The organism is Streptomyces hazeniae, assembly GCF_031845485.1.
Lineage (GTDB): Bacteria > Actinomycetota > Actinomycetes > Streptomycetales > Streptomycetaceae > Streptomyces > Streptomyces hazeniae.
In genome coordinates this window covers 113338-171008 of sequence record NZ_JAVREQ010000007.1, presented here as the reverse complement: position 1 = coordinate 171008, position 57671 = coordinate 113338, and the positions used below count along the sequence as shown (strand labels likewise).

Annotated in this window: 54 protein-coding genes (2 of these 54 only partly in view); 43 read left to right on the top strand and 11 right to left on the bottom strand. The window is 72.5% G+C overall.

Going from position 1 to position 57671, the window contains the following annotated elements:
* On the bottom strand, positions 1-394 hold the 5' portion of the coding sequence (locus RM572_RS10645) for an IclR family transcriptional regulator (RefSeq protein ID WP_311673015.1). It extends 374 nt beyond the left edge of the window; only the first 394 of its 768 coding nucleotides appear in the window; it begins with the start codon at positions 392-394; its stop codon lies beyond the left edge, outside the window.
* Positions 395-606: 212 nt separating this feature from the next.
* On the opposite strand from RM572_RS10645, the gene metH reads away from it, so the two are divergent.
* The 3 genes from metH to RM572_RS10630 all read left to right on the top strand — a co-directional run bounded on the left by metH (position 607) and on the right by RM572_RS10630 (position 6921).
* Entirely contained in the window at positions 607-4119 is a 3513-nt protein-coding gene (metH, locus tag RM572_RS10640; protein ID WP_311673014.1) for a methionine synthase, read from the top strand.
* Positions 4120-4292: 173 nt separating this feature from the next.
* Complete coding sequence (locus tag RM572_RS10635) at positions 4293-5033, top strand: HAD family hydrolase (RefSeq protein WP_311673013.1); 741 nt, start codon at positions 4293-4295, stop codon at positions 5031-5033.
* A 292-nt stretch (positions 5034-5325) separates the two neighbouring features.
* Positions 5326-6921: an ABC transporter substrate-binding protein gene (locus tag RM572_RS10630; protein WP_311673012.1), complete on the top strand. Its 1596-nt coding sequence runs from the start codon at positions 5326-5328 to the stop codon at positions 6919-6921.
* A gap of 75 nt (positions 6922-6996) precedes the next feature.
* Here RM572_RS10630 and RM572_RS10625 read toward each other — a convergent pair whose 3' ends face one another.
* Both RM572_RS10625 and RM572_RS10620 read right to left on the bottom strand, forming a co-directional pair.
* The gene (locus RM572_RS10625; protein WP_027762746.1) at positions 6997-7668 is read right to left on the bottom strand and encodes a response regulator; all 672 of its coding nucleotides are present in this window, start codon (positions 7666-7668) and stop codon (positions 6997-6999) included.
* A gap of 54 nt (positions 7669-7722) precedes the next feature.
* The gene (locus RM572_RS10620; RefSeq protein WP_311673011.1) at positions 7723-8697 is read right to left on the bottom strand and encodes a RecB family exonuclease; all 975 of its coding nucleotides are present in this window, start codon (positions 8695-8697) and stop codon (positions 7723-7725) included.
* A 128-nt stretch (positions 8698-8825) separates the two neighbouring features.
* Between RM572_RS10620 and RM572_RS10615 the strand changes: the two genes are divergently transcribed.
* The 3 genes from RM572_RS10615 to RM572_RS10605 all read left to right on the top strand — a co-directional run bounded on the left by RM572_RS10615 (position 8826) and on the right by RM572_RS10605 (position 11878).
* Positions 8826-10124 (top strand): site-2 protease family protein, encoded by a 1299-nt coding sequence (locus tag RM572_RS10615; protein ID WP_311673010.1) that lies wholly within the window; start codon positions 8826-8828, stop codon positions 10122-10124.
* Positions 10125-10218: 94 nt separating this feature from the next.
* Positions 10219-11112 (top strand): tRNA (adenine-N1)-methyltransferase, encoded by an 894-nt coding sequence (locus RM572_RS10610; RefSeq protein ID WP_136184915.1) that lies wholly within the window; start codon positions 10219-10221, stop codon positions 11110-11112.
* 184 nt (positions 11113-11296) lie between these two features.
* Positions 11297-11878, top strand: a complete 582-nt coding sequence (locus RM572_RS10605; protein ID WP_311673009.1) for a hypothetical protein — start codon at positions 11297-11299, stop codon at positions 11876-11878.
* Between the two features lie 60 nt (positions 11879-11938).
* On the opposite strand, the gene RM572_RS10600 is transcribed toward RM572_RS10605, so the two are convergent.
* The gene (locus RM572_RS10600; RefSeq protein WP_027762741.1) at positions 11939-12226 is read right to left on the bottom strand and encodes a ferredoxin; all 288 of its coding nucleotides are present in this window, start codon (positions 12224-12226) and stop codon (positions 11939-11941) included.
* Between the two features lie 250 nt (positions 12227-12476).
* On the opposite strand from RM572_RS10600, the gene arc reads away from it, so the two are divergent.
* The 6 genes from arc to prcA all read left to right on the top strand — a co-directional run bounded on the left by arc (position 12477) and on the right by prcA (position 18409).
* Positions 12477-14243, top strand: coding sequence for a proteasome ATPase (gene arc / locus RM572_RS10595; RefSeq protein WP_311673007.1), 1767 nt, complete (start codon positions 12477-12479; stop codon positions 14241-14243).
* 88 nt (positions 14244-14331) lie between these two features.
* Complete coding sequence (gene dop / locus RM572_RS10590) at positions 14332-15843, top strand: depupylase/deamidase Dop (RefSeq protein WP_311673006.1); 1512 nt, start codon at positions 14332-14334, stop codon at positions 15841-15843.
* A 153-nt stretch (positions 15844-15996) separates the two neighbouring features.
* The gene (locus RM572_RS10585; RefSeq protein ID WP_027762738.1) at positions 15997-16215 is read left to right on the top strand and encodes a ubiquitin-like protein Pup; all 219 of its coding nucleotides are present in this window, start codon (positions 15997-15999) and stop codon (positions 16213-16215) included.
* Between the two features lie 6 nt (positions 16216-16221).
* Entirely contained in the window at positions 16222-16815 is a 594-nt protein-coding gene (locus RM572_RS10580; protein WP_311673005.1) for an endonuclease VII domain-containing protein, read from the top strand.
* Positions 16767-17612 (top strand): proteasome subunit beta, encoded by an 846-nt coding sequence (prcB, locus tag RM572_RS10575; RefSeq protein WP_027762736.1) that lies wholly within the window; start codon positions 16767-16769, stop codon positions 17610-17612. The genes RM572_RS10580 and prcB overlap by 49 nt, the downstream gene beginning before the upstream one ends.
* 32 nt (positions 17613-17644) lie before the next feature.
* Positions 17645-18409 (top strand): proteasome subunit alpha, encoded by a 765-nt coding sequence (gene prcA / locus RM572_RS10570; RefSeq protein ID WP_311673004.1) that lies wholly within the window; start codon positions 17645-17647, stop codon positions 18407-18409.
* Between the two features lie 57 nt (positions 18410-18466).
* Here the strand turns inward: prcA and RM572_RS10565 are convergent, their stop codons facing one another.
* The gene (locus tag RM572_RS10565; protein ID WP_394813575.1) at positions 18467-19573 is read right to left on the bottom strand and encodes a LacI family DNA-binding transcriptional regulator; all 1107 of its coding nucleotides are present in this window, start codon (positions 19571-19573) and stop codon (positions 18467-18469) included.
* Positions 19574-19641: 68 nt separating this feature from the next.
* Between RM572_RS10565 and RM572_RS10560 the strand changes: the two genes are divergently transcribed.
* The 12 genes from RM572_RS10560 (at position 19642) to RM572_RS10505 (ending at position 32703) form a co-directional block, all read left to right on the top strand.
* Positions 19642-20946: an MFS transporter gene (locus tag RM572_RS10560; protein ID WP_311673002.1), complete on the top strand. Its 1305-nt coding sequence runs from the start codon at positions 19642-19644 to the stop codon at positions 20944-20946.
* A gap of 9 nt (positions 20947-20955) precedes the next feature.
* A complete protein-coding gene (pafA, locus tag RM572_RS10555) occupies positions 20956-22317 on the top strand; it encodes a Pup--protein ligase (protein ID WP_027762732.1) in 1362 nt (453 codons plus the stop codon).
* Positions 22318-22475: 158 nt separating this feature from the next.
* Positions 22476-23417 (top strand): FKBP-type peptidyl-prolyl cis-trans isomerase, encoded by a 942-nt coding sequence (locus RM572_RS10550; RefSeq protein WP_311673001.1) that lies wholly within the window; start codon positions 22476-22478, stop codon positions 23415-23417.
* A gap of 61 nt (positions 23418-23478) precedes the next feature.
* On the top strand, positions 23479-23853 hold the full coding sequence (locus RM572_RS10545; protein WP_027762730.1) for an FKBP-type peptidyl-prolyl cis-trans isomerase: 375 nt from the start codon (positions 23479-23481) through the stop codon (positions 23851-23853).
* A 139-nt stretch (positions 23854-23992) separates the two neighbouring features.
* The gene (locus tag RM572_RS10540; RefSeq protein ID WP_311673000.1) at positions 23993-24967 is read left to right on the top strand and encodes a helix-turn-helix transcriptional regulator; all 975 of its coding nucleotides are present in this window, start codon (positions 23993-23995) and stop codon (positions 24965-24967) included.
* Positions 24968-24985: 18 nt separating this feature from the next.
* Positions 24986-25936 (top strand): helix-turn-helix transcriptional regulator, encoded by a 951-nt coding sequence (locus RM572_RS10535; RefSeq protein WP_311672999.1) that lies wholly within the window; start codon positions 24986-24988, stop codon positions 25934-25936.
* Positions 25937-25970: 34 nt separating this feature from the next.
* Positions 25971-26162: a hypothetical protein gene (locus tag RM572_RS10530; protein WP_311672998.1), complete on the top strand. Its 192-nt coding sequence runs from the start codon at positions 25971-25973 to the stop codon at positions 26160-26162.
* Positions 26163-26328: 166 nt separating this feature from the next.
* Positions 26329-26619: a Sec-independent protein translocase subunit TatA gene (gene tatA, locus RM572_RS10525; protein WP_027762726.1), complete on the top strand. Its 291-nt coding sequence runs from the start codon at positions 26329-26331 to the stop codon at positions 26617-26619.
* A gap of 111 nt (positions 26620-26730) precedes the next feature.
* Positions 26731-27621 carry a twin-arginine translocase subunit TatC gene (tatC, locus tag RM572_RS10520; RefSeq protein ID WP_394813574.1) on the top strand — a complete coding sequence of 297 codons (891 nt, stop codon included), beginning with the start codon at positions 26731-26733 and terminating at the stop codon, positions 27619-27621.
* A gap of 18 nt (positions 27622-27639) precedes the next feature.
* Complete coding sequence (locus tag RM572_RS10515) at positions 27640-28548, top strand: diacylglycerol kinase (RefSeq protein WP_311672996.1); 909 nt, start codon at positions 27640-27642, stop codon at positions 28546-28548.
* 42 nt (positions 28549-28590) lie between these two features.
* Positions 28591-31404 carry a DEAD/DEAH box helicase gene (locus RM572_RS10510; RefSeq protein ID WP_311672995.1) on the top strand — a complete coding sequence of 938 codons (2814 nt, stop codon included), beginning with the start codon at positions 28591-28593 and terminating at the stop codon, positions 31402-31404.
* A 132-nt stretch (positions 31405-31536) separates the two neighbouring features.
* Positions 31537-32703, top strand: a complete 1167-nt coding sequence (locus RM572_RS10505) for a phosphatidylinositol-specific phospholipase C1-like protein (RefSeq protein WP_311672994.1) — start codon at positions 31537-31539, stop codon at positions 32701-32703.
* 12 nt (positions 32704-32715) lie between these two features.
* On the opposite strand, the gene RM572_RS10500 is transcribed toward RM572_RS10505, so the two are convergent.
* Complete coding sequence (locus RM572_RS10500) at positions 32716-33624, bottom strand: 5'-3' exonuclease (RefSeq protein WP_311673086.1); 909 nt, start codon at positions 33622-33624, stop codon at positions 32716-32718.
* 82 nt (positions 33625-33706) lie between these two features.
* Between RM572_RS10500 and RM572_RS10495 the strand changes: the two genes are divergently transcribed.
* Positions 33707-34447 carry a helical backbone metal receptor gene (locus tag RM572_RS10495; protein ID WP_311672992.1) on the top strand — a complete coding sequence of 247 codons (741 nt, stop codon included), beginning with the start codon at positions 33707-33709 and terminating at the stop codon, positions 34445-34447.
* Positions 34448-34514: 67 nt separating this feature from the next.
* Here the strand turns inward: RM572_RS10495 and RM572_RS10490 are convergent, their stop codons facing one another.
* The 3 genes from RM572_RS10490 to RM572_RS10480 all read right to left on the bottom strand — a co-directional run bounded on the left by RM572_RS10490 (position 34515) and on the right by RM572_RS10480 (position 37625).
* Positions 34515-35267: a gamma-glutamyl-gamma-aminobutyrate hydrolase family protein gene (locus RM572_RS10490; protein ID WP_311672991.1), complete on the bottom strand. Its 753-nt coding sequence runs from the start codon at positions 35265-35267 to the stop codon at positions 34515-34517.
* An 8-nt stretch (positions 35268-35275) separates the two neighbouring features.
* Positions 35276-36745: an ethanolamine permease gene (eat, locus tag RM572_RS10485; protein ID WP_311672990.1), complete on the bottom strand. Its 1470-nt coding sequence runs from the start codon at positions 36743-36745 to the stop codon at positions 35276-35278.
* Positions 36746-36881: 136 nt separating this feature from the next.
* Positions 36882-37625 (bottom strand): FadR/GntR family transcriptional regulator, encoded by a 744-nt coding sequence (locus tag RM572_RS10480; RefSeq protein ID WP_311672989.1) that lies wholly within the window; start codon positions 37623-37625, stop codon positions 36882-36884.
* 82 nt (positions 37626-37707) lie between these two features.
* Here RM572_RS10480 and RM572_RS10475 point away from each other — a divergent pair, with 82 nt between their 5' ends.
* The 4 genes from RM572_RS10475 to RM572_RS10460 are packed head-to-tail and all read left to right on the top strand — an operon-like array spanning position 37708 to position 42284.
* On the top strand, positions 37708-39075 hold the full coding sequence (locus tag RM572_RS10475; RefSeq protein WP_311672988.1) for a glutamine synthetase family protein: 1368 nt from the start codon (positions 37708-37710) through the stop codon (positions 39073-39075).
* Between the two features lie 8 nt (positions 39076-39083).
* On the top strand, positions 39084-40496 hold the full coding sequence (locus tag RM572_RS10470) for an aldehyde dehydrogenase family protein (RefSeq protein ID WP_311672987.1): 1413 nt from the start codon (positions 39084-39086) through the stop codon (positions 40494-40496).
* Positions 40493-41302, top strand: a complete 810-nt coding sequence (locus RM572_RS10465; RefSeq protein ID WP_027762716.1) for a 3-oxoacyl-ACP reductase — start codon at positions 40493-40495, stop codon at positions 41300-41302. The genes RM572_RS10470 and RM572_RS10465 overlap by 4 nt, the downstream gene beginning before the upstream one ends.
* 58 nt (positions 41303-41360) lie before the next feature.
* Complete coding sequence (locus RM572_RS10460) at positions 41361-42284, top strand: DUF2510 domain-containing protein (RefSeq protein WP_311672986.1); 924 nt, start codon at positions 41361-41363, stop codon at positions 42282-42284.
* Positions 42285-42316: 32 nt separating this feature from the next.
* On the opposite strand, the gene RM572_RS10455 is transcribed toward RM572_RS10460, so the two are convergent.
* Entirely contained in the window at positions 42317-43531 is a 1215-nt protein-coding gene (locus RM572_RS10455) for an amino acid deaminase/aldolase (protein ID WP_311672985.1), read from the bottom strand.
* 194 nt (positions 43532-43725) lie between these two features.
* On the opposite strand from RM572_RS10455, the gene RM572_RS10450 reads away from it, so the two are divergent.
* The 4 genes from RM572_RS10450 to RM572_RS10435 all read left to right on the top strand — a co-directional run bounded on the left by RM572_RS10450 (position 43726) and on the right by RM572_RS10435 (position 47901).
* The gene (locus tag RM572_RS10450; protein WP_311672984.1) at positions 43726-44994 is read left to right on the top strand and encodes a hypothetical protein; all 1269 of its coding nucleotides are present in this window, start codon (positions 43726-43728) and stop codon (positions 44992-44994) included.
* Positions 44995-46245 carry a type VII secretion-associated serine protease mycosin gene (mycP, locus tag RM572_RS10445; protein WP_311672983.1) on the top strand — a complete coding sequence of 417 codons (1251 nt, stop codon included), beginning with the start codon at positions 44995-44997 and terminating at the stop codon, positions 46243-46245. It begins immediately after the preceding gene.
* A 24-nt stretch (positions 46246-46269) separates the two neighbouring features.
* Positions 46270-47010, top strand: a complete 741-nt coding sequence (locus RM572_RS10440) for an SseB family protein (protein ID WP_311672982.1) — start codon at positions 46270-46272, stop codon at positions 47008-47010.
* A 138-nt stretch (positions 47011-47148) separates the two neighbouring features.
* On the top strand, positions 47149-47901 hold the full coding sequence (locus tag RM572_RS10435; RefSeq protein ID WP_311672981.1) for an MIP family channel protein: 753 nt from the start codon (positions 47149-47151) through the stop codon (positions 47899-47901).
* A gap of 58 nt (positions 47902-47959) precedes the next feature.
* On the opposite strand, the gene RM572_RS10430 is transcribed toward RM572_RS10435, so the two are convergent.
* Positions 47960-48355 carry a DUF1844 domain-containing protein gene (locus tag RM572_RS10430; RefSeq protein WP_394813573.1) on the bottom strand — a complete coding sequence of 132 codons (396 nt, stop codon included), beginning with the start codon at positions 48353-48355 and terminating at the stop codon, positions 47960-47962.
* 315 nt (positions 48356-48670) lie between these two features.
* Between RM572_RS10430 and infC the strand changes: the two genes are divergently transcribed.
* The 10 genes from infC to RM572_RS10380 form a co-directional block, all read left to right on the top strand.
* Complete coding sequence (gene infC / locus RM572_RS10425) at positions 48671-49303, top strand: translation initiation factor IF-3 (RefSeq protein WP_027762710.1); 633 nt, start codon at positions 48671-48673, stop codon at positions 49301-49303.
* Positions 49304-49408: 105 nt separating this feature from the next.
* Positions 49409-49603 (top strand): 50S ribosomal protein L35, encoded by a 195-nt coding sequence (gene rpmI / locus RM572_RS10420; protein ID WP_027762709.1) that lies wholly within the window; start codon positions 49409-49411, stop codon positions 49601-49603.
* Between the two features lie 77 nt (positions 49604-49680).
* The gene (rplT, locus tag RM572_RS10415) at positions 49681-50064 is read left to right on the top strand and encodes a 50S ribosomal protein L20 (protein WP_311672980.1); all 384 of its coding nucleotides are present in this window, start codon (positions 49681-49683) and stop codon (positions 50062-50064) included.
* A gap of 125 nt (positions 50065-50189) precedes the next feature.
* Complete coding sequence (locus tag RM572_RS10410; RefSeq protein ID WP_311672979.1) at positions 50190-51032, top strand: TrmH family RNA methyltransferase; 843 nt, start codon at positions 50190-50192, stop codon at positions 51030-51032.
* 51 nt (positions 51033-51083) lie between these two features.
* Positions 51084-52193 carry a sensor histidine kinase gene (locus RM572_RS10405; protein ID WP_311672977.1) on the top strand — a complete coding sequence of 370 codons (1110 nt, stop codon included), beginning with the start codon at positions 51084-51086 and terminating at the stop codon, positions 52191-52193.
* Between the two features lie 147 nt (positions 52194-52340).
* Positions 52341-53471 carry a phenylalanine--tRNA ligase subunit alpha gene (pheS, locus tag RM572_RS10400; RefSeq protein ID WP_027762706.1) on the top strand — a complete coding sequence of 377 codons (1131 nt, stop codon included), beginning with the start codon at positions 52341-52343 and terminating at the stop codon, positions 53469-53471.
* Complete coding sequence (gene pheT / locus RM572_RS10395; RefSeq protein WP_311672976.1) at positions 53471-55981, top strand: phenylalanine--tRNA ligase subunit beta; 2511 nt, start codon at positions 53471-53473, stop codon at positions 55979-55981. Before pheS ends, pheT begins: the two co-directional genes overlap by 1 nt.
* 321 nt (positions 55982-56302) lie before the next feature.
* Entirely contained in the window at positions 56303-56527 is a 225-nt protein-coding gene (locus RM572_RS10390; protein ID WP_037789200.1) for a hypothetical protein, read from the top strand.
* Positions 56528-56935: 408 nt separating this feature from the next.
* Positions 56936-57142 (top strand): type A2 lantipeptide, encoded by a 207-nt coding sequence (locus RM572_RS10385; protein WP_311672975.1) that lies wholly within the window; start codon positions 56936-56938, stop codon positions 57140-57142.
* 180 nt (positions 57143-57322) lie between these two features.
* Positions 57323-57671, top strand: partial view of an HlyD family efflux transporter periplasmic adaptor subunit gene (locus tag RM572_RS10380; RefSeq protein ID WP_311672974.1) — the 5' portion only. 458 nt of this gene lie beyond the right edge of the window; 349 of the gene's 807 nt are visible here — the first part of the coding sequence; it begins with the start codon at positions 57323-57325; its stop codon lies beyond the right edge, outside the window.

The window sequence follows — 57671 nt, the reverse complement described above, 5'->3', positions numbered from 1 at the left end:
TCGCGCCCACCTCCAGCACCTGCCGGCTGTCGTCCGGGCGGAAGACGTGGTGCACCACCAGCACCCCCTGCTGGTGCAGCACCCCCAGGTAGACGCTCTCCCCACTGGACCGCGCCAGATCGTCCGTCCACACCAGCGCCCGGGCCCGCAGTTCGTGCACGTCCAGGTAGCTGTTGCCCAGCCGCAGCAGCTCCGCGCCGAGGGTGTACCGGCCGGTGGCCTCGTCCTGCTCGACGAAACCCTCCTGCTGGAGCGTGCGGATCAGCCCGTGGGCGGTGCCCTTGGCGAGCTGGAGGGCGGAGGCGATCTCGGAGAGGCCCAGGCGCCGTTCACCGCCCGCCAGCAGCCGCAGCACGGCCGCCGCCCGTTCGAGCGACTGGATGGTCCGGGCCATCGGCAGACTCCTTGCCGGATCGGGTGCATTCGACAATGCCGAACGCTATCGCTTGATGCCGACCCGCCGAAAGGCGAGGGCAATCCCCGGAGTGCCGTCCCGCTCCGCGGAACGCCCGGGAGCGCCTTGCCGTCGACGGCTACCCTGGTCTGGTGCGCCGTCCCCACGGGTGGCGCAAAGCCGACAGCCGTCGCATCCCAGGGAGCAGTTCCATGGCCTCGCCCAGCACGCCGTCCCCCGCCCGCACCACCCGTGCAGACGCCCTCCGCGAGGCACTGGCCTCCCGGGTCGTGGTCGCCGACGGAGCGATGGGCACGATGCTCCAGGCGCAGGACCCCTCGCTGGACGACTTCCAGCAGCTCGAAGGCTGCAACGAAATCCTCAACGTCACCCGCCCGGACATCGTCTCCGCCGTACACCGCGAGTACTTCGACGCCGGTGTGGACTGCGTGGAGACCAACACCTTCGGCGCCAACCTCGCGGCTCTCGGCGAGTACGACATCCCACACCGGATCTTCGAGCTCTCCGAGGCCGGGGTGCGCATCGCCCGCGACGTCGCCGAGGCGTTCGAGGAGGGCGACGGACGCGTCCGCTGGGTCCTCGGCTCCATGGGCCCGGGCACCAAGCTCCCGACCCTCGGACACGCCCCCTACGCCGCCCTGCGTGACGCGTACCAGGAGAACGCCGAAGGCATGATCGCCGGCGGTGCCGACGCCCTGCTGGTGGAGACCACCCAGGACCTGCTCCAGACCAAGGCCGCCGTGCTCGGCGCGCGCCGCGCCCTGGAAGCGACCGGCACGTCCCTGCCGCTGCTGTGCTCCGTCACCGTCGAGACCACCGGCACCATGCTCCTCGGCTCCGAGATCGGCGCCGCGCTGACCGCGCTGGAGCCGCTGGGCATCGACATGATCGGCCTGAACTGCGCCACCGGCCCGGCCGAGATGAGCGAACACCTGCGGTACCTCGCCCAGCACGCCGGGGTTCCGCTCTCCTGCATGCCCAACGCCGGCCTCCCCGTACTCGGCAAGGACGGCGCGCACTACCCGCTGACGGCACCCGAACTGGCCGACGCCCAGGAGTCGTTCATCAGCGACTACGGCCTCTCCCTCGTGGGCGGCTGCTGCGGCACCACCCCCGAACACCTGCGGCAGCTCGTCGAACGCGTCCGCGGCAGCGCCCCCGCCCCCCGCGCGCCGCAGCCCGAGCCGGGCGCCTCCTCGCTCTACCAGACCGTGCCCTTCCGCCAGGACACCTCCTACCTGGCGATCGGTGAGCGCACCAACGCCAACGGTTCCAAGAAGTTCCGCACCGCCATGCTGGAAGGCCGCTGGGACGACTGCGTGGAGTTGGCGCGGGACCAGATCCGCGAGGGCGCCCACCTGCTCGACCTCTGCGTCGACTACGTCGGCCGCGACGGCGTCGCCGACATGTCCGAACTCGCCGGGCGCTTCGCGACCGCGTCCACGCTGCCGATCGTGCTCGACTCCACCGAACCCGCCGTACTGCAGGCGGGCCTGGAAAAGCTCGGCGGACGCGCCGTCATCAACTCCGTCAACTACGAGGACGGCGACGGGCCCGACTCCCGCTTCGCCCGCATCACCCGCCTCGCCGCCGAACACGGCGCCGCGCTGATCGCGCTGACCATCGACGAGGAGGGCCAGGCCCGCACCCCGGAGCACAAGGTCGCCGTCGCCGAACGGCTCATCGAGGACCTCACCACCAACTGGGGCATCGCCGAGTCCGACATCCTCGTCGACTGCCTCACCTTCACCATCTGCACCGGGCAGGAGGAGTCCCGCAAGGACGGCGTCGCCACCATCGAGGCCATCCGCGAACTCAAGCGCCGCCACCCCGAGGTGCAGACCACCCTCGGCCTGTCCAACATCTCCTTCGGCCTCAACCCGGCCGCCCGGCAGGTGCTCAACTCCGTCTTCCTCGACGAGTGCGTCAAGGCCGGCCTCGACTCCGCGATCGTCCACGCCTCCAAGATCCTCCCCATCGCCCGGCTCGAAGAGGAGCAGGTCGAGGTGGCGCTCGACCTGATCCACGACCGCCGCCGCGAGGGCTACGACCCCCTCTCCCGGCTGCTGGAGCTCTTCGAGGGCGTGGACAGCAAGTCCCTCAAGGCCGGCAGGGCCGAGGAACTCGCCGCGCTGCCCCTGGAGGAACGCCTCCAGCGCCGGATCATCGACGGTGAACGCAACGGCCTGGAGGACGACCTGGAGGCCGCGCTGGCCGAGCGGCCGGCCCTGGACATCGTCAACGAGACCCTGCTGGCCGGCATGAAGGTCGTCGGCGAGCTGTTCGGCTCCGGCCAGATGCAGCTGCCGTTCGTGCTCCAGTCCGCCGAAGTGATGAAGTCCGCGGTGGCCCACCTGGAACCGCACATGGAGAAGTCGGACGACGAAGGCAAGGGCACCATCGTCCTCGCCACCGTCCGCGGCGACGTCCACGACATCGGCAAGAACCTCGTCGACATCATCCTGTCCAACAACGGCTACAACGTCGTCAACCTGGGCATCAAGCAGCCCGTCTCCGCCATCCTGGACGCCGCCCAGGAGCACCGGGCCGACGTCATCGGCATGTCCGGCCTGCTGGTCAAGTCCACGGTGATCATGAAGGAGAACCTGGAGGAACTGAACCAGCGCCGGATGTCCGCCGACTACCCCGTCATCCTCGGCGGCGCCGCCCTCACCCGCGCCTACGTCGAACAGGACCTGCACGAGATCTACGAGGGCGAGGTCCGCTACGCCCGCGACGCCTTCGAGGGGCTGCGCCTCATGGACGCCCTCATCGCCGTCAAGCGCGGAGTGCCCGGCGCGGAGCTGCCCGAACTGAAGAAGCGCCGGGTACCCAAGCGGGACGCCGCCCTGCCCGAACAGCCCGCCAACGACGGCTCCGTGCGCTCCGACGTCGCACGCGACAACCCCGTGCCCGGCATGCCCTTCCGCGGCACACGCGTCGTCAAGGGCATCGCCCTGAAGGACTACGCCTCCTGGCTGGACGAAGGAGCGCTCTTCAAGGGCCAGTGGGGTTTGAAGGAGTCCCGCACCGGCGACGGGCCGTCGTACGACGAGCTGGTCGAGACCGAGGGCCGCCCCCGTCTGCGCGGCTGGCTCGACACCCTCCAGCGCGACAACCTCCTGGAGGCGGCCGTCGTCTACGGCTACTTCCCCTGCGTCTCCAAGGGCGACGACCTGATCCTGCTGGACGACGACGGCGGGGAGCGCACCCGCTTCACCTTCCCCCGCCAGCGCCGGGGCCGCCGCCTGTGCCTCGCCGACTTCTTCCGCTCCGAGGACAGCGGCGAGACCGACGTCGTCGGCCTCCAGGTCGTCACGGTCGGCTCGAAGATCGGCGAGGCGACCGGCGAGCTGTTCGCCGCCGACTCCTACCGCGACTACCTGGAGCTGCACGGCCTGTCGGTGCAGCTCGCGGAAGCCCTGGCCGAGTACTGGCACGCCCGCCAGCGCGCGGAACTCGGCTTCGCCGGCGAGGACCCCGGCGCCATCACCGACATGTTCGACCTCAAGTACCGCGGCGCCCGCTTCTCCCTGGGCTACGGAGCGTGCCCCGACCTGGAGGACCGGGCGAAGATCGCCGAACTGCTGCGCCCCGAACGGATCGGCGTGGAACTCTCGGCCGAGTTCCAGCTCCATCCGGAGCAGTCGACGGACGCCATCGTGCTGCACCACCCGGAGGCCAAGTACTTCAACGCACGGTAGCCGTGCCGCAGGGCTGCCGAGGGCACGCACGGTAGCCGCGCGAACGCCGTTCGGCGTGCCACCGGGCGCATGATCCATGCCCGTCGTACACTGGACGGTCCGGTACAGGCCGGTCGCCCGTTCCCGGTGGAGCGTGCGGCCGGCCTTCTCGTCCCCCAGGAGGCGTGACGCGGATGACAAGCTCCCTCCCCGCTCCCATCACCCGTACGGCCGACGGCGCCGGACTGCAGGCGGTACTGCTGGACATGGACGGCACCCTCGTCGACACCGAGGGATCCTGGTGGGACGCGGAGGTCGAGGTCTTCGCGGACCTCGGGCACGAGCTCGAGGACACCTGGCGGCACATCGTCGTCGGCGGGCCCATGGCGCGCAGCGCGGGCTTCCTCATCGAGGCCACCGGCGCGGAGATCACGCTCGGCGAACTGACCGTGCTGCTCAACCACAAGTTCACCGAGCGCCTCGCCCACGGCGTCCCGCTGATGCCCGGTGCCCGGCGCCTGCTCACCGAACTACGGGCCCACCGGGTGCCGGCCGCCCTGGTGTCGGCCACCCACCGCGTCGTGATGGACCGGATGCTGCGCTGGCTCGGCCCCGAGAACTTCGCCTTCACCGTCGCCGGGGACGAACTGCGGCACACCAAGCCGCATCCCGATCCCTACCTGCTCGCCGCCGCCCGACTCGGCGCCGACCCCGGCCGCTGTGCGGTGGTCGAGGACACCAGCACCGGAGTCGCTTCGGCAGAGGCAGCGGGGTGCCACGTGGTGGCCGTCCCCTCGGTCGCCCCCATCGCCCCGGAAGGCCGCCGTACCGTCGTGAAGTCGCTGGAGGAGGTCGACCTGGCGTTCCTCTCCGCGCTCGTCGCGAACGGAGGCACGCGGCCCGGCCGCCCCCTCACCCGGGACGAAACGACCTGACGGACGGCGGAGTTGACGGCGTGACGTTCCTCACGCCTCGCCCCTCCCGGGCCGGTCCCGGAGGGGCCCGAGACGGCCGCCGCGGCCCCGGTCGCCGTCCGTGAAGCCCGGTATACCCCGGTTTTCTTCGCGCCCGGCGATGTCCGGTATCCGGAGTGCAGATCGAAATTATCGGTGTGTGACCGGGTGATCACCCGGGCTTGTCCGGCATGTCCCCGCAGAACCACTAACCTCTGTGTCCCGGCCATCTATCTGAGGCGACAACCCGGCCGGACGAGGGAGACCGTCGACGATGAACCGCAAGACCCTGGTGCTGCCTGCCCTGCTGGGCCTGCTCGCCCCCACCCTGGCGGCCTGCGGCGGAGGAACCGCAGGCGACTCGGGCGGCGACGCCATCGTCGTCGGAACCACCGACCGGTTCGCGGTCAGCGAGGCCACCCCCGCCCCGTTCGACCCCGCCGCCGGCTACGACATCGCCTCGTGGAACGTCATGCGCAGCACCTTCCAGACGCTGCTCCGCCCACCGCGCTCGGGCACCGAGCCGGAGCCGGAAGCCGCCCGCGAGTGCGCGTTCACCGACAAGCAGGGCACGCAGTACCGCTGCACCCTGCGGGAGGGCATGAAGTTCTCCGACGGCAGCGAACTCACCGCCCAGGACGTCGAGTTCTCGGTGGAGAGAATGCTCGACGTCGGCGACGGCCTCGGCCCCGCCTCGCTGCTCGGCAACGTCGACACGGTGCAGGCGGCCGGCGACACCGAGGTCGTCTTCCACCTCAAGAAGCCCGACGCGACCTTCCCCTACAAGCTCGCCACCCCCGCCGCGGCGATCCTGGACAGCGAGACCTACCCGCGCAACGGCTACCTGGAAGGCACCGAGGTCGTGGGCTCCGGCCCCTACCTGCTGGAGTCCTACGACGCCTCCGACGGCGTCGGTGTCTTCGTCAGGAACCCCGACTACACCGGCACACTCGAGGTCCGCAACGACCGCATCGAGCTCCGCAGCTTCGACAGCGCCGAGGCGATGGAGAAGGCGCTGAAGAACGGCGAGATCGACGTCATGAACCGGACGCTGACGCCCGGCCAGGTCAACCGCCTGAAGATCGCGGACGACGACCGCATCGACCTCGTGGAGTCACCGGGCCAGGAGATCCGCTACCTCGTCTTCCACACCGACGACCCCACCGCCGGGCAGCTCGCCGTGCGCCGGGCGATCGCCCAGGTCGTCGACCGCAAGGCACTGGTGCGCGACGTGTACGAGCGCACCGCCGAACCGCTGTACTCCCTGGTGCCCAGCGGCCTGATCGGCCACCGCAACTCCTTCTTCAACGAGTACGGCGAGCCCGACCCCGCCGCCGCCCGCCGCACCCTGCGCGCAGCCGGCGTCGACACCCCCGTCCCGCTCACCCTGCACCACACCACCGACCACTACGGCGCCGTCACCCGGCAGGAGTTCCAGGAACTCGAGGAACAGCTCGACGCCACCGGCCTCTTCCGCACCGAGCTGCAGAGCACGCCGTGGGACGCCTACCGCAAGCAGGCCACCCAGGGGTCCTACGGCGTCTACGGCTTCGGCTGGTTCCCCGACTTCGCAGACCCGGACAACTTCGTCGCGCCGTTCTTCACCGAGGACAACTTCCTCAAGACGCCCTACGTCAACGAGGAGATCCGCGACGAACTCATCCCGCAGACCCGCCGGGAGACCAAGCGCGCCGAGGCGGCCGACGAGTTCGGGCGCGTGCAGGACGTCATCGCCGAAGAGGTCCCCGTACTGCCCCTGTGGCAGGGCAAGCAGTACATCGCCGCCCGCGACGACATCACCGGCACCGAATGGGCGCTCAACTCCGCGTCCGTCCTCCAGCTGTGGGAGCTCGGACGCGGCGTCAGCTGACCACACGAACGGAGCCGGAGGGGACGGTGACCGGCCTGCCGGGGCCACCGTCCCCTCCGCCCTCCCGCGGCCGGCTCAGTGGGCGCCGGGCCGCACCAGGCCGCTCTCGTACGCGTACACCGCCGCCTGCACCCGGTCCCGCAGGCTCAGCTTCGTCAGCACGTGCCCCACATGGGTCTTGACCGTCGTCTCGCTCACGAACAGGTCCGCCGCGATCTCGGCGTTCGACAGCCCCCGGGCCACCAGCTTCAGCACCTCCACCTCGCGCTCGGTCAGCGTGTGCAGCGTGTCCGGGAGCGGTTCCTCCCCCGACGGCAGCCGCCCGGCGTACTTGTCCAGCAGCCGCCGCGTCACCGACGGAGCCAGCATCGCCTCGCCCGCCGCGACCACCCGGATCGCCTGCACCAGCTCGCCGGCCGGCGCGTCCTTCAGCAGGAAGCCGCTCGCCCCCGCCCGCAGCGCCTCCACCACGTACTCGTCGAGGTCGAAGGTCGTGAGCACCAGCACCTTCGCCGGGCCGTCCTTGTCCGGGCCGGTGATCTGCCGGGTGGCCTCCACACCGTCCATCCGCGGCATCCGGATGTCCATCAGCACCACGTCCGGCTGGAGCGCCCGCACCTGGTCCAGCGCCTGCAGGCCGTCTCCCGCCTCCCCGACGACGGCGAGATCGCCCTCCGCCTCCAGGATCATGCGGAATCCGGTGCGCAGCAGTGGCTGGTCGTCGACCAACAGTACGCGGATGGCCACGTGGAGTCCCCTTCGGCGGGCGGGCAGGCTGACGCACCCATTCTCGCCCAGTCGTCAGCGCCGCGGCTCCGCGACCCCCTCCGCCGCGCCCGGCTCCCGCACCGCGCCGGGCTCGACGACGTCCTCACGCTCCTCGCCGACCTCCCCGCCCTCGCCGTCCTCCGCGCGCGGCTCCGGCAGCCGCGGCTGCACCGAGACCGGATACGGCGGCGGCGTGCCGCCGAACTCCGGACAGCGCGCCTGGTGGTCGCACCAGTCGCACAGCCGGCTCGGCCGGGGCCGCCAGTCCCCGGTCTCCGTCGCCTTCCGGATCGCCTCCCACAGCGCCAGCAGCTTCCGCTCCACGGCCCGCAGGTCCGACTCGCCCGGATCGTAGGTCAGCACATCACCACTGCCCAGATACACCAGCTGCAGACGGCGCGGCACGGCCCCGCGCAGCCGCCACAGCACCAGCGCGTAGAACTTCATCTGGAACAGCGCCTCGGACGCGTACTCCGGACGCGGCGCCTTACCCGTCTTGTAGTCCACGATGCGCACCTCGCCGGTCGGCGCGATGTCCACCCGGTCGATGATGCCGCGCAGACGCAGCCCCGACTCCAGCCGGGCCTCCACCCGCAGCTCCCGCTCCGCCGGCTCCAGCCGCGTCGGGTCCTCCAGCGAGAACCAGCGCTCCACCAGCCCCTCGGCCTCCGCCAGCCACCGCGCCAGCTCCGCCCCGTCCGCCGGACCCTGCGCCCCGTCCTCCGCCGGCTCGGAGAACAATTGCGCCAGCTCCGGCCGCCGCGCCAGCAGCCGCTCCCACTCCCGCGCCACCATCGCCCGCGCCCGCGGCGCACTGCGCTCCGCCGCCGGCGCGTCGAACAGCCGCTCCAGCACCGCGTGCACCACCGTCCCCCTGGTGGCCGCGGCCGACGGCTTCTCCGGCAGCCGGTCGATCACCCGGAAGCGGTACAGCAACGGGCACTGCATGAAGTCGCTCGCCCGCGACGGCGACAACGAGTCGGGAGCGGTGACGGCTGCGTCTCTCATGGCTACCGACCCTACGACCCGCCACCGACAACACGGCGCTTACCATCGACTCCGGAAGCTCCCGCACTGCATGATCGAGTGACCGCGGCAGTGACGCGGGGTGCGAGAGCAGCGGCAGAGGGGAACCCGTGGCGGACACGGACAACGGCGAACCGCGCGACGACGGCACCGGCCGACCCACCCGGCCCGGGGAACCGTCCGCGCCCAAGCGGACGAACGCGCCGCTCACCCCAGGGGGCCCCGGCGGCCCCGGAAGCGGCGACCCCCGGCGGAACCGGGGCACCGGCGGCGGCATCCTCATGGGCCGCCCCTTCGGCGTGCCCGTCTACGTCGCCCCCAGCTGGTTCCTCGTCGCCGCCCTCATCACCTGGGTCTTCGGCGGCCAGCTCGACCGCGTGCTCCCCGAACTCGGCGGAGCCCGCTACCTGATCGCCCTGTTCTTCGCCGTCGCCTTCTACGCCTCCGTCCTCGTCCACGAACTCGCCCACACCGTCGCCGCACTCCGTTTCAAACTCCCCGTGCGGCGCATCCAGCTCCAGTTCTTCGGCGGCGTCTCCGAGATCGAGAAGGAGTCCGAGACCCCCGGCCGCGAGTTCGTCCTCGCCTTCGTCGGCCCCCTGCTCTCCCTCGTCCTCGCCGGCGTCTTCTACGCCGGCATGCAGGCCGTGGAACCCGGCACCGTACCCGGCGTCCTGCTCGCCGGGCTGATGATCTCCAACCTCATCGTCGCCGCGTTCAACCTGCTCCCCGGCCTGCCGCTGGACGGCGGCCGCATGCTCCGCGCCGTCATCTGGAAACTCAGCGGCAAAGCCATGACCGGCACCGTCGCCGCCGCCTGGACCGGGCGCGGCCTCGCCCTCGCCGTCCTCATCGGTTTCCCCCTCGCCACCCACGCCGGAGGCTTCACCGACGGCGGCGCCGGCGGCTTCGACACCGTCACCGACGCGCTGCTCGCCGCCATCCTCGCCGCCATCATCTGGACCGGGGCGGGCAACAGTCTCCGCGTGGCCCGGCTGCGCGAACGCCTCCCCGACCTCGGTGCTCGCCGCCTGACCCGCCGCGCCGTACCGGTGGAGAACGACACCCCGCTCTCCGAAGCCCTGCGCCGCGCCAACGAGGCCGGAGCCCGCGCCCTCGTCGTCGTCGACGGGCGCGGCGACCCCCTCTCCCTGGTACGCGAATCCGCCATCGTCGGCGTCCCCGAACACCGCCGGCCCTGGGTCGCCGTCAGCACCCTCGCCCAGGACCTCAAGGACGGCATGCGGGTCTCCGCCGAACTCGCGGGCGAAGAGCTCCTCGACCACCTGCGGGCCACCCCCGCCACCGAGTACCTCGTCGTCGAGGAGACCGGCGAGATCTACGGAGTGCTGTCCACCACCGACGTCGAGAAAGCCTTCGTCGCCGCCATGGCCAAGCCCTCCGCCTGACCCCGGGGCAGGACCACCGCCCCCGCCCGCCCCTCCCTCCGCCCGCCCACCGCCCCGTGCGCACCCGCCCGCCGGCGCCCGATAGGCTGGGGCCATGTCCGAACCGACCGGTGCCGCCCGCCGTCGCGGGCCCTTCAAGGTCGGGGACCAGGTCCAGCTCACCGACCCCAAGGGACGCCACTACACGATCACGCTCGAGGCCGGGAAGAGCTTCCACACCCACAAGGGAGCCTTCCCCCACGACGAGCTGATCGGCGCTCCCGAGGGCAGTGTCGTCCGTACCACCGGAAACGTCGCGTACCTCGCGCTGCGCCCCCTGCTCCCCGACTACGTCCTGTCCATGCCGCGCGGCGCCGCCGTCGTCTACCCCAAGGACGCCGGCCAGGTGCTCGCGATGGCCGACATCTTCCCCGGCGCGCGCGTCGTCGAGGCCGGCGTCGGCTCGGGCTCCCTCAGCACCTTCCTGCTGCGCGCCGTCGGCGACCACGGCATGCTCCACTCCTACGAACGCCGCGCCGACTTCGCCGAGATCGCCGAACAGAACGTCGAACGCTACTTCGGCGCCCCCCACCCCGCCTGGACACTCACCGTCGGCGACCTCCAGGACAACCTCGCCGACGCCGACGTCGACCGCGTCATCCTCGACATGCTCGCCCCCTGGGAATGCCTGGACGCCGTCTCCAAGGCCCTGGTCCCCGGCGGCATCCTCTGCGCCTACGTGGCCACCACCACCCAGCTCGCCCGCACCGTCGAAACCATCCGGGAACACGGCACCTTCAACGAACCGCAGGCCTGGGAGACCATGGTCCGCAACTGGCACGTCGAAGGCCTCGCCGTACGCCCCGACCACCGCATGATCGGTCACACCGGCTTCCTGCTCACCGCCCGCCGCCTCGCCGACGGCGTCGAACCTCCGCTGCGCCGCCGCCGTCCCGCCAAGGGCGCCTACGGCGCCGACTACTCCGGGCCCGGCTCCGGCAGCCGCTGAGCCCCCGGCAGCCACCAACCCCCGTACGCCAGCCGCAACGCCGCGACCCGCCCGCCGGGTTGCGGCGTTCGGCTTCTCCCGGACGGCACGTGAACCGGCACGCCCCCGCCGTTCCCCGCCGATGTGACCTGTGGCACGATGCTGGGCACCTCCGCAGTCACAGCTCCCTCAGGAGACCACCCCCGTGCAGCCCTCGGCCCGCCCGGACGCCCTTCCGCACACCCGCACCCGACTCGTCCACTGGGTGGCGACCGCGGCCGCCCTGTCCGCCGTGCTCGGGGTGTCCGCCCTGGTCCAGCCCCCCGACGCCCTCGCCGGACCGGCCGGCACCACCCCCGGAAAGGGCCCCGACGCCGCCCAGGCCGGCTACCCCGTCGACTGCGGCCCGCGGAAACAGCCCGCCGTCGCCGTGCTCGACTCCGCCTCCGCCGACTTCGACGCCGACGGACGCGCCGAGACCGTGGCCCTCGTCCGCTGCAACACCCCCACCGGCACCCCGCCCAGCGGCATCTTCGTCCTCACCCACCCGGCCGAACCCGGCGCGCCCCCGCCCGTGGTCGAGACCCTGCTGTCACCCGAGCAGGGCATGAGCGCCCAGGAGTTCACCGTCGGCGAACACGGCGACCGGAAGATCGCGGCCACCCTCCTGGGCTACTCCTCGCCCGACGTCCCCCGCTGCTGCCCCGACCAGCAGCGCAAGGTCTCCTGGGAATGGCGCGACGGCCGATTCGTCCTCGTCCCCGAACCCGTCGCCCAGAGCGTCTGAGACCCACTCCCGGCGAGGCACCGCCCACGCACCGCGCGCACGCGGAGTGACGAAGTACCGTCACTCCGCGTCCGGACCGAAGACCTCCGCCTTGTCCGAAACCCGGCGCACGTGGATGCACTCGCCCGGGCACTCCACCGCCGACGCCTGCACGTCCTTCAGCAACGGCAGCGGCACGGGCGTCGTCGCCCCCTTGTCCTGGAGCAGCTCGTCCCCGGAGTCCTTCACATACGCCAGACCGTCGATGTCCAGCTCGAAGACCTCCGGCGCGTACTGCGCGCAGATCCCGTCGCCCGTGCACAGATCCTGGTCGATCCAGACCTCGAGCGCTTCGTTTCCGGTACTCATGCTGCCGCCTGCCGCTCCCTCGCTCGCGACGAAGTGGCGAAATAGCGCCACCCCGGACGGGTGTTGACAGTTCCGACGATACAACCGGGCCGTTCCGCCACGTTTGCGGGTGGGTATTCCACAGACGTGAGAAGGCGCGCAAGGGTGAAGATCGGACACACCCCGGCGTCTTTGTGATCTAGGGGTTTCAACCCCCACCCGTGCAGGTAGGGTCAGAAACGTCCAGCTCCCCCTGGAGGAGGTGAGGACCGTGGCAGCCCACGACGACGACACGAACCGCGGCATCCGGTCGGGTCGGGACATCGATGACCCGTCCGGCGAGGTCGCCCGTCTCGAGCAGGAGATCGCCGTCCTGCGTCGGAAGCTCGCCGACTCTCCGCGACACACTCGGATTCTCGAGGAGCGGATCGTCGAGCTGCAGACGAACCTGGCCGGCGTGTCCGCCCAGAACGAACGCCTCGCGGGGACGCTCCGCGAAGCCCGAGACCAGATCGTGGCCCTCAAGGAGGAGGTCGACCGGCTCGCCCAGCCGCCGGCCGGCTTCGGAGCCTTCCTTCAGGCCAACGAGGACGGCACGGCCGACATCTTCACCGGGGGCCGCAAGCTCCGGGTGAACGTCAGCCCCAGCGTGGAGCTCGAGGAGCTCCGCCGCGGCCAGGAGGTCATGCTCAACGAAGCGCTCAACGTGGTCGAGGCCATGGAGTTCGAGCGCGCCGGCGACATCGTGACCCTCAAGGAGGTGCTGGAGGACGGCGAGCGCGCGCTGGTCGTCGGCCACACCGACGAGGAACGCGTCGTGCGGCTCGCCGAGCCCCTGCTCCAGGCCACCCTGCGCGCCGGAGACGCTCTGCTCCTGGAGCCCCGCTCCGGCTACGTCTACGAGATCGTCCCCAAGAGCGAGGTCGAGGAACTCGTCCTCGAAGAGGTCCCGGACATCGACTACAACCGCATCGGCGGACTCGGCGGGCAGATCGAGTCCATCCGCGACGCGGTCGAGCTGCCCTACCTCTACCCGGACGTCTTCAAGGAGCACGAACTCCGCCCGCCCAAGGGCGTCCTGCTCTACGGCCCGCCCGGATGCGGCAAGACCCTCATCGCCAAGGCCGTCGCCAACTCCCTCGCCAAGAAGGTCGCCGAGGTCACCGGCAAGCCCCAGGGGAAGAGCTACTTCCTCAACATCAAGGGCCCCGAGCTCCTCAACAAGTACGTCGGCGAGACCGAACGGCACATCCGTCTGGTCTTCCAGCGGGCCCGGGAGAAGGCGAGCGAGGGCACGCCCGTCATCGTCTTCTTCGACGAGATGGACTCCCTCTTCCGCACCCGCGGCTCCGGAGTCAGCTCGGACGTGGAGAACACCATCGTCCCCCAGCTGCTCTCCGAGATCGACGGTGTCGAAGGCCTGGAGAACGTCATCGTCATCGGCGCCTCCAACCGCGAGGACATGATCGACCCCGCGATCCTGCGGCCCGGCCGGCTCGACGTGAAGATCAAGATCGAGCGGCCCGACGCGGAGGCGGCCCGCGACATCTTCTCCAAGTACCTCGTCTCCACCCTTCCGCTGCACTCCGACGACCTGGCCGAACACAACGGCGACCCGGTCACCACCGTCGACGGCATGATCCAGTCCGTCGTCGAGCAGATGTACGCTGAATCGGAGGAGAACCGCTTCCTGGAGGTCACCTACGCGAACGGTGACAAGGAAGTCCTCTACTTCAAGGACTTCAACTCCGGAGCGATGATCCAGAACATCGTCGACCGCGCGAAGAAGATGGCCATCAAGGCCTTCCTCGACCAGAACCAGAAGGGGCTCCGCGTCTCCCACCTGCTCGCCGCCTGCGTCGACGAGTTCAAGGAGAACGAGGACCTTCCCAACACCACCAACCCCGATGACTGGGCTCGCATCTCCGGCAAGAAGGGCGAACGGATCGTGTTCATCCGTACCCTCGTCACCGGAAAGCAGGGTGCGGACACGGGACGCTCCATCGACACGGTGGCCAACACCGGACAGTACCTGTAAGGACGGACCGACCGGCTGCGGGCGCCCCGGCCGGGGCACCCGCAGCCGGTCGGTTGGCGACGGGACACTGCCGGGCAAGGAGGGTCGTATGACCGTACGGCGAGTAATGGGCATCGAGACGGAGTACGGCATCTCCGTGCCCGGCCACCCGAATGCCAACGCCATGCTGACCTCCTCCCAGGTGGTCAACGCCTACGCGGCGGCGATGCACCGGGCCCGGCGGGCACGATGGGACTTCGAGGAGGAGAACCCGCTCCGCGACGCCCGCGGGTTCGACCTCGCCCGCGAGGCCGCCGACGCCAGCCAGCTCACCGACGAGGACATCGGCCTCGCCAACGTCATCCTCACCAACGGCGCCCGCCTCTACGTCGACCACGCCCACCCCGAGTACAGCGCCCCCGAGGTCACCAACCCGCGCGACGCCGTGCTCTGGGACAAGGCCGGCGAACGCGTCATGGCCGAAGCCGCCCGGCGCGCCGCCGAGGTCCCCGGCTCCCAGCCCATCCACCTGTACAAGAACAACACCGACAACAAGGGCGCCTCCTACGGCACCCACGAGAACTACCTGATGAAGAGGGAGACCCCGTTCTCGGAGATCGTGCGCCACCTGACGCCGTTCTTCGTCTCCCGCCAGGTCGTCTGCGGCGCCGGCCGCGTCGGCCTCGGCCAGGACGGCGGCGACCACGGCTTCCAGCTCAGCCAGCGCGCCGACTACTTCGAGGTCGAGGTCGGCCTGGAGACCACCCTCAAGCGGCCCATCATCAACACGCGCGACGAGCCGCACGCCGACGCCGAGCGCTACCGCCGCCTGCACGTGATCATCGGCGACGCCAACCTCTCGGAGATCTCCACCTACCTCAAGCTGGGCACCACGGCCCTCGTCCTCTCCATGGTCGAGGACGGCTTCATCGCCGTCGACCTCGCCGTCGACCAGCCCGTCCGCACCCTCCACCAGGTCTCCCACGACCCCACGCTCAAGCGTCTGGTGACCCTGCGCAGCGGCCGGACACTCACCGCCGTACAGCTCCAGATGGAGTACTTCGAACTCGCCCGCAAGTACGTCGAGGACCGCTACGGAGCCGACGCCGACGAGCAGACCAAGGACGTCCTGACCCGCTGGGAGGACGTGCTCGGCCGGCTGGAGTCCGACCCGATGAGCCTGTCCCGCGAGCTGGACTGGGTCGCCAAACGCGAGCTGATGGAAGGCTACCGCCGCCGCGACGGCCTGGACTGGGACGCCTCCCGCCTGCACCTGGTCGACCTCCAGTACGCCGACGTGCGCCCCGAGAAGGGCCTCTACAACCGCCTCGCCGCACGCGGCCGCATGCAGCGCCTGCTGGACGAGGCCGAGGTCGACCGCGCCATGGCGCAGCCCCCGGAGGACACCCGTGCCTACTTCCGGGGCCGCTGCCTGGACAAGTACGCCGACGACGTCGCCGCCGCCTCGTGGGACTCGGTGATCTTCGACCTGCCGGGCCGTGACTCGCTGCAACGGGTGCCCACCCTGGAGCCGCTGCGCGGTACCCGTGAACACGTCAAGGATCTGCTGGATCGCTGCCGCACCGCGGAAGAGCTGGTCAAGGCGCTCTCCGGCAGTTGATAGATCGGGCTGGAAAGGGCTACCCGTCCTCCCCGCGGGGAATGATCCCCTCGACCCGAGGACGGGGGACAAAGGAAGCGCCGATGTCAGCCACTGCTTGTAGGCTCTGATCTTGTACCTCTCGCGTACACCGACCCGAGCGGGGTGAGGGAAATGGCGACCAAGGACACCGACGGCGGCCAGCAGAAGGCCACACGCCACACCGAGGAGACCGAGGAGGAGGCGCAGGACGCGCAGGTCTCCGAGGACCTAAAGGAGCGCCAGGAGGCGCTGTCCGAAGATGTGGACTCCGTCCTCGACGAAATCGACGACGTACTCGAAGAGAACGCCGAGGATTTCGTGAGGTCATTTGTTCAGAAGGGCGGAGAATAGTATTTTATGTCCGAAGTGGGGGATGGGAAGAGGTGCTCGCGATGCAAGCGGACTCTTCCTCGTGACTCCTTCGGACGCAACCGTTCGATGAGGGATGGTCTCCAGGCGTACTGCCGAAAATGCTCGGCGGATTACTACCGGGAGAGGCAGGAGGCACAGGGGCGGACCGTGCGTGTCAAGGTCCCTGTGCCTCGGGGGTCGAAACGGTGTCCGCAGTGCCGTGAGGTGAAGCCCCACGCGCGGTGGGAGCGCAACAAGAGCTCTTCCGATGGTTGGGCGAGCTACTGCAGAAGATGCAGGGCCGAGCGCAATCGGGAGAGTTACTTCCGGCGAAAGTACAGCCTCACTCCGGCGCAACGCGACGCCCTCGTCGCCGAGCAGGTCGGCGTCTGCGCGATCTGTCTTTCTGTCGCCGCAGAACATGTGGATCACTGTCACGAGACGGGTAGGGTCCGAGGCGTACTGTGCTTCAGCTGCAACGCTGCCCTGGGGCAGTTCAAGGACCGGCCCGAGGTGATGCAGCGGGCCATCAGCTATCTGGAAGGAAACGCGTGGAAGCCGAAACTCGTGGCACCGGGCGTCTACCGGCTGCCTTCCTGACGCCGGGCTCGTCGTCGTTCATGGACTTCCTGTCGGCGCACGCGCCGGAGCAGCTGCCGGGCAGTCGTCCGCTGCCGCCGGTGGAGGGTGCCGTGCAGGCGCCGCACGGCACGACGATCGTCGCGGCGTCGTTCCCCGGCGGCGTGGTGCTGGCCGGCGACCGGCGGGCGACGATGGGCAACGTCATCGCGCAGCGGGACATCGAGAAGGTGTTCCCGGCCGACGAGTACTCGGCGGTCGGCATCGCGGGCACGGCGGGCCTGGCGGTCGAGATGGTCAAGCTGTTCCAGCTGGAGCTGGAGCACTTCGAGAAGGTCGAGGGCTCGCAGCTGTCCCTGGAGGGCAAGGCCAACCGGCTGTCCACCATGATCCGCGGCAATCTGGGCATGGCCATGCAGGGCCTGGCCGTGGTGCCGTTGTTCGCGGGGTACGACGTGGACCGCGAGAAGGGCCGCATCTTCAGCTACGACGTGACGGGCGGCCGTTCGGAGGAGACGGGCTTCACCGCCGTGGGCTCGGGCTCGGTGTTCGCGCGGGGTGCGCTGAAGAAGCTGTTCCGCGAAGACCTGACGGAGCAGCAGGCGGCCACCGCCGTCGTGCAGGCCCTGTACGACGCCGCGGACGACGATTCCGCGACCGGTGGGCCGGACCTGGCGCGGCGCATCTACCCCGTGGTCGCGGTGATCACGGAGGACGGCTACCGGCGGCTGAGCGAGGCCGAGGTGTCCGAGATCGCCCGGACGGTGCACGAGGGCCGTCTGCAGCAGCCCAACGGGCCGCAGGCCCCGGTTCTCTAGTCACTCGTCGAGAAGGAAGGGACGGATAGCCGGTGTCGACGCCGTTCTATGTCTCACCCCAGCAGGCCATGGCGGACCGCGCGGAGTACGCCCGCAAGGGCATCGCGCGCGGCCGGAGCGTGGTCGTGTTGCAGTACGCCGACGGCATCGTGTTCGTCGCCGAGAACCCCTCCCGGGCGCTGCACAAGGTCAGCGAGATCTACGACCGCATCGCGTTCGCCGCGGTCGGCAAGTACAACGAGTTCGAGAACCTGCGCATCGGCGGTGTGCGGTACGCCGACCTGCGGGGTTACACCTACGACCGGGACGATGTGACGGCCCGGGGCCTGGCGAACGTCTACGCGCAGACGCTGGGCACGATCTTCTCGTCGGCGGCGGAGAAGCCGTACGAGGTGGAGCTGATCGTTGCGGAGGTGGGTGCGGAGCGTGAGGACGACCAGATCTACCGGCTGCCGCACGACGGTTCGATCGTGGACGAGCACGGTTCCGTCGCCGTGGGCGGCAACGCGGAGCAGATCGGCAGCTACCTGGAGCAGCGTCACCGCGACGACATGTCGTTGAGTGAGGCGCTGAAGCTGGCGGTGGAGTCGCTGTCGCGTGACAACAACGGCGGGGAGCGGTCGTTGACCTCCGAGCAGCTGGAGGTGGCGGTGCTGGACCGTACGCGCTCCCAGCAGCGGAAGTTCAAGCGGGTGCTGGGCCGTCGGCTGGCGACGCTGCTGGACGAGACCCCGTCGTCCGCGTCGGCCGGTAAGGATGCCGCGGACGCGGACGCGGAGGACGACGCCTCGGAGTGATCCACGCCTGTCGGCCTGTCGGCCCCGCCCCTCTGCGGGCGGGGCCGACAGGCGTTCTCAGGGGGTGCGGGGCGGCCCGGTGGAACCGCGGGCGACGAGTTCGACGGGGAGGACGTCGGCGTCCGGCACGCGGCCGTCCAGCACGGTGAGCAGGGCTCGCATGCCGGAGGCGCCGATGTCCTCGGCGGGCAGCCGGACAGTGGTGAGTTCCGGCTCGACGGCGGTGGCGACGGCGAGGTCGTCGAAGCCGGTGACGGAGACGTCTCCGGGGACGCGGAGGCCGAGCCGGCGGGCGGCCTTGCACGCTCCGGCGGCGAGCAGGTCGTCGTCGCAGACCAGCGCGGTGGGGGGCACGTCGCGCCGGAGGAGCCGTTCGGCGGCGTGGAGTCCGCCGGTGACGCTCAGCTCGGCGGGTTCGGTGGCCGTCAGGGCGGCGCCGGTGCCGGTGAGGGCGTCGGCCAGGGCGCGGGCGCGCACCCGGAAGGTCCAGGAGTCCACGGCGGCGGCGAGGTGGGCGATCCTGTGGTGGCCGAGGCGGAGCAGGTGGGTCGCGGTGGCGCGCATTCCGCCGGCGATGTCGAGGTTGACGGTGGCGGCGGGCCGGTCGCCGTCGGAGTCGCCGTCCGGGTCGCTGTCGAGCATCACCAGGGGGAGTCCGCCGCCGCGGAGGGCGGCGAGTGCCTCGGGGGCCATGGAGGAGGCGATGACGCCGTCCAGGGAGGCCTGGGCGGAGGCGAAGGGGTCGGGGGCGGGGCCGATGCCCTCGGGGGAGGGGTAGAGCACCATGCCGAAGTCGTGGTCGGCGGCGACGCGGGCGGCTCCGGTGTGTACGCGGGCGAAGAAGTCGCTGGTCAGGGCGGGGACGACGAGCAGTGCGGTGCGGGTGGAGCCGAGGCGCAGGCTGCGGGCGGCCAGGTTGGGCCGGTAGCCGAGTGCGCCTGCGGCGGCGCGGACGGAGTCCGCGGTGCGTGCGGAGACGCGGCCGCGCCATTTCCCGCCCATGACCAGGGAGACCGTCGCCTGGGAGACGCCTGCCCGGTGGGCGACGTCACGGCTGGTGGGTGCCGTACCGCGGGGTGCGGCGGCACCGCCGTTCGGCGTCCCCCTCGTCGTCACGCGTACTCCTCCCCTGTGGGGGTGGTGTGGACCTCGGTCAGCCGCCATGGTACGTATGACGCAGCACGTTATACGTATTACCACGTGTCTTCCACCCGACCGAGAGGAACCGCATCGTGGCGACCGGCTACGCCGAACTCCTCCGCGCCAAGCACGCCGTGCGTCTCCTCACCGGCACGCTGGTGGGGAGGCTTCCCAATGCCACCGCCGCCCTGGCCATCGTGCTGTTCGTGCGCGCCGAGGGCGGCAGCTACACCCTCGCCGGCGTGCTGTCAGCGGTGTACGGCCTGGCCACCGCCGTCGGCCAGCCCTCGCTCGGCCGCGCCGTCGACCTGTACGGCCAGCCCCGTGTGATGTTCCCGGCCGCCGTACTCTCCGCGCTCGGCATGGGCGTGTTCGCTCTGGCCGGCATCGCGGACCCGGTGGTCTCCTACGGCGCGGTCCTCGTCGCGGGCCTCTTCACGCCGCCGCTGGAGGGCGGCCTGCGTGCGCTGTGGCCCAGCGTGCTCAAGCGGCAGGACCGGGTGCACGCCGCGTATGCGCTGGACGCCGTCGCCCAGGAGGTGATCTTCGCCGTCGGCCCGCTGCTCGTCACCCTGCTCGTCGCCGTGTGGAACGAGGCGGCCGCTCTGCTGGTGATCAACGCGCTGGGCGTTCTCGGCGCCCTGTCGGTGGTCGTCTCGCCACCCTCCCGCAACTGGCGCTCCGAGCCCCGCGAGGCGCACTGGCTGGGGGCGCTGCGCTCGGGCGGACTGCTCGCCCTGCTGGGGGCGTTCTTCTTCGTCGGCCTGGCGCTGGGCTCGATCGCGGTGGCCGCCGTGGCGTACGCCGACGGGTACGGCGACAGCCTGATCTCCAGCTATCTGCTGTCCGCACTCGGCGCGGGCGCCCTGGTCGGGGGCGTGCTGTACGGCGCCCGCGTCTGGCCGGGCCGCCCGGAGAACCGGCTGCAGGTGCTGGTCGCCGCGCTGGCCGCCGGGTACCTGCCGTTGCTGCTGGTGCCGGGGCCGGTGGCGATGACCGCACTCGCGGGCCTGTCCGGACTGTTCCTCGCCCCGGCCCTGGCCTGCTCCTTCGTGGTGGTCGACCGGCACGCGCCCGCCGGCACCGTCACCGAGGCGTTCTCCTGGCTCGTCACCACCTTCGGCGTCGGTGCCGCGGCCGGTACGGCCGTGGTCGGGCCGGTGCTGGAGGAGGCCGGGACGGCGGCGGGCTTCGGAGTGGCCGGCGCGGGCGGAGTCGCCGCGTTCCTGGTGCTGCTGGCCACCCGTGGTGTCCTCTCGCCCCGGACCGCCGCTCCCGGCCGTCTCCCGGATCCCGTGCCGGGCGGCGGCACCACGGTGGCGGCGGAGTCCCCGGCGGGCGAAAATGATCGGCACGCGGCACCAGAACCCGGTTTCAGAACAGGCCATAAGGCGTAATGTTCAGTCATGGACCGCCGAATCTTCGGGCTGGAGAACGAGTACGGCGTCACGTGTACGTTCCGGGGACAGCGGCGTCTGTCCCCTGACGAAGTGGCGCGGTACCTCTTCCGCCGTGTCGTGTCATGGGGCCGGAGCAGCAACGTCTTTCTGCGCAACGGCGCCCGCCTCTACCTGGACGTGGGCTCGCACCCGGAGTACGCCACGCCGGAGTGCGACAGCGTCACCGAACTGGTCACCCACGACAAATCCGGCGAGCGCATCCTCGAAGGTCTGCTCGTCGACGCCGAACGCCGCCTGCACGAGGAGGGCATCGCCGGCGACGTCTACCTGTTCAAGAACAACACCGACTCGGCGGGGAACTCCTACGGCTGCCACGAGAACTACCTGGTGGCCCGGCACGGCGAGTTCTCGCGTCTCGCCGACGTCCTCATCCCCTTCCTGGTCACCCGTCAGCTGGTGTGCGGTGCGGGCAAGGTCCTGCAGACCCCGCGCGGCGCGGTCTACTGCGTGAGCCAGCGCGCCGAGCACATCTGGGAGGGCGTCAGCTCCGCGACGACCCGGTCCCGGCCCATCATCAACACGCGCGACGAGCCGCATGCCGACGCCGAGCGCTACCGCCGTCTGCACGTCATCGTCGGCGACTCCAACATGTCGGAGACCACGACGCTGCTGAAGGTCGGAGCCACCGACCTGGTGCTGCGCATGATCGAGGCCGGCACCGTGATGCGCGACCTCACGCTGGAGAACCCGATCCGGGCGATCCGCGAGGTCAGCCACGACATCACCGGGCAGCGCAAGGTCCGGCTGGCCAGCGGCCGGGAGGCGTCCGCGCTGGAGGTGCAGCAGGAGTACTACGAGAAGGCGGAGGACTTCTGCGAGCGGCGCGGTATCCGCACCGGCATGGTCGAGCAGGTCCTGGACCTGTGGGGGCGCACACTGGAGGCCGTGCGCTCCCAGGACCTGGACAAGGTCGGCACGGAGATCGACTGGGTGATGAAGTACAAGCTCCTGGAGCGGTACCGCGCGAAGAACAACCTCACCATGTCGCACCCGCGGGTCGCGCAGATAGACCTCGCGTACCACGACATCCACCGCCGTCGCGGCCTGTACTACCTCCTGGAGCGCAAGGGTCAGGCCGCCCGGATCTGCGACGATCTGAAGATCTTCGAGGGCAAGTCGGTGCCGCCGCAGACGACCCGGGCGCGGCTGCGGGGCGACTTCATCCGGCGCGCCCAGGAGCAGCGCCGGGACTTCACCGTCGACTGGGTGCACCTGAAGCTCAACGACCAGGCGCAGCGCACCGTGCTGTGCAAGGACCCCTTCCGTTCGGTCGACGAGCGGGTGGAGAAGCTGATCGCCGGAATGTGACGGGCCTGTGATCGTGGGTGACGCCCCGGGTGAGGGGCGTCACCCACAGCGGGCGTGATTCACCGTGTCGTGCGCCCCCGGCTGATGCCGGCGGAGTCGTAGGCTGGGGTCTCGATGCCCGGCTCGTGCCGGGACCCCCTACCTCCAAGAGTGACCACATGACGCGCTCCACGACTGCCCGCCGCTTCGTCGCGGCCCTGGCCGTGCCCCTGCTCATCGCCTCGGCCGCCGCCTGCGGCGGTGACGACTCCGGGACGCCGGGCGCCGTGCCCGCCGTGTCCTGGGAGGACGGCAAGAAGAAGCCCGAGATCGATGCCGGGGTCGGTGACCCTCCCGGGAAGCTCAAGGTCAAGGTCCTCGAGGAGGGCGACGGCCGCACGGTCCAGAAGGCGGACTTCATCACCGCCCACTACGCGGGGCAGACGTGGAAGGGCAAGCCCTTCGACGACAGCTACCAGCGCAAGCTGCCGTCCGGTTTCCCGATCGGTACCGGCGGTGTCATCGAGGGCTGGGACAAGGGCCTCGTAGGGAAGACCGTCGGCAGCCGCGTCGAGCTGGTGATCCCGCCGGAGCTGGCCTACGGCGACAATCCGCCGCAGGGCAGCGCCATCGGCAAGGGCGACACGCTGGTCTTCACCATCGACATCAAGGAATCGGTGCCGATGGCGCCGAAGGGCGAGAAGGTCCCGCAGGACGACTCCGCGCTGCCCACGGTCGGCACCAACACGGACGCGAAGGCGCCGAAGGTCACCATCCCCGGGGACGCTGAGGCGCCCGGCGAGCTCGTCAGCCGGCCGATCATCGAGGGCACCGGCGAGAAGGTCACGGCGAAGGACACCGTCCTGGTCAACTACCGCGCCGTCGAGTGGAACAAGCCCGAGTCGGAGATCAGCACCTGGGAGGGCAACCCGGCGGCGCAGATGCCGCGTGGCCCGCAGGAGATCCCCGTCGGCCAGATGCCGGGCTGGGAGAAGGGCCTGGTCGGCCAGACCGTCGGCAGCCGGGTGCTGATCGTGGTGCCGAAGAGCGAGTTCCCCAAGGAGCAGCAGAAGCAGGCGAACGACGTGGTGATGGTCGTGGACATCATGAAGGTCCAGTGATCACGCGTCTGCCACACTGGGACGGTTGTCAAGGACGGATTCGTTTCACAGGAGCAGTTTCGTGAGCATCGACAAGCCCGAGGTCGACTTCCCCGAGGGCGAGCCCCCCGCCGACCTGGAGATCCGGGACATCTGGGAGGGCGACGGCCCCGAGGCCAAGGCCGGGGACAACGTCTCCGTGCACTACGTCGGCGTCTCCTTCTCCACCGGTGAGGAGTTCGACGCCAGCTGGAACCGCGGCAAGCCGCTGCAGTTCCAGCTCGGCGCCGGCCAGGTCATCGCCGGCTGGGACCGCGGCGTGCAGGGCATGAAGGTCGGCGGCCGGCGGCGGCTGACCATTCCCGCGCACCTCGCCTACGGCGACGCGGGCGCCGGCGGCGGCCGTATCAAGCCGGGCGAGACGCTGATCTTCGTCTGCGACCTGGTCGCCGTCTGAGGACACCTCGCGTACGACCCTGTGGGCCCCCGCCGCGGCGGGGGCCCACGCGGCTTCCCGCAGCCCTTCGGCTTTGGTCCCACGCCCCGAAGAGCGGTACGTTCGTAGCCTCAAGTTGCATGAGAGAGGCAAGGGTTCCATGGCGATTGCCAAGGCCGAGCGGCTGATGAACCTGGCGCTGTGCCTGCTGGGAGCCCGGCGTCCGTTGTCCAAGCGTGAACTGCGGGCGTCCATCGAGGCCTACCTCGAAGCGGCCGGCGACGACGCCTTCAACCGCATGTTCGAGCGCGACAAGGACGACCTGCGCGAGCTCGGCCTCGTCATCGACACCGTCGACAACGTCGACGGCGAGACCGGCTACCTCGCCCGGCGTGACAGCAACCGACTGCCGCCCGTCACCCTGGACGCCGCCGAGGCCACCGCCCTCGGTCTCGCCGCCCGCGTCTGGCAGCAGGCCCGGCTCGCCGGAGCGGCCAGCGGAGCCCTGCACAAGCTGCGCGCCGCCGGCGGCATGCCGCAGGCCGGGGAGGACGGCGGCTACGGCGACCCGCACCCGCACAGCACCCTCGAACCGCGCATCCCGGCCCGCGAGACCGCCTTCGAACCGCTGATGCTGGCCTGCCGCGACCGCCGCCTCGTCGTCTTCGACTACCGGCGCTCCAACGCCGCCCGGCCCGAGCGGCGCAGCGTCGAACCGTGGACCCTGGAGTGCTGGCGCGGCCACTGGTACCTGGCCGGGCACGACCGGGACCGCGGCGCCGAACGCGTCTTCCGCCTCTCCCGCATCACCGGCCCCGTCCGTTCCCGCGCCGCCGCGTTCTCCGCGCCCGTCCCCGATCAGGTGACGGTGCGGGAGGCCGTGGAGCGCTGGGCGGGGGAGTCCGCCACCGGCCGCGCCCGCATCCGGCTGCGCCGCGAGAGCGGCTACCCGCTGCGCGCCCGTGCGGTCGGCGCGATCCGGGAGACGGACGGCGGCTGGGACGAGCTGGAGATCCCGTACGGGCACGGACTCGACGCCTGGCTCGTCGAGTTCGGCCCGGACGTCGTCGTACTGGAGCCCGCCGAGCTGCGGGCGGACGTGGTCGACCGGCTGCGTGCCGTCGCCAAGGGCTGAGGGGAGTCGAGGAGAGACGTGGCGACCAACGCCATCGACCAGACCCGGCGGATGCTGTCGCTGGTCACCTATCTGCGGGACCGGCCCGGCGCCCGCGTGGAGGACGTCGCCCGCGCCTTCGGCATCAGCGTCGACGAGCTGATCGGCGACCTGGACGTGCTGCCCATGTGCGGCACCAGCTTCCGGGGCGGCGACCTGCTGGAGATCGACACCGACGGCGAGCGGATCTGGTGGCGCAACGCCGACGACGTCGCCGAGCCGCTGCGGATCGCCGCCGACGAGGCCACCGCGCTGCTGGTCGCGGCCCGCGCGGTCGCCACCCTCCCCGGGCTGCGGGAGAGCGACCGGGAGGCGCTGCTGCGCGCGACCGCGAAGCTGGAGGCGGCGGCGGGGGAGAGTGCCGGCGCCAGCGCCCGCCTGTCGGTCACCTTCGAGTCCGAGGGCGGCGTCTTCGCCGACGTCGACCGGGCCATCGCCGAGCGGCGCCGGGTGTGGCTGCGGTACTACTCGCCGGCCCGGGACGAGCTCACCGAGCGGGAGATCGACCCCATCCGCCTCTTCGCCGTGGGACACACCTACGTGGAGGCCTGGTGCCGCCGCAGCGAGGCCCGGCGCACCTTCCGGCTCGACCGGGTCGCGGAGATCCGGCTGCTGGACGAGTCCGCCGACCCGCCGCCGATCACCCCCCGCGACCTGTCCGAGGGCCTGGTGCAGCCCGCCCCGGACGACCCGGAGGTCGTCGTCGAGGTCTCGCCCGGCGGCCGTTGGGTCGCCGAGTACTACCCGCACGACAGCGCCGAGGAGCTGCCCGACGGCGGCCTGCGGATCACTCTGCGCACCCCCGACCCCGCCTCGCTGCGGAGGCTGGCCCTGCGGCTCGGGCGGGACGGCCGCATCACCGCGCCGCGCGAGCTGGCCGAGAGCGCCCGGGAAGCCGCCCGCGCCGCGCTCGCGGCCTACGGCGAGTGAGGCGGTGTCGGCCGGACGGACTAGGCTCGCCGGCATGCTGTGGCCGATGCTCTTCCTCGCGCTCGCCTTCGCCGGGACCGCCGTCCTGGGAGTCCTCGCCGTCCGCGTCGGGCTGGAGGTGCGGCGGTTCGCCAGGGCCGTCGGAGACGGCTCCGAGCGCATCGCCCGGGCCGCCGACGACCTGGAGCATGCGGCGGCCTCCTGCGGCCGGGGTCTTCGGCGGTAGGCTTGGTAGCTGCTGCCGTTCCGGTCGCGGCCCGGAAGGTGGAGGATGCACGGGCATTGCCTCGTGTTCACTCCTCAGGGTTACGATCGTGTGCAGCAGACCAGCCAGTCCGACACATACGGCAGGCAACAGGACACACGCTGTCCCCGCGAGAAGGTAGTGAGACATGCCCAACCTGAGGCCCATGGAGATCGTGCTGATCGTACTGGTCATCCTGCTGCTGTTCGGGGCCAAGAAGCTTCCGGACATGGCCCGGTCCCTCGGCAAGTCGGCCCGCATCCTCAAGAGCGAGGCCAAGGCCATGAAGAAGGACGGCGGCGACGGCGGCGGTGACGGCGACAAGGACGGCAACGCCGAGGCGCAGCAGCCCGCGCCCAAGACGATCCAGGCGGCACCCGGCGACGTCAGCAGCTCGCGTCCGGTGAGCGAGCAGGCCAAGCAGTCCCAGCAGAACTGACCCCCTGGCAGCCCGCACGGTCGTCCGTGCGGCACAACTGACTGACGAGGACACGGGTTGCTCAAGTCCGCCCGCAAACAGGGTAATCAGCCGAAGGATCCCGAGGGCCGGATGCCTCTCGTGGAGCATCTGCGGGAGCTGCGGAACCGCCTGATGAAGGCGGTCCTGGCGATCCTGGCCGTGACCGTCCTCGGCATGGTCTTCTACGAGCAGGTCGCGGACTTCCTCACCGAGCCGATGCTGGACCGCATCGGCTGTGAGGAGGGCTTCGGCGCGTCGGCGACCCGTGAGGCCTGCGCGAACCTCACGATCAACGGCCTGGTCGGACCCTTCACGGTCATGCTGAAGATCGCCCTGACCGTCGGCGTCGTCCTCGCCTCGCCCATCTGGCTCTACCAGTTCTGGGGCTTCCTGGCGCCCGGTCTCCACCGTCACGAGAAGAAGTACGCCGGAGCCTTCGTCTGCACCGGCGTCCCCCTCTTCCTGGCGGGCGCCTACATCGCCTACCTGATCCTGCCCACCGCGGCGGAAGCGCTCATCGGGTTCACGCCCCAAGGCACGAACAACCTCATCGACCTGGGGGACTTCGTCGACATCATCGCGCGGCTGGTGCTCGTCTTCGGCCTCGCCTTCGAGCTGCCCCTCGTCCTGGTCATGATGAACATGGGCGGGCTCGTCACCGGACGGCAGATGCTCGGCTGGTGGCGGATCATGGTCGTCTGCATCACGGTCTTCTCGGCCGTCGCCACCCCGACCGGCGACCCGCTCACCATGGGGGCACTCGCCGCGCCGATCGTGCTGCTCTACTTCGGCGCCGTCGGTGTCGCGCTGCTCAACGACCGGCGGCGCGAGCGGAACGACCCGTACCGGGGCCTGGACGACGACGAGGCGTCGGAGCTGGAGCACGCGCCGGAGCCGGTCGCCGCCGCAGCGCCGTTGGGCGACGACACCCCGGAGGCGGGCGACGACCGCCGTCCCGACGGTTACGGCGACGCCACCTGACGCGCTAGTGTCCGGCGGGTGACCAGCGAGATCACCCTCCTCGTGAACCCGACCGCCGGGCGCGGCCGCGGAGCGCAGGCTGCGCAGCCCGCCGCCGACGCGCTGCGCGGCGCCGGCTTCTCCGTCCGCACCGTCGTCGGCGTCGACGCCCCCGACGCGCTGCGCCGCGCCCGGGAGGCCGTCGCCGAGGGGACGGGCGCCCTCATCGCCGTCGGCGGCGACGGCATGGCCAACCTCGCGCTCCAGGCCGTCGCGGGCACCGGCACGCCGCTGGGGGTGGTCGCCGTGGGCACCGGCAACGACTTCGCCCGCGCCACCGGCCTGCCCGTGCGGGACCCGGGCGCGGCCGGCCGCCTCTTCGCCGACGCCCTCAAGGCGGGCCGGACCCGGCCTGTCGACCTGGGCCGGGTGACCCGCGCCGACGGTACGGAACGCCTGTTCGGGTGCGTGCTCGCCTCCGGGTTCGACTCCCGCGTCAACGACCGGGCGAACCGGATGCGGTGGCCCACCGGACCCCGCCGCTACGACCTGGCGATGCTCGCCGAACTCGCCGCGCTCCGGCCCGTCCGCTACCGGCTCACCCTCGACGACGGCACGCCGCAGGAGGTCGCCGCCACCCTGGTCGCCGTGGGCAACGGGCCCAGCTACGGCGGCGGCATGCGCATATGCTCCGGCGCCGCGCTCGACGACGGCCTCCTCGACGTCACCGTGGTGGGGGAGTGCAGCCGCACCACGCTGCTCCGGGTCTTCCCCCGCGTCTACAAGGGCACCCACCTGAGCCACCCCTCGGTCACCGTCCACCGGGTGCGCACCCTCACCCTGGAGGCCGAGGGCGTCACCGGGTACGCCGACGGGGAGCCCGCGGGCCCGCTGCCGCTCACGGTCCGGAGCGTGCCGGGCGCCGCGCGCCTCCTGCTGCCGCAATAAGATCGATCGCTGTCGGGGGTGGCCGGTAGGCTCGGGAGCACGATGACCGAGGATCTGTCCCCCGCAGAGCGGTACGCCGCGGCCCGCAAGCGGGCCGAGGAGCAGGCCACCGCTCTCGCCCCGTTCCGTGACCTGTACGACTTCGGCCTGGACGACTTCCAGATCGAGGCGTGCCAAGCCCTCGAAGCCGGCAAGGGAGTGCTGGTCGCGGCGCCGACCGGCTCCGGCAAGACGATCGTCGGCGAGTTCGCCGTCCACCTGGCCCTCACGCAGGGCCGCAAGTGCTTCTACACCACGCCGATCAAGGCGCTGTCCAACCAGAAGTACAACGACCTCGTCGCGCGCTACGGGCCGAAGCAGGTCGGCCTGCTCACCGGCGACAACAGCGTCAACGGCGACGCGCCGGTGATCGTGATGACCACCGAGGTCCTGCGCAACATGCTCTACGCGGGCTCGCGGGCCCTGCTCGGCCTCGGCTACGTCGTGATGGACGAGGTCCACTATCTCTCCGACCGCTTCCGCGGCGCCGTGTGGGAGGAAGTGATCATCCACCTGCCCGAGTCGGTGACACTGGTGTCGCTCTCCGCGACGGTGTCCAACGCCGAGGAGTTCGGCGACTGGCTGGACACCGTGCGCGGCGACACCCGGGTGATCGTCTCCGAGCACCGCCCCGTCCCGCTGTGGCAGCACGTCCTCGCCGGGCGGAAGATGTACGACCTGTTCGAGGAGAAGGGCGACCGCAAGAAGGTCAACCCGGACCTGGTGCGGATGGCGCGGATGGAGAACAGCCGCCCCCTCTCCTCCCGCGACCGCCGCCGCAACGGCCGTCCCAAGCGGGAGGCGGACCGGGAGCGCGAGCGGCGGCAGCGTGCCCGGATCTGGACGCCGAGCCGGCCCGAGGTCATCGATCGCCTCGACGCACAGGGCCTCCTCCCGGCGATCACGTTCATCTTCAGCCGGGCCGGCTGCCAGGCCGCCGTCCAGCAGTGCCTGGCGGCCGGGCTCCGGCTCAACGGCCCCGCCGAGCGCGCCCGGGTCCGGGAACTCGTCGAGGAGCGCACCGCGGACATCCCCGACGAGGACCTGCACGTCCTGGGCTACTTCGAGTGGCTGGAGGGCCTGGAACGCGGCGTCGCCGCCCACCACGCGGGCATGCTGCCGACCTTCAAGGAGGTCGTCGAGGAACTGTTCGTCCGCGGGCTGGTGAAGGCCGTCTTCGCCACCGAGACCCTGGCGCTGGGCATCAACATGCCGGCCCGGTCGGTGGTGCTGGAGAAGCTGGTCAAGTGGAACGGCGAGCAGCACGCCGACATCACCCCCGGCGAGTTCACGCAGCTCACCGGACGTGCGGGCCGGCGCGGCATCGACGTGGAGGGGCACGCCGTGGTGCTGTGGCAGCGCGGCATGGACCCCGGCGCCCTGGCCGGGCTCGCCGGCGCGCGCACGTACCCGCTGCGGTCGTCGTTCAAGCCGTCGTACAACATGGCGGTCAACCTGGTCTCCCAGTTCGGCCGGCACCGCTCCCGGGAGCTGCTGGAGACCTCCTTCGCCCAGTTCCAGGCGGACCGCTCCGTCGTCGGCATCTCCCGCCAGGTGCAGCGCAACGAGGAGGGCCTGGAGGGCTACCGCGCCTCGATGACCTGCCACCTCGGCGACTTCGACGAGTACGCGCGGCTGCGCCGCGAGCTGAAGGACCGTGAGACGGAGCTGGCCAAGCAGGGCGCCGCGCAGCGCCGCGCCCAGGCCGCGGCCGCCCTGGAGAAGCTGAAGGCCGGGGACATCATCCACGTGCCCACCGGCAAGTTCGCCGGCCTCGCGCTGGTGCTGGACCCGGGCACGGGCGCCGGGCGCAGCCCCGGCCACCGGCGCGGCTTCGAGCAGTACGACGGGCCACGCCCGCTGGTGCTGACCGCGCAGCGGCAGGTCAAACGGCTGGCCGCACTCGACTTCCCGGTCCCCGTGGAGCCGCTGGAACGGATGCGGGTGCCGAAGTCGTTCAACGCGCGCAGCCCGCAGTCGCGGCGCGATCTGGCGTCCGCGCTGCGCACCAAGGCCGGCCACTACGAGCCGCAGCGGCACCGCCGTCAGCGCTCGGGGGCGGCCGACGACGAGCAGATCGCCCGGCTGCGGGCCGACCTGCGCCGCCACCCCTGCCACGGGTGCGACGAGCGCGAGGACCACGCCCGGTGGGCGGAGCGGTACCACCGGCTGCGCCGCGACACCCGGCAGCTCGAGCGGCGCATCGAGGGGCGGACGAACACCATCGCCCGCACCTTCGACCGGGTCTACGCCCTGCTGTCGGAGCTGGACTACCTGCACGGCGACCAGGTCACCGACGACGGGAGGCGGCTGGCCCGGCTGTACGGCGAGCTGGACCTGCTGGCCTCGGAGTGCCTGCGCGAGGGCGTGTGGGAGGGCCTGCCGCCCGCCGAGCTCGCCGCCTGCGTGTCCGCCCTGGTGTACGAGTCGCGGGCGGCCGACGACGCCATGCCGCCGCAGCTGCCGGGCGGCGGCCGGGTGAAGGCCGCGCTGGGCGAGATGGTGCGCATCTGGGGCCGGCTCGACGCGCTGGAGGAGCAGCACGGCGTCAGCGCGACCGAGGGCGTCGGGCAGCGCGAACCGGACCTGGGCTTCGCGTGGGCGGCCTACCAGTGGGCGGACGGGCACGGCCTGGACGCGGTGCTGCGCGAGACCGACATGCCCGCCGGCGACTTCGTGCGCTGGTGCAAGCAGGTCCTCGACGTCCTCGGGCAGCTCGCCGCGGCGGCACCCGAGGGCGGCACGGTGGCGAAGAACGCGCGGCGCGCGATCGAGGCGATGCTGCGCGGCGTCGTCGCGTACACCTCCGTCGGCTGACGTTCCGCGTCCGTCCGACCACCGGCCCGGCAGGCGTGGTTGACCGCCCGCCGGGCCGGCGGCATGTTGTCTGCGTCCCGTCCGTCCCGCTCCCACCGGAGGCGAGCAGTGCGCAGACACCCCGTCAGGAACGTGCCCGGGAACCGGTTCCGTCGATGGCTCGCCGCCGCGGTCGCCGTCGCCGCCGTGGCGACGCTCACCTCGGCGGCGCACGCACGCCCCGACGGCGACGACCGGCGCGGCCACGACCTGCGGCTCAACCAGATCCAGGCCATGGCCACGCACAACAGCTACCACCGTGAGGTGTCGTTCGCCGAGCAGAAGGTCATGGAGGCGAACGACCCGAACTTCCGCACGCTGCTCTACAGCCACGCCTCGCTGCCGCAGCAGTTCGCCCGCCAGCGGGTGCGCGGCATCGAACTCGACGTCTTCCCCGACCCGGAGGGCGGCCTGTACGCGGACCCGCTGATCCGCAGGGCCGCCGGTCTGCCGCCGCCGGAGGATCCGGCCTGGCACGAGCCCGGCTTCAAGGTCCTGCACTGGGCGGACTTCGACTACCGCACCTCGTGCATCACCCTCACCGGCTGCCTGACGCAGGTGAAGGAGTGGTCGCAGCGCCATCCGCGGCACGTCACCGTCCCGGTCCTCCTGGAGCTGAAGCAGACCGACCCGCGGCTGGAGGAACGCGGGGGAGCGGTCAGCCCGCCGTGGGACACGGCCATGCTCGACGCGCTGGACGCCGCGATCCGCCGGGTCTTCCCCGACCGTACGACCGTGACCCCCGACGACGTCCGGCGCCGCGGCGAGACCCTGGAGGAGTCCGTCCTCCGGCACGGCTGGCCCCGGCTGTCCGCGGCGCGCGGCAAGGTGATGTTCCTGATGGACAACGACGACCAGGAGCTCCAGGACGCCTACCGGGCCGGCGGGCGGGAGAGCCTCCAGGGCCGGGTGCTGTTCACCGACTCCGAACCGGGACGGGCGGACGCCGCGTTCATGAAGGTGAACGACCCGACCGGCGGCAACAAGGCCGTCATCCGCGACCTGGTGCGGCGGGGCTACTTCGTGCGGACCCGCTCGGACGTGCCGCTCGACCAGGCGACCAGCGGAGAGGACCGCATGCTGCGGGACGCCCTGTCCTCCGGGGCGCAGATGGTCAGCACGGACTTCCCCGTGCCCGGGCTCGCCGCGCGCTACGGCTCCGACTACGTCGCCGAACTTCCGCGCGGCCAGGGCCCGGTGCGCTGCAACCCGGTCACGGTACGGACGTGGCAGTGCCCGCGCGGGCCGCTGGAACCGTGACCGGCCCGCCCCTCACCGCTGGAGCGCGTACAGCACGCGGTTGAGTGAACTGCGCAGCCCCCAGCGCTCGTCCAGGGCGAGCAGCGCCGTCGCGTCGTGCGGCTCGTCCGGCAGGGTGGCGTCGAAACCGGGCAGCGGCACGTCGTCCGCGACCCGGACCACCTTCGGCGCCACCGCCAGATACGGCGCGGCCTCCTGGAGCCTGCGGCGCTGCGCCGGGGTGATCTTCGACTTCGGGTCCGCGGCGGCGGCCTCGATGCCGGCCAGGTCGCCGTAGGCCGTCAGCAGCTTCGCGGCGGTCTTCTCCCCGACGCCGGGCACGCCGGGAAGGCCGTCGCTCGGGTCGCCGCGCAGCGTCGCCAGGGCGGCGTACCCCGGCCCGTCCACGCCGTACTTCTCCCGCAGCGCCGCCTCGTCGAACGCGGCGAGGTTGCCCATGCCCTTGACCGGGTAGAGAACCCGCACCCCGCGCGCGTCGTCGATCAGCTGGAACAGGTCGCGGTCGCCGGTGACGATGTCCACCGGCCCGGCGGCGCGGGCGGTCAGGGTGCCGATGACGTCGTCCGCCTCGTACCCGTCCGAGCCGATCCGGGCGATGCCCAGCGCGTCCAGCACGTCGTCGATGACCGGGACCTGCGGGGAGAGGGTGTCCGGCACCTGCTCGGTGTCGGGGCTGCCCGTCTCCGTCTCCTCCAGCACGCGGTGCGCCTTGTAGGAGGGGATGAGGTCCACCCGCCACTGCGGGCGCCAGTCGAAGTCCATGCAGGCGACCAGTTCGTCCGGCCGGTGGTCCTGCACCAGCCGGGCGATGAAGTCCAGCAGACCGCGCACCGCGTTCACGGGCGTGCCGTCCGGGGCCCGGACCGAGTCCGGAACCCCGAAGTAGGCCCGGAAGTACAGCGAGGCGGTGTCGAGGAGCATCAGCCGTGGTGTGGTCACGTCCCGATGATGCCGCATGCCGCCGACAGCGGGGCGGACCCGCACCCTCGGCTACCGTGCCCCCATGACTCCCCCCGCCGCCGTACGGCGCGTCGTCTCGCTGGTCCCGTCGCTGACCGAGGCGGTGGCGGCGTCCGGCCCGGACCTGCTGGTCGGCGCCACCGACTGGTGCAGTCACCCCGCCGGCCTGGACGTCGCGCGGGTGCGCGGCACCAAGAATCCGGACCTGGAGCGGATCGCCGCCCTGGAACCCGACCTGGTGCTGGCCAACGAGGAGGAGAACCGCCCGGCCGACCTCGAGGCGCTGCGGGCCGCCGGGATCGGCGTGCTGGTCACCGAGGTCCGCAGCGTGCCGCAGGCGTTCGGCGAACTGCACCGCGCCCTGGTCGACGGCTGCGGTCTGCCCCGTCCCGCGTGGCTGGACGAGGCGGAGGCGGCGTGGGCGGAGGTGCGCGCCGAGTTCGACGCGGTGGCGGTGGTGCCCGTGTGGCGCCGGCCGTGGATGGTGCTGGGCCGGGACACCTTCGCCGGGGCGGTCCTCGCCCACCTCGGGGTACGCAACCGCTACGCGGGCCACCCCGAGCGCTATCCGCGCGTCCCGCTGCCCGAACTGGCCGACCCCCGGGCCGCCGACCTCGTCGTGCTGCCCGACGAGCCGTACGCGTTCGCCGCCGACGACGGGCCGGAGGCCTTCCCCGGGCTACCCGCGGCCCTGGTCGACGGACGGCATCTCACCTGGTACGGGCCGTCGCTGACCGAGGCGCCCGGAGTGCTTGCCGGCGCCGTGCGCGAGGCCCTGGGCTGAGGCAGCGCGGGGCCGGACCGCCGGCGCCGCACACACCGCGCCCCGGCGGGGCCCGGCAGTGCGGCCGTCAGCGCTGCGTCTGCCACTCGTGCCGGGCCCGCCCCGCGAGCCCGGACTGCCGTTCCTGCCGGCGGGCGGCCTCCTTCACCAGGGCCCGCATCACCCGCAGGTCGGTCCCCGCCGCCTCCGGGTGCCACTGCACGCCCAGGGTCCAGGCGCTGGCGCCGGGCATCTCCACCGCCTCCACGGTGCCGTCCTCGGCGTGCGCGCACGCCACCAGGCCGGAACCGAGCCGCCGTACCGCCTGGTGGTGGTAGGTGGGCACGACGACCGGGCCCTCCAGCGCGCGGGCGAGCCGGGTGCCGGCAACGGGCGTGACGGCGTGCGTGCCGAACACCCCCGGCTCCCCGGCGTGGCCGTCCAGGTGCTGGACGAGAGTGCCCCCGCGGGCGACGTTGAGCAGCTGCATGCCCCGGCAGATGCCGAGCAGCGGTACCCCGCACTCCAGCGCGGCGTCGATCAGCGCCAGCTCCCACGCGTCGCGCTCCCAGGCCGGGGGACCGGTCCGCGGGTCCGGCTCCGCGCCGTACCGGAGGGGCTCGACGTCGGGGCCGCCCGCGACGACCAGGCCGTCCAGACGGGCCACGGCGGCGTCGGCCGCGTGCGGGCCGGAGTCCGGGGGGAGCAGCGCGGCGAGTCCGCCGGCGGCCTGCACCAGCTGGTGGTACCCGGCCGGCAGCAGGGCGGCGGGCAGCCGCCACACACCCCACCGTGCTTCCGGTTCCAGGTAGGTGCTCACACCGATCAGCGGAGGTGCCATGTGTACGACTATCCCTTTTCCAGCTCGGCCTCTGCTTCGGCCAGGGCGGCGAACTCCTCCTCGGGTGCGCCGGCCACCAGCCGGTGCCGACTGTAGAAGGCGAAGTAGCCCACCGCCACGACGTACAGGATCAGCGCGATCCCCGCGGCCGTCGGGTCGACGAGGAACGTCGCCACCACCGCGGAGCACGCCAGCACGAAGGCGACCGAGGAGGTCCACACGCCGCCCGGCGTGCGGTACGGCCGGTGCAGGCCCGGCTCCCGGCGGCGCAGCACGATGTGCGAGAGCGACATCAGCACGTAGGAGACCGCCGCGCCGAAGACGGCGATGTTCAGCATGCGGGCCCCGTCGCCGGTGGCCGCCGCCAGCCCGAAGCCGATGGCCGCGGGCACGATGAGCCCCAGGTAGGGGGCCTTGCGGCGGCTGGTCAGCGACAGGAAGCGGGGCAGGTAGCCCGCCCGGGACAGGGCGAACAGCTGCCGCGAGCCGGCGTAGATCAGTGAGAAGAACGACGCGACCAGGCCCGCCAGGCCCGCGTAGTTGACGACCCGGCTCAGCGTCGTGGGGTCGCCGCCGGTCGCCGTCTCCAGCGCCGCGACCAGCGGGTTGTCGGCGTCCTTGAGGGCGTCCGATCCCGCTGCCCCGGCGGCGGGCAGCAGCGTGAGCAGCGCCAGCAGCACCAGGATGCCGATGGCCGCCGCCATCGCCCGTGGCAGCGTCCGCTCCGGGTCCTTTGCCTCCTCCGCCGCCAGCGGCACACCCTCCACGCCCAGGAAGAACCACATGCCGAACGGGAACGCCGCCCAGATGCCGAGCAGCCCGTACGGCAGCCACGACCCGGAGCCGAAGGCGGAGGAGTCCACGGCTATGTCGTTCAGCGACCCGCCGTCGAAGTGGGTGAGCGCCCCGATGCAGAACACCAGCAGCGCGGCCACCGCGATGCCCGTGACCACGAAGCTGAACCGCAGCGCCTCGCCCACGCCCCACAGGTGCACGCCCGTGAACAGCACGAAGCACGCCAGGTACACCGGCCAGCCCGACTCCAGGCCGAACAGCCCCAGCGACTCGACGTAGCCGCCGATGAAGACCGAGATGGCGGCCGGCGCCAGGACGTACTCGATGAGGATGGCCGTGCCGGTCAGGAACCCGCCCCAGGTGCCCAGGGCCCGACGGGCGAAGCCGTAACCGCCCCCGGCGGTGGGCAGGATCGAGGACAGCTCGGCCAGCGAGAACACCATGCAGGCGTACATCACGCCCATCAGCACGGTGGCGACGGCGAGTCCGCCGAAGCCGCCCTCGGCCAGCCCGAAGTTCCAGCCGGCGTAGTCCCCGGAGACCACGTAGGCCACGCCCAGCCCGGTGAGCAGCAGCCATCCGGCGCTGCCCCGGCGCAGGGTGCGGCGTTGCAGATACGCCTCCTCGGAGGCCGGCGCGGGGGAGCCGGTGTCCCGGCCGCGCAGTCCGGTGTCCTCGGCCATGAGCATCTCCCGCGTACGTACGACGTCATTGGTGTGACCCCATACCATTGCGCCGTCCCGGTCCCCGCGCAAGACCCGTGACGCAACCTGCCACGGACCGGCCCGCCGAACGGCTCGCGGCCGCCGCCGCGGGCTGCTACAGCAGGAAGCCGCGCAGCAGCGCGGCGGTGCCGGCGCAGTGCTCGCGGGCGACGGCGCGGGCGGCCTCCGGGTCGCCCGCGGCGACGGCCTCGACCAGCGCGGTGTGCTGCTGCTGGGCGTGTTCCAGGTTGCGCACCAGCAGCGGGATGCGGCCCAGCAGGTCGTTGAGCGTGGCGCGGGCCGCCGCGTACTGCGCGGTCAGGGTGGCCGAGCCGGCGAGTTCGACCAGGGTGAGGTGCAGCAGGGTGTCCTGCCGCCGGTAGTCGCCGAGTGCGGCGTCCCGGGTGGCGTCCAGTGCCGCTCGGAGCCGTCGTTCGTCCTCGCCGGTCAGCCCCCGTGCGGCGACCAGCTCGGCGGCGCCCGCCTCCAGTACCTCCCGGAACCGCAGCGCGTCCTCCAGGCCTGCCGCGTCCAGCGCGGCCGGCGGTCCGCCGCCCTCCGGCGGATCGCAGACGAACGTGCCGCCGTACCGTCCGCGGCGGCTCTCCACCAGGCCCTCGTCGGTGAGCACGCGCAGCGCCTCGCGGAGCGTCACCCGGCTCACCCCCAGCCGTTCGGCGAGTTCGCGTTCGGCCGGGAGCCGCCCGCCGGCGGGAATCAGACCGAGCCGCAGGACCTGGAGTATCTGCTCCAGCGCCTCCTCGAAGCCGTTGCCCGCCCGCACCGGGCGCAGAACCGGCGCCAGCGGATCTCCCGTGCGCGCGGTTCCGGCGCCCGGCCCGCTCACCGAATCGTTCATCGTCCCCACTTCCCCAGCAATGGTCTCGTGTCCTACCTTAAGAAGCCCGGACGACCCAGGCGAGACGGCAGGAGGCCCTACCGTGGCAGACCCCACGCCCCCGCTCTCCGTGGACGAGCTGCGATGGCTCGTCCAGGAGGGCCGGATCGACACCGTGGTCCTCGCCTTCACCGACATGCAGGGCAGACTCCAGGGGAAGCGCTTCGCCGCGGGCTTCTTCCTCGACGAGGTGCTCGACCACGGCACCGAGGGCTGCAACTACCTACTGGCCGTGGACGCCGAGATGAACACCGTCGACGGCTTCGAGATGTCCTCCTGGGAGCGCGGCTACGGCGACTTCGCCATGCACGGCGACCACGGCACCCTGCGCCGCGTCCCCTGGAACCCCGGCACCGCCATGATCACCGCCGACCTGGCCTGGCACGACGGCGCCCCCGTGACCGCCTCGCCGCGGCAGATCCTGCGCCGTCAGCTCGACCGGCTCGCCGCACGCGGCTGGACCGCGCACGTCGGCACCGAACTGGAGTTCATGGTCTTCCAGGACACCTACGAGGACGCCTGGAACAGCGCGTACCGCGGCCTGACCCCCGCCAACCAGTACAACGTGGACTACTCCGTGCTCGGCACCGGACGCGTGGAGCCGCTGCTGCGCCGCATCCGCAACGAGATGGGCGCAGCCGGCATGACCGTCGAGTCCGCCAAGGGCGAGTGCAACCTCGGCCAGCACGAGATCGCCTTCCGCTACACCGACGCCCTCACCACCTGCGACCAGCACGTCGTGTACAAGACCGGAGCCAAGGAGATCGCCGCCCAGGAGGGCCGGGCGCTCACCTTCATGGCCAAGTACGACGAGCGCGAGGGCAACTCCTGCCACATCCACCTGTCCCTGCGGGACGCCGACGGCGCTCCCGTACTCGCCGACGACGACCGGCCCGACGGCATGTCCGAGGTGATGCGGCGCTTCCTCGCCGGCCAGCTCGCGGCACTGCGCGAGTTCACCTTCCTCTACGCCCCCAACATCAACTCCTACAAGCGCTTCCAGCCCGGCTCCTTCGCCCCCACCGCCGTCGCCTGGGGCCCCGACAACCGCACCTGCGCCTACCGGGTCGTCGGCCACGGCGGCTCGCACCGCATGGAGAACCGGGTGCCCGGCGGCGACGTCAACCCCTACCTGGCCGTCGCCGGGATGATCGCCGCCGGACTGCACGGGGTGGACGAGGCCCTCGAACTCCCCGCCGCATGCACCGGGAACGCCTACACCGGCGACGCCGACCACGTGCCCGCGACCCTCCGCGAGGCCGCCGGACTGTGGGAGGGCAGCGCCCTCGCCCGTGACGCCTTCGGCGACGACGTCGTCCGGCACTACGCCAACGCGGCCCGCGTCGAACTCCAGGCGTACGACGCCGCCGTGACCGACTGGGAACGCTTCCGCTCCTTCGAACGCATGTGAGGCACCGCTTGCAGCCGAACGACCAGGACGACCGCCGGGCCGGCCGGCCCGCGGCCGCCGAACACCACGTCCTCGACCCGGCGACCGGGGAACGCGTCGCGACGGTCCCCGCGACCACGGAGACAGGGATCGACCAGGCGGTGCGGCGCGCGAGGGCCGCCCAGTGCCGGTGGGCGGCCCTCGCCCCCGCCGACCGCGCCCGCCTGCTGCGCCGCTTCGCCGCCGTGGTCGACCAGCACCTCGAGGAGCTGGCGCTGCTGGAGGTGCGCGAGGCCGGGCACCCGGTGGGCAACGCCCGCTGGGAGGCGGGCAACGTACGCGACCTCCTCGACTACGCGGCGGGCGGCGTGGAGCGCCTGACCGGCAGCCAGATCCCGGTCGACGGCGGCGTGAACGTCACCTTCGCCGAACCCCTCGGCGTCGTCGCCGTCATCGCTCCGTGGAACTTCCCCATGCCCGTAGCGGCCTGGGGCACCGCCCCCGCCCTGGCCGCCGGGAACGCCGTCCTCCTCAAACCGGCCGAGGCGACGCCGCTCACCGCTCTCCGCCTGGCCGAACTCGCCCTGGAGGCCGGGCTGCCCGAGCACCTGTTCCAGGTCGTCCCCGGCGCGGGCGAGGTCGCCGGAGCGGCGCTGGTGCGCCACCGGGACGTCGCCAAGGTCGTCTTCACCGGTTCCACCGAGGTCGGCAGGAGCGTGATGGCCGCGTGCGCGGCGCAGGTCAAACCGGTGACCCTGGAGCTCGGGGGCAAGAGCCCCAACATCGTCTTCGCCGACGCCGACGTCGAACGCGCCGCCTCCGCCGCCCCCGGCTCGTTCCTGGACAACACCGGCCAGGACTGCTGCGCCCGCAGCCGCATCCTCGTCCAGCGCAGCGTCCACGACCGCTTCCTCGAGCTCCTCGAGCCCGCGGTGAAGGGCTTCACCGTCGGCGATCCGGCCGACCCCGCCACACAGATGGGCCCGCTGATCTCCGCGGCGCAACGCGACCGCGTCGCCTCCTACGTGCCGCGTGACGCGCCCGCCCTCATCCGCGGCGAGGCCCCCGAAGGCCCCGGATTCTGGTACCCGGCGACCGTGCTGGAGGCCGGCGAGACCGACCGGACCGCGACCGAGGAGATCTTCGGACCGGTCGCCGTGGTGCTGCCCTTCGACGACGAGGCGGACGCGATCCGGCTCGCCAACGCCACGCCGTACGGCCTGTCCGGCTCGGTGTGGACCCGCGACCTCGGGCGCGCGCTGCGCGTCTCGCGCGGCGTCGCCGCCGGGAACCTCTCGGTCAACTCGCACAGCAGCGTGCGCTACTCCACCCCCTTCGGCGGCTACCGGCTCTCCGGGCTCGGCCGCGAACTCGGCCCCGGCGCGCTGGAGGCCTTCACCGAGACCAAGAACGTCTTCCTGAACACCGAGGAGCTCACGTGACCGAAGCCACCACCCCCGCCGGCACCGCGCAGGCGCCCGTCTGCCGCAGGCTGGTCGGCCGCACCGCCGTCGTCACCGGAGCGGGCAGCGGCATCGGACTCGCCGCGGTGCGCCGACTGGCATCCGAGGGCGCGCACGTGGTGTGCGCCGACCTGGACTCCGCACGCGGCAAGGCCGCCGCCGAGGAGACCGGCGGGCTCTTCGTCGAGACCGACGTCACCGACGAGGCCGCGGTCGAGGCGCTGTTCGCCGCCGCCCACGAGCGGTACGGCTCGGTCGACGTGGCCTTCAACAACGCGGGCATCTCGCCGCCGGACGACGACTCCATCCTCACCACCGGCCTCGACGCCTGGCAGCGGGTGCAGCAGACCAACCTCACCTCCGTCTACCTGTGCTGCCGCGCGGCGCTGCCCTACATGCGCCGGCAGGGACGCGGGTCGATCATCAACACCGCGTCGTTCGTCGCCGTGATGGGCGCCGCCACCTCGCAGATCAGCTACACCGCGTCCAAGGGCGGCGTGCTGGCCATGTCCCGGGAACTGGGCGTGCAGTTCGCCCGGGAGGGCATCCGGGTCAACGCGCTCTGCCCCGGGCCGGTCAACACCCCGCTGCTGCGCGAGCTGTTCGCGAAGGACCCGGAGCGGGCGCAGCGCCGGCTGGTGCACGTGCCCGTCGGACGGTTCGCCGAGGCCGAGGAGATCGCCGCCGCGGTGGCCTTCCTCGCCAGCGACGACTCCTCGTTCGTCAACGCCACCGACTTCCTCGTCGACGGGGGGATCTCCGGAGCGTATGTGACACCGTTGTGACGGCACCGGTACCGCACGGCGGTTCGGTTCGCACAGGTGTTGCCCTAGTGTGCTGAGGGTGAGCACGACGACTCCGCCCGGCTGGTACCCAGACCCCGGGCACACAGGTTTCGGCCCCGCCCCGGAGCGCTGGTGGGACGGCGCGGCGTGGACGGAACACCGCCGCGCCGCCTCCGCCGGCCCCGTGCCGCCCGGATACCCGCCGCAGGGCGGCTCCGCGCAACAGCACGGCGCGGCCGGGGGGTTCCCGCCGCCGTACCCCCAGGGCAAGCCGAAGGGGCCCCTGGTGGCGGGCATCGTCGCGGCCGTCGCCGTGGTCCTCGCGATCGTCGTGGGCGCCGTGCTCGTCGGCGGGGAGAAGGGCGGGCGTGCCGACGGCCCCGCGCCGTCCGCGTCCAGCGGACCCCCGGGGACGGAGGAGAGCACCGGACCGGACGACGACGGGTCCCCGCCCGCGCCGGGTGAGGAGCGCCTGCCGCTCGCGAGCGGCGTCAAGCTGCCGCTGCCGTCCGGCTGGACCCGGGTCGACGGCACCTACGGCGCCGCCGTCAACACCACCCCCTACAGCTGCCCGCTGAAGCGGGAGCGCTGCGTACGGGCCGGCGCGGCCGTGTACGTCACCCCGGAGGACGGCGACCCGGAGACCGTCGCCAAGGCCGACATCGAGGCCAACGCCGACTCCTCCTACGGCGCTGACTACTACGGCGGCATCACCTCGCACGAGGAGGTCGCCTCCCAGGCGGTCGAAGTCGCCGGCCAGAACGGCCACCTCGTCCGCTGGAAGATCGACAACGAAGAGGACCCGGACGCCTACGTGGAGTCGGTGGCCTTCCCGCACCCGGACGGCAGCGGACAGATGCTCGTCCTGCGGGCCGGCCTGGACATCCACGACGAGGCCCCCTCGACGGACGTCCTCGACGAACTGCTCGAGGGCGTGGAGAAGGGCTCGGTCGTCGACGACGACAGCAACGAGTCGATCTGACACGACGTCGGGGACGGAACAGCCGCGGCCGCTCAGAGGAAGGTCCGGCCCTCGCCCCGGTAGGTGGGGACGGACGCGGTCACCCGGTCGCCCTCGATCAGGTGCAGGCAGTCGAAGCGTTCGCACAGCTCGCCCGCCTTCGCGTGGCGGAACCACACCCTGTCCCCGATCCGCAGGTCGTCCGCCGCCGTTCCCAGCAGCGGGGTCTGCACCTCTCCCGCGCCCTCCATCGGGTCGTAGCGCAGCCCGCCGGGCAGGTACGGCTGCGGCAGCCGGTCCGTTCCCGCCGCGCCGGAGGCCGGGTAGCCGCCCCCGAGGACGGTCACCACGCCGGTACCGGGCCGCCGCACCACCGGCAGCGCGAACAGCGCCGCCGGGCGGCCGGTGAAGGAGGTGTAGGAGTCGAAGAGGCGCGGGGTGAAGAGTCCGGAGCCCGCGGCGACCTCCGTCACGGCCGGCTCCGCCGCGGTGTGCTGCACGCTGCCGGTGCCGCCGCCGTTGACGAACTCCAGGCCGGGGGCCACCTCCCGCACCGCCCGGACCGCCTCCGCGCGGCGCCGGGCCAGCTCCCGCCGGGCGGTCGCCTGCATCAGCCGTATGCCCCTGCTGCGCAGCGGGCGCCCGGGCACGGCGTCCCCCACGCCCGCCACATGGCCCTCGTACCCCATCAGCCCCACCAGGGCGAACCCCGGGCGGCGCAGCACCGTACGGGCCGCCTCCGTCAGCCCGGTGGGGGAGTGCAGCGGGGAACGGCGCGCCCCGACGCGCAGCCTCCCGCCCAACAGCCGCAGCGACGTGTCGAGTTCCAGACAGACCCGCACCCGTTCACGTCCGCCGGAACGGGCCGCGTCGATGAGGTCCAGCTGCGCCGGGTCGTCCACCATCACCGTCACCGCGGCGGCCAGAGCCGGGTCGGAGGCCAGTGCGGCGAAGCCGCCGCGGTCCGCGGACGGGTACGCCAGCAGCACGTCGTCGACCCCGGAGCGGGCCAGCCACAGCGCCTCCGCCAGCGTGAACGCCATCACCCCGGAGAAGCCGTCACGGGCCAGGACCCGCTCCAGCAGGGCCCGGCAGCGCACCGACTTGCTCGCCACCCGCAACGGCAGGCCGCCGGCCCGGCGCTCCAGATCGGCGGCATTGGCGTCGAAGGCGTCCAGGTCCACGACGGCCAGCGGCGCCTCGAGGCCCGCCGTGGCCCGGTCGTAGCGGGCACGGACGTCGGCGAGCGGAACGGACGTATCGAACACGCGGGCAGCTTGCCAGAGTCCGTGCCCGCAGCACACCCCGCACCTCGGGTTGCCGGGGGTACCGGGAGGCACCGTAGAGTGACGGCGCACGCCGCGTCGCAGCAGCGCCGGAGTGCCGTTCGGCAGAACACCACGTCACACGTCATCCGGTCGCGCGCAGGCGTGCGCGCCGCCATGGCCGGGGGAGGGCGCGCATGAGCACGGAGGCCGGTCGCCCCCGCAACCCGCACGTGCCGCTGCCGCCCGCCGCGCCTCCCCGGCCCACCGTCCCCCCGCGCCCCCGCACCGCACCCCCCACGACCGGGGAACCGGCGCGGGAAGGGCGGCGGAACGACGCGGCGGGGAAGGGCGGGCCGCCGTCGCCCGGCGCCGCGCCGATCCCCGAGGACGAGCCCACCACCCGCGTCGCTCCCCGCACCGCGCCACGTGACACGAGCCGTCCCGGTGCCGCCGCGAGGACGGCCACGACCCGCACGAGCGCCGCGGGGACGGCGTCCCCGGGCACCACCGCCGCGCCGGTTCCGCCGCCACGCCCCCCGCGCCGGCCGGACGTCCCGGCGACGCCGCCCCCACCGTCCGCCGGAGCCCCGCCGCCCCGGCCCCCCCACCCGCCGCGCCCCGCGCCGGCGGCGCCGCGGTTCGACGACGACATCGCCGGTCCGCCCACCTTCCGGCTGCGACCCATCCGCGACGAGGAGCCACGGCGCCTGCCGATGCGCACCGTCGCGGCGGCCGCCTGCCTGGTGCTGGGCGTCGGCCTGCTGGGCGGCACCACCGCCGGCACCCTCCTCGCCGACGACGCCGAGGCCGGACCGTCCGCGGCGCAGGCCGCCTTCGACGAGGCCCGCGGCCTGTGGCACAACGTCCCCGTCGACGGGCTCTTCCCCCGCACGGTCGAAGCCGAGGGCGCCGGCCCCGGTGGCGCCGACCGCCGGTGGACCCGGCTCGCGGTGGCCCCCGACGGCCCCTGCCGGCAGGCCTTCGACCCCCTGCTCGCCAAGGCGGTCTCACCCGTGGGCTGCCGACGGCTCGTCCGCGCCACCTACGCGGACGAGACCAGCACCAGCGTCGTCACCGTCGGCCTGGTCTTCACCGAGGCCGACCGGACAGGGATGCGCGCCCTCCGGGCCCGCTTCGAGGAGGAGGGGCTCGCGGAGCGCACCGACCTGATGCCCCGCACGTTCCCGCCCCGCGGCACGGTCGCCGCCGACTTCGGCGACGCACAGCGCGCCAGCTGGACCGTCCGCGTGCTCACCGGGGCGCCGGTGATCGTCTTCGCCGTGTCCGGGTTCGCCGACGGCCGTCCCGTGGCCGAGCCGCGTCCCGCCGCCGACGCCGTCGACCCGGAGGCGACCTCCGCGCCGGCCCAGGCGGGTCTCGGCCACGACGCCCGGGGCCTGGCCGACCGCATCGAGCAGGCGCTGCGCGCCCGGCTGCCCGAGCCCGCGAAGGAAGAGAACTGAATGGACCGCCTCGCCGGGCCCCCGACAGCCGACACCCCCTCCCACACCCTCTCCGGCAACCGCGGGTACCCGGCCGCCGCCCGCGGCGTGGTCCGCCGCACCGCGGCGCTGCTGGCGGCCGCCGCCCTGGTCACCGTGCCGCTCACCGCCGGCACGGCGCACGCGGCCGGGGAGGGGCTCCAGGAACGGCAGTGGGGCCTGGCCACCGTCAATGTCCGCGAGGCCTGGGAGACCACCCGGGGCGAGGGCGTCACCGTGGCCGTCCTCGACACGGGCGTCGATGCCACCCACCCCGATCTCACCGGCTCGGTGCTGGAGGGGAAGGACCTCGTCGGCTTCGGCGCACAGCGCGGCGACCCCGCCTGGGCGCGCCACGGCACCGCGATGGCCGGCGTCATCGCCGGCCACGGCCACGACACGGGCGACGCGCACGGAGTGCTGGGCGTCGCGCCCGGCGCGAAGATCCTGCCGGTGCGGGTACTGCTCGAAGAGGACGACGACGCCCGCGACGAGGCCCGCCGCACCCGCGGCGACGCCCTGGCCGAGGGCATCCGCTGGGCCGCGGACAACGGCGCGGACGTCATCAACCTCTCGCTCGGCGACGACAGCGACTCCGCGCACCCCGACCCGCAGCAGGACGCCGCCGTCCGCCACGCGCTGCGCAAGGGCGTCGTGGTCGTCGCCTCCGCCGGCAACGACGGCAAGGACGGCGACCACGTCTCCTACCCGGCCGCCTACCCCGGCGTGATCGCCGTCACCGCCGTCGACGAGAACGGCCGCCGTGCCGACTTCTCCACCCGCCGCTGGTACGCCACCGTGGCCGCACCCGGCGACGACGTGATCATCACCGAACCCGACCGCCTCTACTACGAGGGCTGGGGGACCAGCGTCGCTGCGGCCTTCGTCTCCGGCGCCGCCGCCCTCGTCACCGCCGCCCATCCCGATCTCACGCCCGCCCAGGTCAGGCAACTCCTCGCGGACACCGCGCAGAACACGCCGCCGGGCGGCCGCAGCGACGCGCTCGGCACCGGCGTCGTCGACGCCGCCGCGGCCATCGAGATGGGCGCCACCGTCCGGCCGCAGTCCCTCGAGAAGGGCGTGCAGCCCTACCCCGAGCGCTACTTCGGCGCCGGGCCGGACGACACCTCGGGCGGCTTCGACTGGCTCGCGCTGACCGGCGCCGCCTGCGGCGCGCTCCTCATCGCGGGAGCCGTCGCCCTCCAGCGGGGTGCCCGGAGCCGGACCCACTGACCCCGTCCGGTTAGCCTCGTGTCCGTGGCGCTCAAGAACATTCCCGACCCCGGCTTCTCCGGTGACGACGGCCGGGCCGACCCGGTCCTCGCCGACGCCCTCGCCGCCTGGCGGCAGGACCCCGCGCGGGAGGACGCGCTGCTGGACGCACTGCGAGGCGCGCGGCTGCTGGTGCCCGTCGTCGCCGTTCTGGGCGAGGCGGAGACCGGCACGGACGGACTGCGCCGCGACAAGTCCAGCGACATGGCCGTCCCCACCCTGAACGCCCCGGGCGGCCGGCGTGCCCTGCCCGCCTTCACCTCCACCGAGACCCTGGCGCGCTGGCAGCCCGACGCCCGTCCGGTCGCCGTCCCGCTGCGCCAGGCGCTGCTCGCGGCCGCCCACGAGGGCGCGGACACCGTGGTACTGGACCTCGCCGGCCCGGTCCCGTACGAACTGACGGGTGCCGCGCTGCGCGGACTCGCGGCGGGCGGCGCCGACCGCCCCCGGCCCCTCGACGACGCGGACGTCGCCGACGCCCTGCGCCGGGTGCTCGCCGCCGAGCAGGCGGTTCACGGCGCGCACCTCCTGCCGCCCCGCGGCGACACCGACGGCACGCTCGCCGTGGCTCTCGCCCCGGACGCCGACCCCGCTGCCGCGGCACGCCGGGTGGCCGCCGCCCTGGCCGCCGACGAGACGCTGCGCGCCGCACTGGTACGCGGGCTGGACCTGGCCGTCCTCCCGGCCGGCAGCAGCCTCCCCGAGGACGCCCTCTACCGCAGCTGACGGCGGATACCGGAACGGCGGCGGACGGCAGCCGACGGACGCGCCACCCGCTTGGCGCTCTGCACATGCGTGCCGCGCCGGGCGGACCGACACTCGGGGACACATCGCGATCTTCGATCGTCCCCGACGGGAGGCGTCATGCGGGCGGAGACCCTGACCGTGACGGACACGCGGCCGCTGGTCGCCGAATGCCTGGGAACCGGCCTGCTGGTCTTCTTCGGCGTCGGCGCCGCCGTCGTGGCCGGCGAGTACATCGGCACCCTCGGCATCGCCCTCACCTTCGGTCTGACCATGCTGGCGCTCGCCTACGCCCTGGGCTCCCTCTCGGGTGCCAACCTCAACCCTGCCGTCACCCTGGGCATGCTGGTGGCCCGCCGCATCGACGTGACCACCGCGGTGCGGTACTGGGTCGCGCAGCTCGTCGGCGCGATCCTGGGCGCCCTGCTGCTGTTCCTGGTCGCCCACCAGATCCCCGACCTGGAGATCGGCGAACGCTTCGGCACCAACGGCTTCGGCGACCGCTCGGCCGTCCAGCTCAACACCTTCGGCGCCCTCGTCACGGAGATCGTGCTGACGTTCCTGCTGGTCTACGTGTGGCTGTCGGTCACCCACCGGCTCGCGGTGACCGGCGTCGACGGCGTACCGATCGGACTGGCGCTCGCCGCGGTGCACCTGGTCGGCATCCCGCTGACCGGCGCCTCGGTCAACCCGGCGCGCAGCCTGGCGCCCGCGCTGTTCGCGGGCGGCGCCGCGCTGACTCAGGTGTGGTTGTTCCTGGTGGCCCCGCTGGCCGGCGGGGCGCTGGCGGCGGTCGTCCACCGCCTGACGCATCCGCAGGACGAAGTGGGCCACCAGGAGGGTCTGCTGCCGGGCGACGACGTGCGCGCCTGAGAAGCACCGCGGAGTCCTCGCCGCCGCGGTCCCCGCGTGGTGGGGCCGCGGCCCGCCTTCAGCCGATCACGGGCCCGGTGAACTTCTCGCCCGGCCCCTGCCCCGGCTCGTCCGGCACCACGGACGCCTCGCGGAACGCCAGCTGGAGCGACTTCAGCCCGTCCCGCAGCGGCGCGGCGTGGTAGGAACCGATCTCGGTCGCGCTCGCCGTGACGAGGCCGGCCAGCGCGTGGATCAGCTTGCGCGCCTCGTCCAGGTCCTTGTGCGCGGCGCCCTCCTCGGCCAGCCCGCACTTGACCGCCGCCGAGCTCATCAGGTGCACGGCCACGGTCGTGATCACCTCCACGGCGGGCACGTCCGCGATGTCGCGGGTCATGGTGTCGAAGCCGACGGGCTGCTCGCCCTGCGGGGCCTCCGGCTGGTTCTGGTGCTGGTCGTCAGCGGCGTCGCTCATGGTGCCCAGGGTAGGCGTGCGACCTCGCCCGCCGAACCCTGGTATGCTCGAGAACCGACCGGCCGGACGTCCGGACCCTCGCAGCGGGAGACCGCCACCGAGGACCGACCCCGGCCCGCAAGTGGAGGCTCCGCTCTCCCACCCTGTGGTCCCCCGGGACCTCGGGTCAACGGTCAGGCTGCGCCCCGCGGTGAACCGCGGCGGTGCTCCCCATCCGTGGAGCCCCGCCTGTGTCCCGTCCGGGGCGTTTCGCACGTCAGGGCGCGGGGGTCGAGAACTCAACTTCACTCTTGCGCGGCCGTTCGCCAGATGGCCGTGTGGTGCACCCGAGGAGGCCCCATCAGCGCCGAGCCCCGCATCAACGACCGGATTCGTGTCCCCGAGGTGCGACTCGTCGGTCCCAGCGGCGAGCAGGTCGGCATCGTGCCGCTTGCCAAGGCCCTGGAGCTCGCCACGGAGTACGACCTCGACCTCGTCGAGGTGGCGGCCAACGCCCGCCCGCCCGTGTGCAAGCTCATGGACTACGGAAAGTTCAAGTACGAGTCGGCCATGAAGGCCCGTGAAGCGCGCAAGAACCAGGCGCACACGGTCATCAAGGAGATGAAGCTCCGGCCGAAGATCGATCCGCACGACTACGACACCAAGAAGGGTCACGTCGTCCGGTTCCTCAAGCAGGGGGACAAGGTCAAGATCACGATCATGTTCCGCGGTCGCGAGCAGAGCCGCCCCGAACTGGGCTACCGGCTCCTGCAGCGCCTCGCGGACGACGTCCAGGAGCTGGGCTTCGTGGAGTCCAACCCCAAGCAGGACGGCCGTAACATGATCATGGTTCTCGGTCCGCACAAGAAGAAGACCGAGGCGATGGCCGAAGCCCGCGAGGCGCAGGCCGCACGCAAGGCCGGCCGCCAGCAGGACAGCAGCCCTGCCGAGGAGCCCGCCGAGGCGTGAGCCCTCCCGGGCGCACGCCCAGGACCAAGCAACCGAACCGACCGGCGCTTCCGGCTGCCCCGACACGGGCACCCCAGGCGCCACCGACGAGGAGAAGACGGCGACATGCCGAAGAACAAGACGCACAGTGGTGCCCGCAAGCGCTTCAAGGTCACGGGCTCCGGCAAGGTGTTGCGCCAGCGGGCCGGCCGCCGCCACTACCTCGAGCACAAGCCGTCCACGCTGACGCGCCGCCTCGCGGGCACCCAGGAGATGGCTCCGGCCGACGCCAAGAAGATCAAGAAGCTTCTCGGCAAGTAATCCCCGCTCGACCGGGACACTTTTCCATCCGGGCCGTGTGAACACCGCCACGGCCCCGCCTCCAAGGAGACACACCAGTGGCACGCGTCAAGCGGGCAGTCAACGCCCAGAAGAAGCGCCGGGCGATCCTCGAGCAGGCCAGCGGCTACCGCGGCCAGCGCTCCCGCCTGTACCGCAAGGCGAAGGAGCAGGTCACCCACTCGTTCGTCTACAACTACAACGACCGCAAGAAGCGCAAGGGCGACTTCCGTCAGCTGTGGATCCAGCGGATCAACGCCGCGGCCCGCGCCAACGGCATGACCTACAACCGCTTCATCCAGGGGCTGAAGGCCGCCAACGTCGAGGTGGACCGCAAGATCCTCGCCGACCTCGCGGTCAACGACACCGCGGCGTTCGCCGCGCTGGTCGAGGTCTCCCAGAAGGCCCTCCCCAGCGACGTCAACGCCCCGAAGGCCGCCTGAACCACGGCCTGAGCGTCGCCGCCGACGCCACCGGACCCGCAGGCCCCCGGCCTGCGGGTCCGCTGCTGTCCGGCCCCGCCCTCGCACCGAGAAGCCCGCGCGAAACCCCGGAGACGAAGACACCCGTGATCCCCCCGTCCGCGACCCGGATCGCCGCCGCCCGCCGGCTCGCCCGCCGCAGTCTGCGCGGCAGGGACCGCCGGTTCCTCGCCGAGGGCCCGCAGGCCGTGCGGGAGGCGGCCGCCCACCGGGTGGACGGCGAACCCGTACTCACCGAGCTCTTCGTCACCGAGGACGCCGCCGGCCGGCACGGCGACATCGTGGACGCGGCCCGCACGGCCGGCGCGCGCCTCCACCTGACCCCCGAGGACACCCTGGCCTCCCTGGCCCGGACCGTGACCCCGCAGGGCCTGGTGGGCGTGTGCCGCTTCCTGGACCGGCCGTTCGCCGACGTGCTGGCCGCCCGCCCCCGGCTGGTCGCCCTCCTCGCCCACGTGCGCGACCCCGGCAACGCCGGGACCGTGCTGCGCTGCGCCGACGCGGCCGGCGCCGACGCGGTCGTCCTCACCGACGCCTCCGTCGACGTCTACAACCCCAAGGCCGTACGCGCCTCCGTCGGCTCCCTCTTCCACCTGCCCGTCGCCGTCGGTGTCCCCGCGCCCGAGGCGGTCGCCGGTCTGCGCGCCGCCGGGGTGCGGGTGCTCGCCGCCGACGGAGCCGGTGACCGCGACCTGGACGCAGAACTCGACGACGGCACCCTGAGCAGCCCCACCGCCTGGATGTTCGGCAACGAGGCGTGGGGCCTGCCCGAGGAGACCCGGGCGCTGGCGGACGACGTGGTGGGCGTCCCGATCCACGGCCGGGCCGAGAGCCTCAATCTGGCCACCGCCGCCGCCGTGTGCCTCTACGCCTCCGCCCGTGCGCAGCGTGCACCCGGAGGGTGCCGCTCCGTGACCTCCAACGGTTAAGGTGGGCCGACGGGGACCGGAGCCGGGGGAGCCGGACGGAAGGGTGCGGGGATGGCAGCCGAGGGGAGCGAGGAGTCTCGCCCGCACGCCCGCCCGCGGCCCGGCGGCCCCGGCGTGCACCCGGACGAGCTGCCCGACGGCCTGGTGATCGCCGACGCCACCGGCCACGTCGTCTGCTTCAACACCGCCGCCGCCCGGATCTGCCACACCGACCCCGCCGACGTGCTCGGCAAGCCGCTGGAGAGCGCCCTCCCGCTGGAGGACCTCAAAGGCCGCCGGTGGTGGCCGCTGACAGACCCGTACGGGGGCCTCGCCACCCGCACCGGCCAGCCCGAACGCCATCTCTTACTGCACGGCCGCGAGGTGCTGGTCTCCGTCCGGTACGTCCGCGTGCGTCGCACCGGCCCGGTGGACCGGCTGGTGGTCTCGCTGCGCGGCACCGAGGCCCGCCGCCGCACCGAGCGCAGCCACGCCGAGCTCATCGCCACGGTCGCCCACGAACTGCGCTCGCCGCTGACCTCCGTCAAGGGCTTCACCGCCACCCTGCTCGCCAAGTGGGAACGCTTCACCGACGACCAGAAGCGGCTGATGCTGGAGACGGTGGACGCCGACGCCAACCGGGTCACCCGGCTCATCACCGAGCTGCTGGACATCTCCCGCATCGACTCCGGCCGCCTCGAGGTACGCCGGCAGCCCGTCGACATGGCCGCCGCGGTGCGCCGCCACATCGAGGCCCACACGGCGGCCGGACAGCCCCCCGGCCGTTTCTTGACCCGCATCGTCGAGCCGCTGCCCGAGCTGTGGGCGGACCCGGACAAGATCGACCAGGTACTGGGCAACCTGCTGGAAAACGCCGTGCGTCACGGCGAGGGAACCGTCACGATAGAAGTGGCGCCCTCGCCGTCCCCGCACCCGCGGGAGTGCACCGGCACCACGGTCACCGTCAGTGACGAGGGCCCCGGCATTCCGGAGGAGTCCATGAGCCGCGTCTTCACCCGCTTCTGGCGGGGCAGCAAGCGAGGCGGCACCGGGCTGGGCCTGTACATCGTCAAGGGCATCGTCGAGGCCCACAGCGGCGGCATCACCGTCTCCCGTGCCGAGGGCGGCGGCGCGCAGTTCCGATTTACCCTGCCCGTGGGCGCCCCGGCCTTCATGGCCTGACCGGCCCCACGGGCTCTCCGCACAGCCCCCGCGCACCTGCCGATGCCCAGCCCGCGCCCGCCGACCGGCGAAGACCGACAGGCCAGGGCCGTAGACTCGGTCAGCGGCACGCATGCGCAGCCACGCCAATCGGAAGCACGGGAAGAGATGTCGGCACCCAACAAGTCGTACGACCCTGTCGAGGTCGAGGCACTGAAACCGGAAGAGATCGACCGGGCACGGAACGAGGCGCTCGAAGCCGTCGCCGCGGCCACGGACCTGGACGCGCTGCGCGAGGTGAAGGCCGCCCACGCGGGCGACCGCTCGCCGCTCGCCCTGGCTAACCGTGAGATCGGCGCCCTGCCGCCGCACGCCAAGGCCGAGGCGGGCAAGCGCGTCGGCCAGGCCCGTGGCGCGGTCGGCCAGGCGCTGAAGAAGCGCCAGGAGGAGCTGGAGGCCGAGCGCGACGAGCGCGTCCTCGCCGAGGAGGCGGTGGACGTGACGCTGCCGCACGACCGGCACCCGGCCGGTGCCCGGCACCCGCTCACCACGCTGTCCGAGCGCATCGAGGACGTCTTCGTCGCCATGGGCTACGAGGTGGCCGAGGGGCCCGAGGTCGAGGCAGAGTGGCTCAACTTCGACGCGCTCAACATCCCGCCGGACCACCCGGCCCGCACCATGCAGGACACCTTCTTCGTACAGGGCCCCAAGGGCGAGGCGAGCGGCGACGAGTCCGGGGTCGTGCTGCGCACGCACACCTCCCCGGTGCAGATCCGCTCGCTGCTCGACCGCGAGCTGCCGGTGTACGTGATCTGCCCCGGCAGGGTGTTCCGCACCGACGAGCTGGACGCCACGCACACCCCGGTGTTCACCCAGGTCGAGCTGCTCGCCGTCGACGAGGGCCTGACCATGGCCGACCTCAAGGGCACGCTGGACCACATGGTGCAGTCGCTGTTCGGCGAGGACATGAAGACGCGGCTGCGGCCCAACTACTTCCCCTTCACCGAGCCGTCCGCCGAGATGGACATGGTCTGCTACGTGTGCCATGGGGAGTCCGTCGGCAACGTGGACCGTCCGTGCCGGACCTGCTCCTCCGAGGGCTGGATCGAACTGGGCGGCTGCGGCATGGTCAACCCCCGCGTCCTGACCGCCTGCGGCGTCGACGCGGAGCGCTACAGCGGCTTCGCCTTCGGGTTCGGCATCGAGCGGATGCTGATGTTCCGCCACAACGTCGAGGACATGCGAGACATGGTCGAGGGTGACGTGCGCTTCACCCGGCCGTTCGGGATGGAGATCTGATGCGGGCGCCGCTTTCCTGGCTGCGGGAGTACGTCGACCTGCCGGCCGGTGAGACCGGCCGCGACGTCGCGGCGAAGCTGATCGAGGCCGGGCTGGAGGTCGAGACCGTCGACCTGCTCGGCGCCGGGCTCAAGGGCCCGCTCGTCGTCGGGCAGGTGCTGGCGATCGAGGAGCTGACCGAGTTCAAGAAGCCCATCCGCTGGTGCCAGGTGGACGTGGGCGACGCCAACCGCACGGGGGAGCCGCAGAACCTCATCTGCGGCGCGACCAACTTCGCCGTCGGCGACAAGGTGGTCGTGGTGCTGCCCGGCGCCGAACTCCCCGGCGGCTTCGCCATCTCCGCCCGCAAGACCTACGGCAAGGTCTCGGAAGGCATGATCTGCTCGGCCCGCGAGCTGGGCATGGGCGACGACCACGACGGCATCATCGTCCTCCCGCCCGAGTACGAGGCGGGCACCGACGCCGTCGAGCTGCTGGAACTGGTCGACGAGGTGCTGGACATCGCGGTCACCCCCGACCGCGGCTACTGCCTCTCGCTGCGCGGTCTCGCCCGGGAGACCGCCACCGCCTACGGCCTGCCGTTGCGCGATCCGGCGCTGCTCGACGTGCCCGCCGCCAACGACCACGGCCCGAAGGTCGAGGTCGCCGACCCGCACGGCTGCGACCGGTTCACCGCCCGCGCGGTCACCGGGCTGCGCACGGACGCCCGTTCGCCGATCTGGCTGCAGCGCCGCCTCCAGAAGGCGGGGATGCGCCCCATCTCGCTGGCCGTGGACGTCACCAACTACGTGATGCTCGAACTCGGTCAGCCGCTGCACGCCTATGACCGCGCCCGCGTCGACGGGCCGATCGGGGTGCGCCGCGCGGAGCCGGGCGAGAAGCTGACCACCCTCGACGACGTGGAGCGCACGCTGCACCCCGAGGACCTGGTCATCACCGACTCGCGCGGCCCCATCGGGCTGGCCGGCGTGATGGGCGGGGCGGACACCGAGATCGCCGACGCGGCCGGCGGCGAGCAGGGCAGCACCGAAGTGGTCATCGAGGCCGCCCACTTCGACCCGGTCTCGATCGCCCGCACCGCGCGGCGGCACCGCCTCTCCTCCGAGGCCTCCCGCCGCTTCGAACGCGGCGTCGACCCGGAGGCCGCCGCTGCCGCCGCGCAGCGCACCGTCGACCTGCTGGTGCTGCTCGCCGGCGGCTCCGCCGAGGCCGGCGTCACCCGGTTCGTCGCCCCCGGCGGTCCGCGCACCGTCCGGATCGCCGCCGACCACCCGGACCGCGTGGCCGGCGTCGCCTACGGGCGGGAGACCGTCGTACGGCGGCTCCAGCAGGTCGGCTGCGACGTGTCCGGGCAGGACGAGCTGACCGTGACCGTGCCGTCCTGGCGGCCCGACCTCACCGACCCCAACGACCTCGCGGAGGAGGTCATCCGGCTGGAGGGCTACGCCAACCTGCCCTCCACCCTGCCCCGCCCCCCGGCCGGCCGCGGGCTGACCGAACGCCAGCGGCTGCACCGGCGGGTCGGGCGTGCCCTCGCGGGCGCCGGGTACACCGAGGCGCTGAACTACCCCTTCATCGGCTCCTCGGCGCTGGACGGACTCCAGCTCGACCCGGAGGACTCGTGCCGCCGCACGGTGAAGCTGGTCAACCCGCTCTCCGACGAGGAGCCGGCGCTGCGCACCGCGCTGCTGCCGGGGCTGCTGACCGCGCTGCGCCGCAACCACGGGCGCGGCAGCCAGGGCGCTCAGGGCGGACTCGCCCTCTTCGAGACCGGTCTGGTGTTCCACCCGACGGGCGAGGAGCGCGACGCTCCGCGCCCCAGCGTGGACGACCGCCCGTCCGATGAGGAGATCGCGTCGCTGGACGCGGCGCTGCCCCGGCAGCCGCGGCACGTCGCCGCGGTGCTGTCCGGCCCGCGCGAGCAGGCCGGCTGGTGGGGCGGGGGCCGGCCGTCCGGCTGGGCCGACGCCGTGGAGGCGGCCCGTACGGTCGCCCGCGAGGCCGGGGCCGACCTGGTGGTGGAGCAGGGGCGGTACGGCCCCTGGCACCCGGGGCGCTGCGCCCGGCTTTCGGTGGGGGAGCGGACCGTCGGCTACGCCGGCGAGCTGCACCCGCGGGTCGTGAAGGCCTTCGGCCTTCCGGAGCGGACCAGCGCGATGGAAGTCGATCTGGACGCGCTGGAGGAGGACGCCGGCGGCCCGGTGCGGGCGCCGAGCGTGTCGGCCTACCCGGTGGCCGCCCAGGACGTCGCCCTGGTGGTCGGCGCGGACGTCGCCGCCGCGGAGGTGGAGGCGGCGCTGCGCGAGGGCGCGGGACCGTTGCTGGAGTCGCTGCGGCTGTTCGACGTGTTCACCGGCGAGCAGCTCGGTGAGGGCCGCAAGTCCCTCGCGTACGCGCTGCGGTTCCGTGCCGAGGACCGCACGCTGAAGGCCGACGAGGCGTCCGCGGCCCGGGACGGCGCCGTCGCCGCCGCGATGGAGCGCACCGGGGCGACCCTGCGCGGGGCGTAAGAGGAATCGGCGACACTCCGCCACATCCCTGAAAACCGGGGGTGGTTCCGGACAACCGGAACCACCCCCGGTTGGCGTTTCGTGAACTCCGTGCACCGGATGGGATTCCTCCAGGCGGATGACGTGAAGATCTGACGACCTGTCCCGTCATGGGTGGTCAGTGCTCGGCCGACCGTGATCTGATCCAACCTCCGGCGGGCCACCGGCCGGACAGACACCCCCCCAACGAGGATCTGTGCGGTCGCCCTGCGGGCGTCGGCATCCGCCAGGTGCCGGCATGTTGTTTCCCCTCACGAGAACGATGTATGGAAGGCGCTTCCCATGCTGAACGACAAGATCGAGACCGCTGAGATCGCCGACGCCGAGCTCGACCAGGTTTCCGGTGGTGTCGGCGTCGCCGCCGAGGGCGTTGTCGGCGTTGCGGGCACCGAGCTGGGCGGCGGCGTCTCCGCCGGCGTCGACGGCCTCGGCCTGGACGCCCTCCCGGTTCCCGGCCTGGACGGCGTGACCGGCACCGTCTCCGGCCTCACCGGCGGCCTGGTCTGACGATGCCCGTCCGCGGCCGGCCCGTCGGCGGCGACGCCTGACGAGAGGCCGCGAGCATCGCGCACGAAGGGGGCGCCCCAGGTACCTGGGGCGCCCCCTTCCGCGTGTGAGGGCACGCCCCGCCGTCCGCCGGGCGCGCGGGACAAGTATTCGGAGCCGCGAGCCGTGCGGATGGAACGAGGTCGTGAGGGCTCGTCGCCGGGTCCATGCCGGGTGTGAAGATGTGACGACCTGGGGGTCACCGAGTGGCATGACGTTCCGCTCACGTGTTCTGATCGTCCGGCGGGCGACGGGGGAGAGCAATTTCCCTCACGGGAAACCTTCTTCGCGCCTGCCCCTCATTCGGACCGGTATCTCGATCCGGGTGATTTCCCCCTATGAACGAAGCAATGAAGGGAACCACTTCCCATGCGTAACGACCACATCGAGACCGCCGAGATCGCCGACGCCGAGCTGGACAACATCTCCGGCGGTCTGCTCGACGGCGCCGTGGGCCAGGTCGGCACCACCGTCGAGAACGTGCTGGGTGCGGACCTCGGCGGCGTGGCCACCGACCTGGGCGGCCTGAACCTGGGCGGCCTGAACGTCGGCCCGGAGACCGGCCTGAACCTCTGACGGTCCCCCGGCGCACGGCCGTACGGGCCGTGCACCTCTCTCGCGGCGAACGGTGAGTTCCGCTCACCGGAAGCGAGAAGCGCAGGCCCCGGAACTCGAGTTCCGGGGCCTGTGTGTTAAGTTCGTCCACCGATTCCGCCAGGTCACCGGTGAAGGCAAGCGCAGCGAAGGAAAAGTGACGTGCAATTCCGGCAGAAGGCGCTTTCCAAGCTGCAGTCGCCCGAAGAACTCGACGTGCCGGTGCGTTTCGCCCGGCCGCAGGGCCGCATCGTCCTTCTCGTCACGGTCGTGGTGATGGTCGCGGCAGCGGTCTGGTCGGTCACCGGCACCGTCTCCTCCAAGCTCGACGCACCCGGGGTCCTCACCCACGGCCAGGGCACCTACCTGCTGCAGAGCCCCGTCGCGGGCCAGGTCACCGAGGTGCTGGCGAAGGAGGGCGAACTCCTCGGCGCCGACGAGCCGTTGGTCCGGGTCCGCACGGAGGCCGGCGTCACCGCCATCCGCACCGTCGCCCCGGGACGCGTCACCA

Bases quoted from the DNA above. Each gene is read 5' to 3' on its own strand.
- metH (WP_311673014.1), top strand. From the start codon at position 607: ATGGCCTCGCCCAGCACGCCGTCCCCCGCCCGCACCACCCGTGCAGAC.
- RM572_RS10635 (WP_311673013.1), top strand. From the start codon at position 4,293: ATGACAAGCTCCCTCCCCGCTCCCATCACCCGTACGGCCGACGGCGCC.
- RM572_RS10630 (WP_311673012.1), top strand. From the start codon at position 5,326: ATGAACCGCAAGACCCTGGTGCTGCCTGCCCTGCTGGGCCTGCTCGCC.
- RM572_RS10620 (WP_311673011.1), bottom strand. From the start codon at position 8,697: ATGAGAGACGCAGCCGTCACCGCTCCCGACTCGTTGTCGCCGTCGCGG.
- RM572_RS10610 (WP_136184915.1), top strand. From the start codon at position 10,219: ATGTCCGAACCGACCGGTGCCGCCCGCCGTCGCGGGCCCTTCAAGGTC.
- RM572_RS10600 (WP_027762741.1), bottom strand. From the start codon at position 12,226: ATGAGTACCGGAAACGAAGCGCTCGAGGTCTGGATCGACCAGGATCTG.
- dop (WP_311673006.1), top strand. From the start codon at position 14,332: ATGACCGTACGGCGAGTAATGGGCATCGAGACGGAGTACGGCATCTCC.
- RM572_RS10585 (WP_027762738.1), top strand. From the start codon at position 15,997: ATGGCGACCAAGGACACCGACGGCGGCCAGCAGAAGGCCACACGCCAC.
- RM572_RS10580 (WP_311673005.1), top strand. From the start codon at position 16,222: ATGTCCGAAGTGGGGGATGGGAAGAGGTGCTCGCGATGCAAGCGGACT.
- RM572_RS10565 (WP_394813575.1), bottom strand. From the start codon at position 19,573: ATGGCGGCTGACCGAGGTCCACACCACCCCCACAGGGGAGGAGTACGC.
- pafA (WP_027762732.1), top strand. From the start codon at position 20,956: ATGGACCGCCGAATCTTCGGGCTGGAGAACGAGTACGGCGTCACGTGT.
- RM572_RS10550 (WP_311673001.1), top strand. From the start codon at position 22,476: ATGACGCGCTCCACGACTGCCCGCCGCTTCGTCGCGGCCCTGGCCGTG.
- RM572_RS10540 (WP_311673000.1), top strand. From the start codon at position 23,993: ATGGCGATTGCCAAGGCCGAGCGGCTGATGAACCTGGCGCTGTGCCTG.
- RM572_RS10530 (WP_311672998.1), top strand. From the start codon at position 25,971: ATGCTGTGGCCGATGCTCTTCCTCGCGCTCGCCTTCGCCGGGACCGCC.
- tatA (WP_027762726.1), top strand. From the start codon at position 26,329: ATGCCCAACCTGAGGCCCATGGAGATCGTGCTGATCGTACTGGTCATC.
- tatC (WP_394813574.1), top strand. From the start codon at position 26,731: ATGCCTCTCGTGGAGCATCTGCGGGAGCTGCGGAACCGCCTGATGAAG.
- RM572_RS10510 (WP_311672995.1), top strand. From the start codon at position 28,591: ATGACCGAGGATCTGTCCCCCGCAGAGCGGTACGCCGCGGCCCGCAAG.
- RM572_RS10500 (WP_311673086.1), bottom strand. From the start codon at position 33,624: ATGCTCCTCGACACCGCCTCGCTGTACTTCCGGGCCTACTTCGGGGTT.
- RM572_RS10495 (WP_311672992.1), top strand. From the start codon at position 33,707: ATGACTCCCCCCGCCGCCGTACGGCGCGTCGTCTCGCTGGTCCCGTCG.
- RM572_RS10490 (WP_311672991.1), bottom strand. From the start codon at position 35,267: ATGGCACCTCCGCTGATCGGTGTGAGCACCTACCTGGAACCGGAAGCA.
- eat (WP_311672990.1), bottom strand. From the start codon at position 36,745: ATGGCCGAGGACACCGGACTGCGCGGCCGGGACACCGGCTCCCCCGCG.
- RM572_RS10480 (WP_311672989.1), bottom strand. From the start codon at position 37,625: ATGAACGATTCGGTGAGCGGGCCGGGCGCCGGAACCGCGCGCACGGGA.
- RM572_RS10450 (WP_311672984.1), top strand. From the start codon at position 43,726: ATGAGCACGGAGGCCGGTCGCCCCCGCAACCCGCACGTGCCGCTGCCG.
- mycP (WP_311672983.1), top strand. From the start codon at position 44,995: ATGGACCGCCTCGCCGGGCCCCCGACAGCCGACACCCCCTCCCACACC.
- RM572_RS10435 (WP_311672981.1), top strand. From the start codon at position 47,149: ATGCGGGCGGAGACCCTGACCGTGACGGACACGCGGCCGCTGGTCGCC.
- RM572_RS10430 (WP_394813573.1), bottom strand. From the start codon at position 48,355: ATGAGCGACGCCGCTGACGACCAGCACCAGAACCAGCCGGAGGCCCCG.
- rpmI (WP_027762709.1), top strand. From the start codon at position 49,409: ATGCCGAAGAACAAGACGCACAGTGGTGCCCGCAAGCGCTTCAAGGTC.
- RM572_RS10405 (WP_311672977.1), top strand. From the start codon at position 51,084: ATGGCAGCCGAGGGGAGCGAGGAGTCTCGCCCGCACGCCCGCCCGCGG.
- pheS (WP_027762706.1), top strand. From the start codon at position 52,341: ATGTCGGCACCCAACAAGTCGTACGACCCTGTCGAGGTCGAGGCACTG.
- pheT (WP_311672976.1), top strand. From the start codon at position 53,471: ATGCGGGCGCCGCTTTCCTGGCTGCGGGAGTACGTCGACCTGCCGGCC.
- RM572_RS10390 (WP_037789200.1), top strand. From the start codon at position 56,303: ATGCTGAACGACAAGATCGAGACCGCTGAGATCGCCGACGCCGAGCTC.
- RM572_RS10385 (WP_311672975.1), top strand. From the start codon at position 56,936: ATGCGTAACGACCACATCGAGACCGCCGAGATCGCCGACGCCGAGCTG.